Annotated in this window: 53 protein-coding genes and 4 tRNA genes (2 of these 57 only partly in view); 15 read left to right on the top strand and 42 right to left on the bottom strand. The window is 70.8% G+C overall.

The annotated features are described in order from the left end of the window. From ABIC61_RS06915 to ABIC61_RS06950, 8 genes are all read right to left on the bottom strand, one after another. Positions 1–1,864, bottom strand: partial view of a S53 family peptidase gene (locus ABIC61_RS06915; protein WP_354029319.1) — the 5' portion only. It extends 119 nt beyond the left edge of the window; the window shows 1,864 of its 1,983 coding nt (coding positions 1–1,864); it begins with the start codon at positions 1,862–1,864; its stop codon lies off the left edge, out of view. A gap of 181 nt (positions 1,865–2,045) precedes the next feature. Continuing rightward, positions 2,046–2,618, bottom strand: coding sequence for a hypothetical protein (locus ABIC61_RS06920; RefSeq protein WP_354029320.1), 573 nt, complete (start codon positions 2,616–2,618; stop codon positions 2,046–2,048). 10 nt (positions 2,619–2,628) lie between these two features. Next, a complete protein-coding gene (locus tag ABIC61_RS06925; RefSeq protein ID WP_354029321.1) occupies positions 2,629–4,017 on the bottom strand; it encodes an MFS transporter in 1,389 nt (462 codons plus the stop codon). 94 nt (positions 4,018–4,111) lie between these two features. Further along, complete coding sequence (locus tag ABIC61_RS06930) at positions 4,112–5,257, bottom strand: cystathionine gamma-synthase (protein WP_354029322.1); 1,146 nt, start codon at positions 5,255–5,257, stop codon at positions 4,112–4,114. Between the two features lie 41 nt (positions 5,258–5,298). Further along, positions 5,299–6,663 (bottom strand): cystathionine beta-synthase, encoded by a 1,365-nt coding sequence (locus tag ABIC61_RS06935; RefSeq protein WP_354029323.1) that lies wholly within the window; start codon positions 6,661–6,663, stop codon positions 5,299–5,301. A gap of 10 nt (positions 6,664–6,673) precedes the next feature. Then, entirely contained in the window at positions 6,674–8,107 is a 1,434-nt protein-coding gene (locus tag ABIC61_RS06940; RefSeq protein WP_354029324.1) for a mechanosensitive ion channel domain-containing protein, read from the bottom strand. Then, complete coding sequence (locus ABIC61_RS06945) at positions 8,104–10,323, bottom strand: adenylate/guanylate cyclase domain-containing protein (RefSeq protein WP_354029325.1); 2,220 nt, start codon at positions 10,321–10,323, stop codon at positions 8,104–8,106. Before ABIC61_RS06945 ends, ABIC61_RS06940 begins: the two co-directional genes overlap by 4 nt. Before the next feature lie 251 nt (positions 10,324–10,574). Beyond that, on the bottom strand, positions 10,575–12,455 hold the full coding sequence (locus tag ABIC61_RS06950) for an ABC transporter ATP-binding protein (protein WP_354029365.1): 1,881 nt from the start codon (positions 12,453–12,455) through the stop codon (positions 10,575–10,577). A 188-nt stretch (positions 12,456–12,643) separates the two neighbouring features. Here ABIC61_RS06950 and ABIC61_RS06955 point away from each other — a divergent pair, with 188 nt between their 5' ends. Together ABIC61_RS06955 and ABIC61_RS06960 are read left to right on the top strand one after the other, a co-directional pair. Then, the gene (locus ABIC61_RS06955; RefSeq protein WP_354029326.1) at positions 12,644–14,068 is read left to right on the top strand and encodes an amino acid permease; all 1,425 of its coding nucleotides are present in this window, start codon (positions 12,644–12,646) and stop codon (positions 14,066–14,068) included. 641 nt (positions 14,069–14,709) lie between these two features. Beyond that, positions 14,710–15,204, top strand: a complete 495-nt coding sequence (locus ABIC61_RS06960) for a hypothetical protein (protein WP_354029327.1) — start codon at positions 14,710–14,712, stop codon at positions 15,202–15,204. 176 nt (positions 15,205–15,380) lie between these two features. Here the strand turns inward: ABIC61_RS06960 and rplL are convergent, their stop codons facing one another. From rplL to ABIC61_RS06980, 4 genes are all read right to left on the bottom strand, one after another. Beyond that, a complete protein-coding gene (gene rplL / locus ABIC61_RS06965; RefSeq protein ID WP_058726969.1) occupies positions 15,381–15,764 on the bottom strand; it encodes a 50S ribosomal protein L7/L12 in 384 nt (127 codons plus the stop codon). A 51-nt stretch (positions 15,765–15,815) separates the two neighbouring features. After that, the gene (gene rplJ, locus ABIC61_RS06970) at positions 15,816–16,331 is read right to left on the bottom strand and encodes a 50S ribosomal protein L10 (RefSeq protein ID WP_070418388.1); all 516 of its coding nucleotides are present in this window, start codon (positions 16,329–16,331) and stop codon (positions 15,816–15,818) included. A 266-nt stretch (positions 16,332–16,597) separates the two neighbouring features. Then, positions 16,598–18,154 (bottom strand): sensor histidine kinase, encoded by a 1,557-nt coding sequence (locus ABIC61_RS06975; RefSeq protein WP_354029328.1) that lies wholly within the window; start codon positions 18,152–18,154, stop codon positions 16,598–16,600. Further along, positions 18,151–18,891, bottom strand: coding sequence for a response regulator transcription factor (locus tag ABIC61_RS06980; RefSeq protein ID WP_354029329.1), 741 nt, complete (start codon positions 18,889–18,891; stop codon positions 18,151–18,153). The genes ABIC61_RS06975 and ABIC61_RS06980 overlap by 4 nt, the downstream gene beginning before the upstream one ends. A gap of 105 nt (positions 18,892–18,996) precedes the next feature. Here ABIC61_RS06980 and ABIC61_RS06985 point away from each other — a divergent pair, with 105 nt between their 5' ends. The 5 genes from ABIC61_RS06985 (at position 18,997) to ABIC61_RS07005 (ending at position 24,587) form a co-directional block, all read left to right on the top strand. Continuing rightward, on the top strand, positions 18,997–20,055 hold the full coding sequence (locus ABIC61_RS06985; RefSeq protein ID WP_354029330.1) for an acyl-CoA dehydrogenase family protein: 1,059 nt from the start codon (positions 18,997–18,999) through the stop codon (positions 20,053–20,055). After that, complete coding sequence (locus ABIC61_RS06990; RefSeq protein WP_354029331.1) at positions 20,049–21,410, top strand: PIG-L family deacetylase; 1,362 nt, start codon at positions 20,049–20,051, stop codon at positions 21,408–21,410. Before ABIC61_RS06985 ends, ABIC61_RS06990 begins: the two co-directional genes overlap by 7 nt. Continuing rightward, positions 21,407–22,135 carry a glycosyltransferase family 2 protein gene (locus tag ABIC61_RS06995; RefSeq protein WP_354029332.1) on the top strand — a complete coding sequence of 243 codons (729 nt, stop codon included), beginning with the start codon at positions 21,407–21,409 and terminating at the stop codon, positions 22,133–22,135. The genes ABIC61_RS06990 and ABIC61_RS06995 overlap by 4 nt, the downstream gene beginning before the upstream one ends. A gap of 89 nt (positions 22,136–22,224) precedes the next feature. Continuing rightward, a complete protein-coding gene (locus ABIC61_RS07000) occupies positions 22,225–23,757 on the top strand; it encodes an ABC transporter permease (protein WP_354029333.1) in 1,533 nt (510 codons plus the stop codon). Positions 23,758–23,912: 155 nt separating this feature from the next. After that, entirely contained in the window at positions 23,913–24,587 is a 675-nt protein-coding gene (locus ABIC61_RS07005; RefSeq protein ID WP_079238975.1) for an ABC transporter ATP-binding protein, read from the top strand. 104 nt (positions 24,588–24,691) lie between these two features. On the opposite strand, the gene ABIC61_RS07010 is transcribed toward ABIC61_RS07005, so the two are convergent. From ABIC61_RS07010 to ABIC61_RS07035, 6 genes are all read right to left on the bottom strand, one after another. Beyond that, positions 24,692–25,621, bottom strand: coding sequence for a TolB family protein (locus ABIC61_RS07010; RefSeq protein ID WP_354029334.1), 930 nt, complete (start codon positions 25,619–25,621; stop codon positions 24,692–24,694). Positions 25,622–25,742: 121 nt separating this feature from the next. Beyond that, entirely contained in the window at positions 25,743–26,582 is an 840-nt protein-coding gene (locus ABIC61_RS07015; RefSeq protein ID WP_097179843.1) for a carbohydrate ABC transporter permease, read from the bottom strand. Next, the gene (locus tag ABIC61_RS07020) at positions 26,575–27,570 is read right to left on the bottom strand and encodes a carbohydrate ABC transporter permease (protein WP_097179844.1); all 996 of its coding nucleotides are present in this window, start codon (positions 27,568–27,570) and stop codon (positions 26,575–26,577) included. The genes ABIC61_RS07015 and ABIC61_RS07020 overlap by 8 nt, the downstream gene beginning before the upstream one ends. 216 nt (positions 27,571–27,786) lie before the next feature. Further along, positions 27,787–29,088 (bottom strand): ABC transporter substrate-binding protein, encoded by a 1,302-nt coding sequence (locus ABIC61_RS07025; RefSeq protein WP_354029335.1) that lies wholly within the window; start codon positions 29,086–29,088, stop codon positions 27,787–27,789. Positions 29,089–29,214: 126 nt separating this feature from the next. Further along, positions 29,215–30,366 carry a Gfo/Idh/MocA family protein gene (locus ABIC61_RS07030; RefSeq protein ID WP_354029336.1) on the bottom strand — a complete coding sequence of 384 codons (1,152 nt, stop codon included), beginning with the start codon at positions 30,364–30,366 and terminating at the stop codon, positions 29,215–29,217. Beyond that, positions 30,363–31,109 carry a sugar phosphate isomerase/epimerase family protein gene (locus tag ABIC61_RS07035; protein ID WP_354029337.1) on the bottom strand — a complete coding sequence of 249 codons (747 nt, stop codon included), beginning with the start codon at positions 31,107–31,109 and terminating at the stop codon, positions 30,363–30,365. Before ABIC61_RS07035 ends, ABIC61_RS07030 begins: the two co-directional genes overlap by 4 nt. A gap of 190 nt (positions 31,110–31,299) precedes the next feature. On the opposite strand from ABIC61_RS07035, the gene ABIC61_RS07040 reads away from it, so the two are divergent. Continuing rightward, positions 31,300–32,511, top strand: a complete 1,212-nt coding sequence (locus tag ABIC61_RS07040; RefSeq protein ID WP_186321950.1) for an ROK family transcriptional regulator — start codon at positions 31,300–31,302, stop codon at positions 32,509–32,511. Between the two features lie 58 nt (positions 32,512–32,569). Further along, entirely contained in the window at positions 32,570–33,289 is a 720-nt protein-coding gene (locus ABIC61_RS07045; protein WP_354029338.1) for a YqaJ viral recombinase family protein, read from the top strand. On the opposite strand, the gene ABIC61_RS07050 is transcribed toward ABIC61_RS07045, so the two are convergent. From ABIC61_RS07050 to ABIC61_RS07075, 6 genes are all read right to left on the bottom strand, one after another. Then, positions 33,286–33,894 carry a Pr6Pr family membrane protein gene (locus tag ABIC61_RS07050; RefSeq protein ID WP_144752079.1) on the bottom strand — a complete coding sequence of 203 codons (609 nt, stop codon included), beginning with the start codon at positions 33,892–33,894 and terminating at the stop codon, positions 33,286–33,288. The two genes, ABIC61_RS07045 and ABIC61_RS07050, sit on opposite strands and share 4 nt — an antisense overlap. Positions 33,895–33,980: 86 nt before the next feature. Further along, positions 33,981–34,670: a 50S ribosomal protein L1 gene (gene rplA / locus ABIC61_RS07055; protein ID WP_097179850.1), complete on the bottom strand. Its 690-nt coding sequence runs from the start codon at positions 34,668–34,670 to the stop codon at positions 33,981–33,983. Positions 34,671–34,758: 88 nt separating this feature from the next. Next, the gene (rplK, locus tag ABIC61_RS07060) at positions 34,759–35,190 is read right to left on the bottom strand and encodes a 50S ribosomal protein L11 (RefSeq protein WP_079236584.1); all 432 of its coding nucleotides are present in this window, start codon (positions 35,188–35,190) and stop codon (positions 34,759–34,761) included. A 141-nt stretch (positions 35,191–35,331) separates the two neighbouring features. Then, entirely contained in the window at positions 35,332–36,339 is a 1,008-nt protein-coding gene (gene nusG / locus ABIC61_RS07065) for a transcription termination/antitermination protein NusG (protein WP_354029339.1), read from the bottom strand. Positions 36,340–36,458: 119 nt separating this feature from the next. Next, a complete protein-coding gene (secE, locus tag ABIC61_RS07070) occupies positions 36,459–36,722 on the bottom strand; it encodes a preprotein translocase subunit SecE (protein WP_402739123.1) in 264 nt (87 codons plus the stop codon). A 35-nt stretch (positions 36,723–36,757) separates the two neighbouring features. Next, positions 36,758–36,830, bottom strand: a tRNA-Trp gene (locus ABIC61_RS07075). Between the two features lie 182 nt (positions 36,831–37,012). Between ABIC61_RS07075 and ABIC61_RS07080 the strand changes: the two genes are divergently transcribed. Further along, on the top strand, positions 37,013–38,194 hold the full coding sequence (locus ABIC61_RS07080; protein WP_354029366.1) for a pyridoxal phosphate-dependent aminotransferase: 1,182 nt from the start codon (positions 37,013–37,015) through the stop codon (positions 38,192–38,194). Between the two features lie 75 nt (positions 38,195–38,269). Here ABIC61_RS07080 and ABIC61_RS07085 read toward each other — a convergent pair whose 3' ends face one another. From ABIC61_RS07085 to ABIC61_RS07095, 3 genes are read right to left on the bottom strand one after another with little or no spacing between them, the layout of a single operon-like run. Beyond that, entirely contained in the window at positions 38,270–39,298 is a 1,029-nt protein-coding gene (locus ABIC61_RS07085; protein ID WP_354029340.1) for a UDP-N-acetylmuramate dehydrogenase, read from the bottom strand. 2 nt (positions 39,299–39,300) lie between these two features. Beyond that, positions 39,301–39,726 (bottom strand): MaoC/PaaZ C-terminal domain-containing protein, encoded by a 426-nt coding sequence (locus ABIC61_RS07090; protein ID WP_354029341.1) that lies wholly within the window; start codon positions 39,724–39,726, stop codon positions 39,301–39,303. Then, positions 39,723–40,172, bottom strand: a complete 450-nt coding sequence (locus ABIC61_RS07095) for a MaoC family dehydratase N-terminal domain-containing protein (RefSeq protein WP_079236588.1) — start codon at positions 40,170–40,172, stop codon at positions 39,723–39,725. Before ABIC61_RS07095 ends, ABIC61_RS07090 begins: the two co-directional genes overlap by 4 nt. 137 nt (positions 40,173–40,309) lie before the next feature. On the opposite strand from ABIC61_RS07095, the gene ABIC61_RS07100 reads away from it, so the two are divergent. Then, positions 40,310–40,699 carry a hypothetical protein gene (locus tag ABIC61_RS07100; RefSeq protein WP_144752067.1) on the top strand — a complete coding sequence of 130 codons (390 nt, stop codon included), beginning with the start codon at positions 40,310–40,312 and terminating at the stop codon, positions 40,697–40,699. A 193-nt stretch (positions 40,700–40,892) separates the two neighbouring features. Here ABIC61_RS07100 and ABIC61_RS07105 read toward each other — a convergent pair. From ABIC61_RS07105 to ABIC61_RS07125, 5 genes are all read right to left on the bottom strand, one after another. Beyond that, positions 40,893–40,966, bottom strand: a tRNA-Met gene (locus tag ABIC61_RS07105). Positions 40,967–40,998: 32 nt separating this feature from the next. Beyond that, a tRNA-Thr gene (locus tag ABIC61_RS07110) sits at positions 40,999–41,070 on the bottom strand. Positions 41,071–41,161: 91 nt separating this feature from the next. Next, positions 41,162–42,340, bottom strand: coding sequence for a peptidoglycan DD-metalloendopeptidase family protein (locus ABIC61_RS07115; RefSeq protein ID WP_354029342.1), 1,179 nt, complete (start codon positions 42,338–42,340; stop codon positions 41,162–41,164). 146 nt (positions 42,341–42,486) lie between these two features. Then, a complete protein-coding gene (locus tag ABIC61_RS07120) occupies positions 42,487–43,308 on the bottom strand; it encodes an inositol monophosphatase family protein (protein ID WP_354029343.1) in 822 nt (273 codons plus the stop codon). A gap of 57 nt (positions 43,309–43,365) precedes the next feature. Continuing rightward, positions 43,366–43,450: transfer RNA gene (locus ABIC61_RS07125), tRNA-Tyr, on the bottom strand. A gap of 139 nt (positions 43,451–43,589) precedes the next feature. On the opposite strand from ABIC61_RS07125, the gene ABIC61_RS07130 reads away from it, so the two are divergent. Both ABIC61_RS07130 and cls read left to right on the top strand, forming a co-directional pair. Further along, the gene (locus ABIC61_RS07130) at positions 43,590–44,078 is read left to right on the top strand and encodes a YajQ family cyclic di-GMP-binding protein (protein ID WP_069712130.1); all 489 of its coding nucleotides are present in this window, start codon (positions 43,590–43,592) and stop codon (positions 44,076–44,078) included. Positions 44,079–44,094: 16 nt separating this feature from the next. Further along, a complete protein-coding gene (gene cls, locus ABIC61_RS07135; protein WP_354029344.1) occupies positions 44,095–45,555 on the top strand; it encodes a cardiolipin synthase in 1,461 nt (486 codons plus the stop codon). A gap of 60 nt (positions 45,556–45,615) precedes the next feature. Here cls and ABIC61_RS07140 read toward each other — a convergent pair whose 3' ends face one another. The 4 genes from ABIC61_RS07140 to ABIC61_RS07155 all read right to left on the bottom strand — a co-directional run bounded on the left by ABIC61_RS07140 (position 45,616) and on the right by ABIC61_RS07155 (position 50,129). Next, complete coding sequence (locus ABIC61_RS07140; protein WP_354029345.1) at positions 45,616–46,737, bottom strand: heparan-alpha-glucosaminide N-acetyltransferase domain-containing protein; 1,122 nt, start codon at positions 46,735–46,737, stop codon at positions 45,616–45,618. Positions 46,738–46,753: 16 nt separating this feature from the next. Then, positions 46,754–48,124 (bottom strand): FAD-dependent oxidoreductase, encoded by a 1,371-nt coding sequence (locus ABIC61_RS07145; protein ID WP_354029346.1) that lies wholly within the window; start codon positions 48,122–48,124, stop codon positions 46,754–46,756. Between the two features lie 91 nt (positions 48,125–48,215). Continuing rightward, a complete protein-coding gene (locus tag ABIC61_RS07150) occupies positions 48,216–49,295 on the bottom strand; it encodes a polyprenyl synthetase family protein (RefSeq protein WP_079236595.1) in 1,080 nt (359 codons plus the stop codon). Between the two features lie 33 nt (positions 49,296–49,328). Continuing rightward, on the bottom strand, positions 49,329–50,129 hold the full coding sequence (locus ABIC61_RS07155) for a demethylmenaquinone methyltransferase (RefSeq protein ID WP_440130705.1): 801 nt from the start codon (positions 50,127–50,129) through the stop codon (positions 49,329–49,331). A 73-nt stretch (positions 50,130–50,202) separates the two neighbouring features. Between ABIC61_RS07155 and ABIC61_RS07160 the strand changes: the two genes are divergently transcribed. After that, entirely contained in the window at positions 50,203–51,462 is a 1,260-nt protein-coding gene (locus tag ABIC61_RS07160; protein WP_144752049.1) for an isochorismate synthase, read from the top strand. Positions 51,463–51,496: 34 nt separating this feature from the next. On the opposite strand, the gene menD is transcribed toward ABIC61_RS07160, so the two are convergent. Then, complete coding sequence (gene menD / locus ABIC61_RS07165) at positions 51,497–53,245, bottom strand: 2-succinyl-5-enolpyruvyl-6-hydroxy-3-cyclohexene-1-carboxylic-acid synthase (RefSeq protein ID WP_354029367.1); 1,749 nt, start codon at positions 53,243–53,245, stop codon at positions 51,497–51,499. Then, positions 53,238–53,636 (bottom strand): PLDc N-terminal domain-containing protein, encoded by a 399-nt coding sequence (locus ABIC61_RS07170; RefSeq protein WP_354029347.1) that lies wholly within the window; start codon positions 53,634–53,636, stop codon positions 53,238–53,240. The genes menD and ABIC61_RS07170 overlap by 8 nt, the downstream gene beginning before the upstream one ends. A gap of 63 nt (positions 53,637–53,699) precedes the next feature. On the opposite strand from ABIC61_RS07170, the gene ABIC61_RS07175 reads away from it, so the two are divergent. Further along, positions 53,700–54,023, top strand: coding sequence for a DUF4229 domain-containing protein (locus tag ABIC61_RS07175; protein ID WP_354029348.1), 324 nt, complete (start codon positions 53,700–53,702; stop codon positions 54,021–54,023). Between the two features lie 11 nt (positions 54,024–54,034). Here ABIC61_RS07175 and ABIC61_RS07180 read toward each other — a convergent pair whose 3' ends face one another. The 4 genes in view from ABIC61_RS07180 to ABIC61_RS07195 are tightly spaced (at most 46 nt apart) and all read right to left on the bottom strand, a layout consistent with a single transcriptional unit that may run on beyond the window. Next, a complete protein-coding gene (locus ABIC61_RS07180) occupies positions 54,035–55,027 on the bottom strand; it encodes a 1,4-dihydroxy-2-naphthoate polyprenyltransferase (RefSeq protein ID WP_354029349.1) in 993 nt (330 codons plus the stop codon). A 46-nt stretch (positions 55,028–55,073) separates the two neighbouring features. Further along, positions 55,074–56,204, bottom strand: coding sequence for an AMP-binding protein (locus ABIC61_RS07185; protein WP_354029350.1), 1,131 nt, complete (start codon positions 56,202–56,204; stop codon positions 55,074–55,076). Continuing rightward, on the bottom strand, positions 56,204–57,133 hold the full coding sequence (locus ABIC61_RS07190) for a 1,4-dihydroxy-2-naphthoyl-CoA synthase (protein WP_198656392.1): 930 nt from the start codon (positions 57,131–57,133) through the stop codon (positions 56,204–56,206). Before ABIC61_RS07190 ends, ABIC61_RS07185 begins: the two co-directional genes overlap by 1 nt. Positions 57,134–57,170: 37 nt before the next feature. Beyond that, on the bottom strand, positions 57,171–57,268 hold the 3' end of the coding sequence (locus ABIC61_RS07195; RefSeq protein ID WP_354029351.1) for a hypothetical protein. The gene runs 349 nt beyond the window's last position; only the last 98 of its 447 coding nucleotides appear in the window; its start codon lies off the right edge, out of view; its stop codon occupies positions 57,171–57,173.

The following is a 57,268-nucleotide window of genomic DNA, read 5'->3' on the forward strand; positions in this document are numbered from 1 at the left end:
TGCCGGACGACGCACTGGTGTAGGCCAGGGCGATCGGTGACGCGGGCGGCCGGACGTCGCTGAACGCGGACGGCGCGGCACGGTACGTGGCGTAGATCGTCGGGTTCGCGAAGCCGAGCCGGACGTTCGTCGACTGCTGCACGATCGCGGACAGCGCGGCCGTGATCGGCGACGCGAGCGAGGTCCCGCCGTACGTCTCGTTCTCGAACGGTCCGACCGCGAGGGTCGAGTCGTCCGTGATCGGACGGATGCCGATCGCGAACCCCGTGTACGGGTCGGCGAGTGCCGCGAGGTCCGGCGAGACGCGCTTGCCACCGGCGAGCGACGTGGGCACGACGCCCTTCTGGTAGGCGGGCTGGTCGAACAGGGTGCTCCGGCCGCCCCCGGCACCGCCGCCGACGATGCCGCCGGGCAGCGGAGTCGAGTAGACGTTGCCGCGGTCACTGCTGACGATCTGGTCGAGGACGTCGCCCCACCCGGTCTCGAAGGTCTTCTTCCCGTTCTTCCCGATGCCGAGGCTGGTGCCGCCGACCGAGGTCACCCACGGGCTGGACGCCGGGAAGTCCGGCTGGGCACTGCCGAGCGCCGCCGACTCGTCGCCGTTGTCACCGCTCGAGAAGTACAGGCCGATGCCCTCGCCCGCGGCCTGGATGTGCAGGTTCTCCTGTCCGCGGATGCTCGAGAGCGGGACGTTCTCGCCGACGTCGCCGTAGCTGTTGCTCACGAGGTTCGCGAGGCCCTGGTCGAGGATCTTCGACATCGCGACGTCGAGCCCGCCACCGCAGTTCGTGCCGCCCACGTAGAGGATCTTCGCCGCCGGGGCGACCGCGTGCACCGACTGGACGTCGAGCGTCTCCTCGCCCTGCCACCCGCTCGGCTGCTGGCAGAGCACCTGGTCGGTGAACTGCGACGTCGCGGGGATGCGCTGCTGGAAGGTCGCGCTCGTGAGCTGGGGCTCGCCGTTCTGCACGGAGTACGAGTTCGTGTCGTGCACGATCGTGGGCGAGGCGTACGCGTCGATGATCGCGACCGTCTGACCCTGCCCCTGGACGCCCCTCGCCGCCAACGCGTCGACGCCGTACGCCGAGCGGATCTGCTTCGGCACGTAGCCGCACGCGAAGGTGTGCACGCTGGTCTTCCCGTAGGCGGCGGGGACCGTCGCGGTGTGCTCGCCGTCGTACTGGGAGCACGTCGCCTGGATGCCGGTGGGAGCGGTCGCCTGCTGACGGAGCGAGCGGGTCGGCGTGGACGAGGCCGGGGTCTCCCCCTGCTCGACCAGCTCCGGGTGCGTCAGGAGCCGGCCCTGGTCGACGCTGACGCCGCTGACGAGGCCCGCGACGGACGCCGGGAGCGTCGGAGCGGTCGACGGTGCGACGAGGGTGCGGCCGCCGTGCCGGTAGCTGTGCAGCGAGGTGCCGAGCACCGAGTCCACGACGGACGCCGGCCCGCGGAACACGACGTACTCGTGGCTGGCCGGCACCGCGGTGATGGTCAGGCCCTGGGCTCGCAGGAAGCCGGTCACCTGGTCGGCGTCGGCCTTCGTCGGCGCGTACTGCGCGATCCACTGGGCCGGGCTCAGGGGCTTGCGGTACCGGGCGTTGCCCGGTGTGGAGACCGCGGTCGCGAGGGCTTCCGCTCCGCGCTGGTTCGTGAGGGGCAGGTACACCTCGCCCTCGACGTCGGTGTCGGCGGCGACCGTACCGACGTCGTTCGTGCTCGTGGCCCACGACGGGGTCGAGTCGGGCAGCACGTGCCGGGTCGCGGCGTCGGCCGGGCCGGCGGCGAACAGCACGGCGCCGATGGTGCACGCTGCGGTGGTCAGGGCGATGGCTGCGGTTCGGGTGGAGCGGGGGCGTCGTTGCACTTCGGGTCCTCTCGACGGGCTGCGGTGAGGCGACTGTAGTGAGCGCCGAGTCACCCCGGACAGTCGGTCGTTCCACCGACGAACCACGTCACCCGTTCGGGGGACTCATGCTGTCCCTCCACACAGCCGACCGCCCCGTGGTTGCTGGGGACCGCCGAGCAGCGCCTGAGTGCGACCTGGGTCAGTCGCTGGCGGGCTTCTCGCCCCGCTGGAGGGATTCGACCACCGCGGTCGCACGCGCCACCGTCGCGGCGTCGGAGTCCGTGCCCTGCACCCGGTAGTCGGCGGACACACCGTCCCCGCCCGTGCCGGACGTCGGCAGCGGATCGCCGAGGGCGACGATGACCACACCGGCGTCGTGCGCGACCTGGACCTCGCCGCTCAGCGATGCCGGGTCGGCTGCCTCGACGAGGATCGCCTTCGCGCCGGCCTTGACGAGCGCACGCATCGCCGTGCTCTGGTCGGCCGCCGGGTCGGCCGAGCCCGCGACCCGCACGTCCGGGGTGAACCCGGCAGCGGTCAGGTCGTCGTGGAACCGGTCCGACAGGGACACCCCGCCGGAGGTCGTGCCCGGGGTGGCCGCGGCGTGCAGGAGCACGACACCGACGACGGCGTGCTGGTCGAACCCGCCGTCCGAGCTCGTCAGGTCGGTGCTCTGCACGGGGGTCGGCGCCGCGGACGTCGTGCCCTGGCACCCGGTGAGGGCGAGGGCGGAGCCGACGATCACGGCTGCGGCGACGATGCGGAGGAGCACGGGTCCCACGCTACCCGCCAACCGGTGCCGCGGACGGTGCCGGGACCGGACCCAGACGACGGACGGCGACGACGGCGAGTGCTGCGATGACCGTCATGCCGCCGAAGACGAGCGGGAACGACACGGCGCCGTCCGCGCCGCCCGTGCCGATGAACAGCAGGCCCGTGACGGCGAGTCCGATCACGCTGCCCGAGGCGTCCGCGATCGTCAGGGCCGAGCTCGCGAAGCCGTCGTCGCCCTCGCCCGAGAACCGGAGCGTCAACATCGAGGTCCGCGGGTAGACCGCCCCCATGCCCGCACCGCCGACGAACCACCCGACGACGAGCACCCACCAGGGCAGGCCGAACGACGCGACCGCGAGTGCCGTGAGCAGGCTGACGAGCACGAGCGACAACCCGACGCCGAACGTCCGGGCGGCGGTGAGCCGTTCCTCGCCCAACCGACCGTGCAGCCAGCTCGACCCCGCCCAGCTCAGTGCCGCCACCGTCAGTGCGAGCCCGGCGGCCGAGGCGGACAGGCCGTCCTTCGCCTGCAGCAGGAACGGCACGTACGCTTCGCTCCCGAAGAACGACGCCGCGACGAGGCCGCGCAGCAGGATCACCGACGGCAACCCGGGCGCCGCACGGAAGGTGCCGGTCGGCAGCAGCGGACGGAGCGCGAACCACGTGCCGACGAGGCCGATCACCACGGCGGCGACCCGAGCCCACGCGCCGAGGTCCGGGGCGACGTTCAGCAGCAGGATCGCCACGGCGGCCGCGACCGACCAGCCGATCCGGGAGCGCTGCCACGGTGGCCGGAGCTCGACTGCGGGCGGGTGCAGCCGGCCGAGCGTCGGGACGAGCAACGTGAACGCGCCGACGGCGATCACGAGCGCCCCCGCGAAGACCCAGTGCCAGTTCCAGACGTCGGTCACGATGCCCGCGAGCGCCGGACCGACCAGCGCCGGCACGACCCACGCGGCGGCGAACCCGGCGAACACGGGACCGTGCAGCTCGGCCGGGAAGATTCGGGCGACGAGCACGTAGAGCACGACGTCGATCGCGCCGGCGCCGAAGCCCTCGACGAGGCGTCCGGCGAGGAAGACCTCCATCGTCGGAGCCAGCATGACGATCGCGGTGCCGATCGCGAACAGGCCGGCGGACACCCACGCCACGATCCGGCCACCGGCACGGTCCGTCCAGTTGCCCGCGAGGACCATCCCCGGCACGCCGGCGGCGAGCGGCGCCGCGAACGCCAGCGCGTAGAGGGTCTCGCCGTCGAGGTCCCGGCTGATCTCCGGCATGACGGTCGTCATCGCGAGGTTCTGGAACGCGGCGACGGCGACGATCGCGACCATGCCGACGGTGGCGAGGGCGTACGGGCCGCTGAACAGACTGGTCCTCGTCGCGGCGGTGCTCACCCGGTCATCGTAGGGCCAGCCACTGACGGCCTGGTGGCGCGTGGCGGGGCCGCCACGTGCCTCCAGGCCGTCGGTTCTTCAGCTGTCCAGCGCCTCAGCGCTGCAGCGCCTGCTGCAGGTCCGCGACGAGGTCGCCGGCGTCCTCGATGCCGACCGACAGGCGGACGACGTTCTCCGGGACGGCCAGTTCCGTCCCCTTCACCGACGCGTGCGTCATCTCGCTCGGGTACCCGATCAGCGACTCGACGCCACCGAGGGACTCGGCGAGCGCGAACAGCTCCGTCGACTCAGCGAACCGCCGTGCGGCCTCGGGACCGCCCGAGAGCGCGACCGAGAGCATGCCGCCGAACCCGCGCATCTGGCGTGCGGCGACGTCGTGGCCGGGGTGGTCGGCGAGTCCCGGGTAGTAGACACGCTCGACGCCGGGCGCGGAGACGAGGGCCTCGGCCACGGCCTGCGCGTTCTGTGAGTGCCGCTCCATCCGGACCGCGAGCGTCTTGATGCCGCGGGTGGTCAGGAACGCGTCGAACGGCGACGAGATCGCGCCGGCGCCGAACTGCAGGAACTGGACCTTCGCGGCGAGTTCCTCGTCGGCGAGCACCACGGCACCACCGACGACGTCCGAGTGGCCGCCGAGGTACTTCGTGGTGGAGTAGACGACGACGTCGGCGCCGAGCGACAGCGGCTGCTGCAGGTAGGGCGACGCGAAGGTGTTGTCGACGACGACGAGCGCACCGGCCCCGTGACCGAGCTCGGCGAGGGCCGCGATGTCGGCGATCTTCATGAGCGGGTTCGTCGGCGTCTCGACCCACAGCACGGTCTGGTCCGGCGCGTCCTGGAGTGCGGCGCGGACCTGGTCGAGGTCGCTCATGTCCACGACGACGAGCTCGACGCCCCACGGGACGTGCAACCGGCTCACCAGGCGGTGGGTGCCGCCGTACACGTCGTTGCCCATGACCACTCGGGCCCCGGGGACGAGGGCGGCGCGGAGCAGGGCGTCCTCGGCGGCCAGACCGGACGCGAACGAGTACGCCGCGACGCCGCCGTCGAGGTCGGCGAGCAGGGTCTGCAGCGAGTCGCGCGTCGGGTTGCCGGCGCGGGAGTACTCGTAGCCGTTCCGCATGCCGCCGATGCCGTCCTGCACGTACGTGGACGTCAGGTGGATCGGCGGGATGACGGCGCCGGTGGGGCCGTCGGGCTCCTGTCCGGCGTGGACGGCACGGGTGCTGAACTCGGTCATGCGGGCTTCGTTCCTCGGTCGGGTCGGGCGGGTAGGGCGGGTCACTCGGACAGGTAGGTCAGGAGGTCGTGGCGGGTCAGGACGGTGACGGGCTTGCCGTCCTCGACGACCAGGAGCGCGTCGACGGACTCGAGCGCGCGACGGGCCGAGGACACCGACTCGCCGACGCCGATGAGGGGCAGCGGCTCCCCCACGAAGCCGGTCAGCGCGTCCGCCATCTTCGCGGCACCGGTGAAGACCTGCTCGAGCAGCGCCTTCTCCTCCACGGCGCCGACGACCTCGCCGATGACGACGGGCGGTTCCGCGCTGAGCACCGGCATCTGCGAGACGCCGTACTTCGTCATGATGTCGACGACGTCCCGCACGGTGTCCGCCGGGTGGGCGTGGACGAGGTCCGGCAGACGGCCGTCCTTGCCCGCGATGAGCGATCCGACGGTGCGCTCGTCGTCGGTCTCGGCGAAGCCGTAGGAGCGCATCCACCGGTCGTTGAAGATCTTGCCGAGGTAGCCGCGGCCGCCGTCGGGCAGGAGCACCACGACGACGTCGTCCTCGGTGAGGTCGCGAGCGGCGCGCAGGGCGGCGACCACGGCCATGCCGCTGGAGCCGCCGACGAGCAGACCCTCTTCGCGCGCGAGGCGGCGTGTCATCGCGAACGAGTCGGCGTCCGACACTGCGATGATCTCGTCCGGCACGCCGGCGTCGTAGGCGTCGGGCCAGAAGTCCTCGCCGACGCCCTCGACCAGGTACGGCCGGCCCGTGCCGCCCGAGTAGACGGAGCCCTCCGGGTCGGCCCCGACGATGCGGACGCGTCCGTCGGAGGCCTCCTTCAGGAAGCGGCCGGTGCCCGTGATGGTGCCGCCGGTGCCGACACCCGCGACGAAGTGGGTGATCTGCTGCTCGGTGTCGCGCCAGATCTCCGGACCGGTGGTCTCGTAGTGGCTGCGCGGGCCGTTCGGGTTCGCGTACTGGTTCGGCTTGTAGGCGCCCGGGATCTCGCGCACGAGCCGGTCGGACACCGAGTAGTAGGACTCGGGGTGCTCGGGCGGCACCGCGGTGGGCGTCACCACGATCTCGGCACCGTACGCCGTCAGGACGTTCCGCTTGTCCTCGCCGACCTTGTCCGGCAGCACGAACACGCACCGGTACCCGCGCTGCTGGGCGACGAGCGCCAGCCCGACCCCGGTGTTGCCGGAGGTCGGCTCGACGATCGTGCCGCCGGGGCGCAGGTCACCCGAGGCCTCGGCCGCGTCGATGATCCGGGTGGCGATCCGGTCCTTCGAGGACCCGCCGGGGTTGAGGTACTCGACCTTCACGAGGACGGTCGCACGGACCCCCTCGGTCACCCGGTTGAGCTTGACGAGCGGGGTGTCGCCGACGAGGTCGACGACGGAGTTCGCGTATCGCACGCGGTCGAGTCTAGGCGGCCGACACCGTCTTCTGCTGGGACTCGACGTGTGCGGACACCGCGGCCGAGACCTCCTGTCGACGGCGGTCGATGACGTCGCCCATGTCCCGCGCGAGGGCCGGCGTCCCGCGGACGATCTGGTCGAGGGCGGTGGCGGGCACGACGAGGACGGCGACCTCGGTGAGCGCGACGGCGGTGGTGAGGAGTGCCTCCCGGGTGAGCGCCGTCTGGCCGAGGTAGTCCCCCGCCTCGACCCGCGTCGCCGGCAGCTGGGTGTCCTCGAACGGGACGCGCAGGTCGACGCTCCCCGCGAGCACGAACCGCACGGCGTCGGGCACGGTGCCCGCGGTGACGATGGTCTCCCCCGCCGCGTACCGCTCGAGCCGTACGAGCGGGGCCATCGCGGTGGTGTCGTCCCCGGTCAGGTACAGGGTCGGGGCGATCGTCGCGAGCGCCTGGTCGCGCCGTTCGTCGGTGATGAAGTCGTCGGTGGTGTCGCCGTCCAGCCCGAGCCCCGCACGCCGGGCGGCGTACCAGAGCCACATCCGGAACTGGGCGAGCGCGTCCCCTTCCTGCGAGGGACCGCGCACCTCGAAGGAGACGGTGTACCCGGACCCACCCGTCGGGACGGCGACCGGCTGGGTGCCCGGGTAGCGCTGCGGCAGGCCCGTCGCGACCCGCTGCAGCAACGCGACCACGGCTGCCGGAGGGTCGTCCGTCGTGAACGTGACGTCCGTCGAGACCGGGAACGTGCCTCCCGTCCGGCTGAGGTTCGTGAACGACGCCCCCGCCAGCGAGGAGTTCGGCATGATCAGGATCCCGGCGCCCGTGTCGATGTGCACCGACCGCCAGTTCACCTCGACGACCCGGCCACGCACCCCGCCCGCGTCGAGCCAGTCGCCCAGCCGGAACGGCTGCTCGAACAGCAGGAACAGACCGGCGATGACCGGACCGACGGCGGACTGCAGCGCGAGGCCGATGACGAGCGAGCCGACGCCGAGAGCCGTGAAGATCCCGCCGACGTCGGCGCCCCACACGATCTTGAACACGAGCGCGAGCCCGAGGGCGATGAGCACGATCCGGGCGATGTCCACGAAGATCGACGGGATCTTCTCGCGCCACGTGCCCTTCCGGGCGTTCGTGAACAGGACGATGTTCAGGCCGTTCAGCACGAACACGATCACCAGGAAGCCGAGCACCGTGCCGATGATCTGGTTCACCACGGGCTTGCCCGGGTTGACCGCGTCGGTGACCTGCACGGACAGGATCAGGATCGCGATGATCGGTACGACGGCGTTCCGGAGCAGCCCGATCACCTTGTGCAGCGAGTTGCCGCGGCGTTCGAGGTTCGACTGCAGCTCCGTCAGGATCAACAGCAGCAGCGGGAGCCCGACGATCACGCTGATCGCGGGCCAGAACCAGGGCTGCTCCCAGAACGCGGTCACGATGCGCTCCGCTCGAGACGCCAGATCCGCTGCGGGCCGGCCTGGGTCTGGACCTCACCGACGTCCTGCACGCCGCCGCGGTCGCCGAGCTTGTCCACCACCCGCTGCGTCGCGTACACACCGGGCGTCGGCGCGATGCCCTGCACCCGGTACGCCAGGCTCACGGCGTCGCCCCACATGTCGTAGACGATGCTCGACCGGCCGACCAGACCGCTCGTGACCTGGCCGGTGTCGATGCCGGCACGGAGACCGATCTTCGCGCCGTGCTGGGCGTTGAAGCGTTCGAGGACACCCTGCGCCTCCTCTGCCCAGTCGACGACCCGGCGGACGTTGTCGACCCGCGGCACGCTCAGGCCGCAGCTGGCGAGGTACCCGCTGCGCGTCGTGCGGACCCGCTCGATGCCGTGCCGGCCGGCTGCCTCGTCGAGGGAGCGCCACACATCGTTCACGAGCGACAGCGACTCCTCGGCGGTGAGCCCGGCCGCGAACTCGTCGAATCCGATGATGTCCGCGTAGACGACGGCGACGTCCTGGTGGTCGGCCGCGATGGTCTCATCGCCCTGCTTGTAGCGGCGTGCGACCTCCTCGGGCATCAGGGTCAGCAGCAGCGTGTCGTTCTGCCGTCGCTGTTCGTCGAGCAGGTCCTGCTTGACCTGCAGGCTGCGACTCATGTCGTTGAACGCCAGGCCGAGGTCGCCGATCTCGTCGCCGGCCTTCGTCTTCACCTCGACGCCGAGGTCACCCGAGCTCACCCGGTTCACCGCCGTCTGCAGGCGCCGGATCGGGCGGACGAACACCTGTGCCAACAGCAGCGACAGCAGGCTCACGAGCACGATGATGCCGACCAGGGCGAGACCGATGTTGCGCGCGAAGTCGTTCACGGGCGCGAACGCCTCGGAGGTGTCCGTCTGTGCGACGACGACCCACCGGAGGCCGTCGACCTCGAGCGGGGCGTACGCCGACAGGACCTCCTTCCCGCGGTAGTCCGTCGAGATCACCGTCCCCGACTTGCCCTGCAGCGCCCGGGTCACCGGGGTGGTGTTCACCTCCTGCAACAGGACGGAGCCCTTCACCGCGACCTGGCGGGCCGCCGTCGACGGTGCCGTCCCGGCAGCGACGACGTCGCGCTGGTACTGCTTCGGGTGCTCGATGAGCTGGCGCGGGTACGACCGCATGAGGTGGTCGGCGCCGACGAGGTACGACTCCCCGGTGTCGCCGAGGCCGTCGTCCTTCCACTGGTCGTTGCCCGTCATGACGTTGTTGACGAGGCTGATCGGCACCTGGACCGCCATCACGCCGATGATCTTGCCGTCCTCCCCCACCGGCGACATCACCCAGAGCGTCGGGACGTTGAGGCTCGGCACGTACCGGGCGAAGTCGGTGACCACGAAGTCGTCCGAGCTCGTCAGCTGCAGGGCCTGCTGGTACCCGGTCGCGAGGTTCGAGTCGCGGTACGGCCCGCTGTCGAGGTTCGTCCCGAGGTCCGCGCCGGAGTACGCCGAGTAGACGACGTCCCCGTCCGTGTTCATGAGCAGCAGGTCCTCGTACCCCGCGGCCTCCACCGCCTGCTGGAAGTACGACTGGTACTCCGCGTGCGCCTTCGACCAGGCGCTGCCGTCACCGGCGTCGTCCTGCTCGATGGCCTTGTCGTAGTCGGTGAACGGCGCCGTGTACCGCGCCTGCAGGTAGGCCTGCGGATCCTCGGTCGGCGCGAACTGGTCCGGGTTCGCGGTCCCACCGGAAGCCTTGTCGAGCTGCGGCACGAAACTGTCCCGGTACCAGGCGTCGACCGTCGTGTGGTCGTCGTCCGACACCGGCCGCGACTGCAGGTCGTCCCACCCGGACTCGAACGCCTTCGTCGCGCCGATCACGCTCTCGTTGCGGGTCTGGGCCACCACCGACTGGGTGAACTGCCCGAACGAGCGCTTGAGCTCCGTGATCCTGGCCTCGCGCAGGGACGTCACCTGGTTGAACGCGGCGTTCTCGAGCGAGTTCCGGCCGTTCAGGTAGCCGACCACGCCGACCACGAGCGAAGCCAGGATGCTCACGGCGAGGAGCATGACCAGCAGTTTCGACTGGATGTCCAGCGACCCGCTCGTGAGGAACGCGCGCAGCTTGCCCTTCTTGCGCGGTGTGTCCTCGACGACACGTGGCGCGTCGGAGCCGACGGGGCCGGTCGGGGGGATGGGATCGGACGTCGGTGGGACTGCGGTCACTTCGAACTCCGCTCAGGGCACAGTGCGCAGGTGTGCGTGCGTCCACAGGTACCACACGAGCAACACTCGTGTCAGCGTGTCCGTCGAATCAGTCTCCGTCGGATCATCGCGAGTCGACGGTCGTCGCGAGTCGACGGTCGACGGTCGTCGGACGGGAGGCGCGTGGCGGCGCCGCCACGCGCCTCCAGTCCGTCCGTCGGTCGCGTCTGCGTGCCGTGGTGACGTCTCCGACGTCGCCTGCGGTGGTCGGGTCAGCTGCCCAGCGCGTCGGCCGGTGCGTTCTGCTGATGGTGCAGCATCGCGTAGATGCCGTCCCGCGCCAGGAGTTCCTCGTGACTGCCCTGCTCGACGATCTGCCCGTGGTCGAGGACGAAGACGACGTCGGCGTCGCGGATCGTCGACAGGCGGTGCGCGATCGAGATCGTCGTGCGGCCCGCCGCCGCGTTGTCGAGGGCCGTCTGCACCACGCGCTCGGAGATGGAGTCGAGGGCGCTCGTCGCCTCGTCGAGGACGAGCACGGGCGGGTCCTTGAGCAGCACGCGTGCGATCGCGATGCGCTGCTTCTCGCCGCCGGACAGGCGGTACCCGCGCTCCCCCACCACGGTGTCGTAGCCGTCGGGGAACGACGCGATCGTCTCGTGGATGTTCGCCGCCCGAGCTGCTTCCTCCAGTTCGGCGTCGGTGGCGTCGGGCTTCGCGTAGCGCAGGTTGTCGCCGATCGTGGCGTGGAACAGGTAGGTCTCCTGGCTGACGATGCCGACGTGGCGCATGAGGTCCTCGTGCGCCAGGTCGCGGACGTCCTGCCCGGCGAACCGCACCGAACCCGCGGTGGCCTCGTAGAGGCGCGGCACGAGGTACGAGACGGTCGTCTTGCCTGCACCGGACGGTCCCACGAAGGCGGCGAACTGGCCGGGCTCGAGCTCGAACGACACCCCACGAAGAGTGGGCTTGTCGGCCTCGCCGTCCGGGTACGTGAACGTCACGTCGTCGAACGCCACGTGCCCGACGCGGGACTCGTCGACGGGCTTCGCGGTGGGCGGGTCGGTGATCGCGGGCTTGAGGTCGAGGTACTCGAAGATGCGGGCGAACAGCGCGCCGGAGGTCTGCAGGTCGAGGACGACGCGGAGCAGGCCGACCGTCGGGAACAGCAAGCGGGACTGCACGGTCGTGAACGCCACGATCGTCCCGGCCGTGATCGGGACGTCGCCGATGATGAGGTACGCGGCGACCACGTAGATGATCGCCGGGATGATCGACAGGAAGATCGACACGATCGCGAAGAACCACTGCCCCGACATCTGCTGGCGGACCTGCAGGCGGATCTGGTTGCGGTTCTCGTTGCCGTAGCGCTGCGTCTCCGCGCGCTGCTGGTTGAAGCTCTTCGCGAGCAGGATGCCGGAGACGCTCAGTGCCTCCTGCGTGATCGCGGTCATGTCCGACAGCGACTCCTGCGTCTGCGCGGCGATCTTCGCGCGGACCTGGCCGACCCGTCGCTGCGCGATAACCAGCAGAGGCAAGAGGATGACCGCGACGAGGGTCATCTGCCAGCTGAGGAGCAGCATCGCGACGACGGCGGCGATCACCGTCACGGTGTTGCCCAGGATCGACGAGATCGTGTTGTTCAGCACGCTCGCGACGCCACCGACGTCGTTCTGCAGGCGCGACTGGATCACGCCGGTCTTCGTGCGGGTGAAGAACGCGAGCTCCATCCGCTGGAGGTGCCCGAACAGGCGCATGCGCATCGAGCCCATGACCTTGTTGCCGACGGTCGCGGTCAGGTAGGTCTGCCAGACGCCGAGCCCGGCGCTCGCGATCCAGAGCGCCACCATCGCGCCGACGAGGACGTACAGCACGGGCGTGTTCGGACCGCCGCCGCCCTTCGGGAACAGCCCCTCGTCGAACGCCCGCTGGGTGAGGAGCGGTGGGATGACCGAGATCGCGGCCCCGATGAGGACCAGCACGACCGTGAGGATGATCGCGTTCCGGTGCGGGACGAACAGCCCGGCGATGCGCTTGACGAGGTGCGGGATCTTCGGGGCCTCGGCGTTGGCGGCCTTCTGCGCCTCGTAGTCGCCGCTCGAGATCCGCCCGCCGCCCCGGCCGCCACCGCCGCCGCGCATGCCGCCGTGCATGCTCACGACGCGTCACCCCTGTCCATGCTGCCAACCTAGCCCTGAGCCCGGACATCGGCGGGGTCCGGCCCGGTCCTGGTCCGTTCGACCGCGTTCAGGGTTCATTCGCCGTGTTCAGGGTTCATTTGACCCTGTTCAGGGGGCATGCGACCATTTCCCGTCCCCTTCCCCGCACCACTCGAGGTCCCATGACGTCCGCGTCCACCCGCCCCACGTCCCTGCGCGCACAGCTCGCCCGCCGCAAGCCGATCGAGCAGCTGCAGGCCGAGGCCGCGGCGGGGGTGAACGGCGAGCCGCTCCGCCGGTCGCTCGGTGTCTGGCACCTCACGATGATCAGCGTCGGCGCGACCCTCGGTACCGGCATCCTCGTGGTGCTCGGTACCGCCGTCCCCCTCGCGGGCCCGGCGGTCTGGATCTCGTTCGTGGTCGCCGGTGTCGCGGCGCTGCTGTCGGCCCTGTCGTACGCCGAGATGGCAGGTGCGGTGCCGACGTCGGGGTCGAGCTACTCGTACACGTACGCCACCATGGGCGAGGGGATCGCCTGGGTGTGCGGGTGGTGTCTCGTGCTCGAGTACGCCGTGTCCGTCGCCGCCGTCGCGGTGGGTGCGAGCGAGTACGTCGACGAGACCCTGCGCGTGTTCGGGCTCCACCTGCCCGCAGCGCTGTCGGCCCCTCCGGGTGAGGGCGGCGTGGTCAACCTGCCGGCGGCGGTCCTGGTCCTGCTCGCCACCGCGATCCTGCTGCCCGGCGCGCGGGAGAGCGCCTGGGTGAACACCGTCATGGTCATCGTGAAGATCGCCCTGCTCGTGTTCTTCGTCGTCGTGGCGTTCTCGGCGTTCCAGGCGCAGAACTTCGAGCCGCTCGCACCGATGGGTGCCGCCGGGGTGACCGCCGCGGCGTCCCGACTGTTCTTCTCGTACATCGGTTTCGATGCCGCCTCGACCGCCGGCGAAGAGGCGAAGAACCCCCGCCGCGACCTCCCCCGCGCCATCATCGGGTCGATCGCGCTCATCACGGCGCTGTACATCCTCGTGGCCATCGCCGCGATCGGTGCCCGGTCGTGGACGTCGTTCTCGTCGACCGAGGCCTCGCTCGTGCGCATCGTCGTCGACGTCACCGGTCAGCCGATCGTCGCGCTCGTCTTCTCGGTCGGCGCCGTGATCGCGATCGCCAGCGTGGTGCTCACCGTGCTCTACGGGCAGACCCGCATCCTGCTGACGATGGCGCGGGACGGCCTCGTGCCGAAGGTGTTCGGCCGGGTGTCGCACCGCACCGGCACCCCGATCGCGAACACCCTCATCATCGGACTCGTCGTCACGGTCGTCGCCGCGCTCGTGCCCCTCGGTGAGCTCGCGGACGCGACGAGCATCGGCACCCTCGTGGCCTTCGCACTGGTGAACGTGTCCGTCATCGTGCTCCGTCGCACCCGGCCCGACCTCGAACGGTCCTACCGGGTGCCGCTGTTCCCCGTCGTGCCGATCCTCGGCGCGCTCTGCTGCGTGCTGCTCGCGGTGTTCCTCGGCGTCGGCACCTGGATCGCCTTCGGCATCTGGATGGTCGCCGGCGCCGCGCTCTACCTGGCCTACGGCCGCCGCCACAGCACGCTGCGCTGACGCGGCGTCGCCGCTGTCGCGCGCGCTCGCCCGCCCGCCCGCCCGAGCCTCGGTCCTGGCGACACTTCTCGCGTGGATCCAGCCGAGAAGTGTCGCTCCGGGCGAGACTCGGTGCGCCGAGTGCGAGACTCGTCCACCGCGAGCCCGCAACGCGCACTCTCCACAGATGTCCTCGTGGGCACGCGGGCAGCGTCTGTACCCGCGACGCTGTGCAGATGACGACCGATCGAGTACCACTCCACCGTGTCCCTGACGGCGATCGAGCGGCCGCCCGGTCCCTGCAACGCAGGCACGAAGCGGGAGAACTGGTCAGGCTCGCCCGTGGTGTGTACACGGCCGCGTCGGCGTGGAGGGACTGCAACGCGACCGAGCGGCACCTCGTGCTGGCACGTGCCGTGGCCCCGACCGTCCGCCCGACGGCGGCGTTCTCACACTCGACCGCGGCGATCGCCTACGGTTGGCCACTCGTCAGCGCGCCGCCTGCGCGAGTACACGTGACCGACGGTGCGACGAGGCGCACGGAACACCGCGCCCGACTGGTCCGACATGCCGGCGAGCCAGAGACCGAGCAGCCACCGGGTTCGTTCGCAGCGGTTCGTGTCACGAGCAGGATCCGCACCGCACTCGACCTCGCAACCAGCTTGGAGCCCGCGGTCGCCGCGGTCGCGATCGACCACGCCGTCCGGACCGGGGCATTCTCGATCGAGGAGTTCGTCGCTCGGCTCCCGACGACGCCGCAGCGCGGCTCGGTCCGCTGCCGCATCGTCGCCGACGCGCTCGACCCACGGCACGACTCGGCAGGTGAGTCCTACACGGCCGTGCGGATGGTCGAGCTCGGACTCCCCCGACCGATCTCGCAGCACGAGTTCCGCCATCCGGGCGGCGCCGTCGATCGCGTCGACTTCTGGTTTGCCGAGATGGGCGTCGTGGTCGAGTTCGACGGCCGACAGAAGTACACCGACCGGGCCATGCTCGACGGTCGCGAACCCGGCGATGCACTCTGGCAGGAGAAGATCCGAGAGGACCGGCTGCGATCACTGCCCGAGGTACGCAGCCTCGTCAGGCCCACGTGGTGGCACCTCGTCGACCCGGAGCGGCTCCGAACGTTGTTTCGTCAGCACCGAGTGGTGTTCTGAGGAGCCGAGACTCGTTCGTGGCCGACCGAGTCTCGGGGTGAGCGACCGATCTCGCGCTCGTAGGCACGAGAACTGTCGCTGAACGCGAGTCTCGCGGCAGCCGCCCCCGCCCCACGCACACGACGAAGGCCGCCGCCCCCGGAGGGGCAGCGGCCTTCGTGACCGAACGGTCGAGACTACGCGAGCTCGATCGTGGCGCCGGCGGCCTCGAGGGCCTCCTTCGCCTTGTCGGCCGTCTCCTTGTTGACACCCTCGAGGATCTTGGCGTCGGCGGTCTCGACGAGCGCCTTGGCCTCACCGAGGCCGAGCGACGTCAGGCCACGGACCTCCTTGATGACCTGGATCTTCTTGTCACCAGCGGACTTGAGGACGACGTCGAACTCGGTCTTCTCCTCAGCGGCCTCGGCCGGAGCAGCGGCGCCGGGGGCGGCGGCAGCGGCGACCGGGGCGGCCGCGGTGACCTCGAAGACCTCTTCGAACTTCTTCACGAAGTCCGAGAGTTCGATGAGCGTGAGCTCCTTGAAGGCCTCGATGAGCTCGTCCTGCGAAAGCTTCGCCATGATTTTCTCCTACTACTAGCTAGTACGTGTGGTTGATGAACGCGTGCCTGATCAGGCCGCGGACTCCTGCTTCTCGCGAAGGGCGTCCACGGTGCGGACGGCCTGCGAGAGGGGTGCCTGGAACAGGTACGCAGCACCGAACAGCGAGGCCTTGAAGGCGCCGGCGAGCTTGCCGAGCAGAACTTCACGGGACTCGAGGTCGGCGAGCTTGTCCACCTCGGTCGCGGAGAGCGGGTTACCGTCGAAGTAACCACCCTTCACCACGAGCTCGGGGTTCGCCTTGGCGAATGCACGCAGCGACTTCGCGACGGCGACGGTGTCACCGTGGACGAAGGCGAGAGCGGACGGACCGGCGAGTTCGTCGTCGAACGACGAGATGCCGGCGTTGTTCGCCGCGATCTTGGTCAGCGTGTTCTTCACCACGGCGTACGTGGCGTGCTCACGGATCGAGTTGCGGAGCTCCTTGAGCTGCGCGACCGTGAGACCGCGGTACTCGGTGAGCAGAACGGCGTTCGAGCTACGGAAGGACTCCGTGAGCTCGGCGACCGCAGCTTCCTTGTTCGCCATGGTTCTCCTTGGGGGTCTTGCCGGCAGCCCCAGGTCCACGAACGAAAAAAGCTCCGGCGCAGAGGCTCGGAGCTGCTCCCCCGAGAACGGAAGGAGTGGTTCGGAACACCTGCGCGGGATGCCTCTCCGGGAGAGGACCTTCGGTCACGCTGCAAGCAGCACGACATCCGGCGGTCTTTGGCTTCGAGAACTGTACCAGATGCCGTGTACTGCACAAAACACCGGACTGGAGGCGCGGTGCGGGCCCGCCCCGTGCCTCCAGTCCGTCAGTCGGTCGCCGACGGGACCGGGGTCGCCGACCAGCCGTCGGTCGCGTCGTCGGGAGCGTCCGAGGACGCGGGCGACGCCGGCGACGCGGTCGCCGCGGCGGCAGCGGCGACCGCCGGCTGCTCCGCGGGCAGGTGCACCGTGAACACGGTGTCCCCCGGCTCGCTCGTCACTTCCACGGACCCGCCGTGCGCCTGCACGACCGCGTCCACGATCGCGAGCCCGAGCCCCGTCGATCCCGCGGAACGGGAGCGCGAGCTGTCGGCCCGGGCGAACCGTTCGAACAGCTTCGGCAGGAACTCCGGGTCGATGCCCTGTCCGGTGTCCCGCACGGTGAGGTCGACGCCGGAGCCGGAGTCCGACGGTGCGAGCCCCACCGTGATGCGGGTGCCGTCCGGGGTGTGGGTCCGGGCGTTGGTGACGAGGTTGACGATGACCTGGTGCAACCGCGCGGCATCGCCGACGACGACCACGGGCGCGTCGGGGACGTCGACCTCGATCGGGTGCTCGGGCGACGCGGCGTGGGCGTCGTTCACGGCGTCGAACACGAGCCCGGTCAGGTCCACGTCGTCGAACTGGATCTCGCGGCCCTCGTCGAGGCGGGCGAGGAGCAGCAGGTCCTCGACCATCGAGGTCATCCGGATCGACTCGGACTCGATGCGGCCCATCGCGTAGACGACGTCCTGCGGCAGGTCACCGCCCATGCGCCTGGTGAGCTCGGCGTAGCCGCGCACCGACGCGAGCGGGGTGCGGAGCTCGTGCGACGCGTCGGCGACGAACTGGCGCACCTTCTGCTCCGAGCGTTCGCGGGCCTGCATGGCCCCGGCGATGTGCCCGAGCATCCGGTTGAAGGCGCTGCCGACCCGCCCGACCTCGGTGCGGGGGTCGGTGTCGGGGACGCGGACGTCCTGCAGGGCGTCGCTGCGCTCGAGTGGCATCCGCGCGACGGTCGAGGCCGTCTCGGCGACGCGCTCGAGCGGCCGCAGGGATCGGCGGACGACGACCGCGGCGACCACGGACGCGGCGACCAGGGCTGCGGCGACGACCAGGATGACGACGACGAGCAGTGACCGGACGCTCTCGTAGACGGGCGACATCGGGAGGCCGACCACCAGGACGGCGTTGCCGAGCACCGGGTTGTCGACCTGCACGGCGGCGACACGGTAGCGCCCGAGCGATCCCTTGAGGTCCATCGTCGCGGGGTCCACGCCGACCTTGACGTCGCCGAGCCGATCGAGCTGCTCCGTGGTCAGGGCGGAACGGGAACTGTCCTCGTTCAGGACGATGCCACCGGCGCCGCCACCGGTCACGTAGTACGCGGTGAGCGTCCCGGCTGCCTGCCCGAGCGGCTGGAGCGAGTCGTCGTTCGGCCGCTGGCCGTTCGGATCGCCCTGGCCGAACTTCGTGCTCGCGCGGCTCGTCGCCTTCTGCAGCTGCCCGTCGATCGTGCCCGTCTGGATCGACGCGAGCGCGATGATGCTGCCCGCGCCGATGACCGCGCTGACGGCGACGACGAGCGCGACGATGCTCAGGACGAGCCGGCGGCGGAGGGTCACGAGGTGGGCTTGATGACGTACCCGACGCCGCGCACCGTGTGGATCATCGGGGTCTCGCCGGCGTCGATCTTCTTGCGCAGGTACGAGATGTAGATCTCGACCACGGAGGACTTGCCTCCGAAGTCGTACGACCACACGCGGTCGAGGATCTGCGCCTTCGACAGCACGCGGCGCGGGTTGCGCATGAGGAAGCGGAGGAGCTCGAACTCGGTGGCGGTCAGCTCGATCGAGCGGCCGGAACGGGAGACCTCGTACGACTCCTCGTCGAGCACCAGGTCGCCCACGACGATGCGCGAGTCCCCCGCCTCGGAGATCGAGATCTGCGACCGACGGATGAGACCGCGGAGCCGCGCCACCACTTCTTCCAGGGAGAACGGCTTCGTGACGTAGTCGTCGCCGCCCGCGGTGAGGCCGGTGACGCGGTCCTCCACGGAGTCCTTCGCGGTGAGGAACAGGACCGGGGTGTCGTCGTTGTTCTGCCGCAGCCGACTGAGCACCTGCAGGCCGTCGAGGTCCGGCATCATGACGTCGAGCACCATGGCGTCCGGCTTCCACTCGCGCGCCGTCGTCAGTGCGTCCTGCCCGCCGTTCGCGCTCTTGACGTCCCAGCCCTCGTAGCGGAGCGCCATGGACAGGAGGTCGGTGAGGCTGGCCTCGTCGTCGACGACGAGGATGCGCAACGGGGTTCCGTCGGCACGCGTGAGGCGCGGGGCTGCTGCAGGCTGGGAGATGGTCACGTCTTCGAGTATCGAGAGTTTCCTATGAGCGGTCTGTGGAGCGACCGTCGACGCTCTGTGGATTCCCGAGCAGGCACTCGGTGTCCGCTCCGTACCGTGAGCGGCATGCTCCGATCCTCGGCCTGGCCGGCCTCCGCCCGCACCGTCGACACCGCTCGGCTCGAGGAGTCCGCGCGGATCACGGCGTCGTCCGGGAGGCACGGCTCGGCCCCGGCGGACCGACTCGCCTTCGCCCGGTCGGTCGCCTCCAGTGCCCCACTCCTGTCCGCCGGGACGACCGGCGGAGCCTTCGCGGCACTCGCGGCCGTCGGCGCGGCCGACGTCGCCCTCGCGCGCACGGTCGAGCCGCACCTCGACGCGCTCGGGATCCTCGCCCAGGCCGGCGTCCCCGCGCCGGAGGGCTCGACGTGGGGCGTGTTCGCCGCCGAGGGACCGGGGCTGCGACTCACGGCGATGTCGGGCGGAACCGGCGGCTCGTTCGCGCTCGACGGCACGAAGCCGTGGTGCTCGCTAGCATCGACGCTCTCGAACGCGCTCGTCACCGCCCACGTCGGGGACGAGCGGCAGCTGTTCGCGGTCGACCTCCGGCAGGACGGTGTGACCGTGCACGACGAGGCCTGGGTGGCGCGGGGCATGCCCGACGTGCCGAGCGGGCCGGTCGACTTCGCCGGGGTGCACGCCACGCCCGTCGGGGCTCCCGGCTGGTACCTCACGCGACCGGGCTTCGCGTGGGGCGGGATCGGCGTCGCGGCGTGCTGGTGGGGTGGCGCGGTCGGGCTCGGACGGGTCCTCCGCGACCTCGCCGCCGCTCGTCCGGACTCGGAGCTGCTGCAGGCGGCCCTCGGGGCGACGGTCGCGGACCTCGCCGACGCCGAGGACGCCCTCGCCGACGCCGCCGCCCGGATCGACGGTTCCGATCCGGCGTCGACGTCCGACGACGACTGGTCGCTGCTCGCCCAGGTCGTGCGCTCGCGCGTCCGCCGGGCCGTCGACGCCGTCCGGCACCGGGTGGTCGCGACGATCGGTCCCGCTCCCCTGACGTCCGACCCGGCGATCGCGGCACGGGTCGCGGACCTCGAGCTCTACGTCCTGCAGGACCACGGCGAACGAGACCTCGCCCGCATCGGCCGGATCGTCGTCGAGCGCGGCGGTGTCGCGTGGTGAGCTTCGACCACCGCGAGCCGGGCACCGACCCCGCGGACTGGACGGCGTTCCTCGACACGGTCACCACGCTGCCGGTGCAGCTCGACACGGTCGCCTCGGTCGTGGTCGTCGCGCCGCACCCGGACGACGAGACCCTCGGGGCCGGCGGGCTGATCGCGACCGCCGCCGAAGCCGGTGTCCCCGTGCACGTACTGCTCGTCACCCACGGCGAGGGCTCGCACCCGGACTCGCCGAGCACCACCCCCGAGGATCTCCGATCGATCCGAGACACCGAGTTCCGAGCGGCGCTGGCCGTCCTCGCCCCCGCGGCGAGCGCCACGGTCCTCGGCGTGCCGGACGGCGGGCTGCGCGAGCACCCGGACGTCCTCCGGGCGGCGCTGACCGAGCGGCTCGCGGGCGTCGACGGCCCCGTTATCGTCGTCGCACCGTGGCGCGGGGACGGGCACCGGGACCACCGGATCGCGGGCGAGGTCGCCGCGGACGTCGTGTCGCACGCGACCGGGTCGGCGCTGCTCGAGTACCCGGTCTGGGCGTGGCACTGGGACGAGCCGTCAGCCCCCGCGGCGCCGTGGGACCGCGCCCGATCACTGGCGCTGTCGTCGGCCGTCCTCGATCGGAAGCGCGCCGCACTCGACGCGTACCCGTCGCAGACCCGGCCGCTGTCGCCGGCACCGGGTGACGAGGCGATCGTGGACGACCGGCACGCGGCGCACCACCTCCGCCCGACGGAGTGGTTCTTCGCCGAGTCCCCGGCGCAGTCGTCCCGCTCGCGGGAGTCGTTCGACGCCCACTACGAGCGGAAGCCCGAGGGGTGGGACTTCGACGGTTCCTGGTACGAGCGACGGAAGCGTGCGGTGACGCTGGCGGCCCTCCCTCACGAGCGCTACCGGTCCGCGCTCGAGCTCGGCTGCGCGACGGGCGTGCTCACCGCCGAGCTGACCGAGCGCGCCGACGCCGTGCTCGGGACGGACATCGCCGCAGCGCCGCTGGAACGTGCGCGGCTCCGGGCGCCGGCCGCGCGGTTCGTCCAGGCCCAGCTGCCGTCCGAGTGGCCCGACGGGCGGTGGGACCTCGTCGTGATGTCCGAGGTCGGGTACTACCTGTCGCCGTCGGACCTCGACGCGACCATCGACCGGGTGCTCGGGTCCCTGGACGACGACGGCGTCCTGGTCGCCTGTCACTGGCGACACCCGGACGACGACGCCGTGACCTCGGGCGACGTCGTGGACGCCCGACTCGCGGAGCGGTGGCCGCGACCGGCGCTCGTCCGGCACGTCGAGGAGGACTTCGTCCTGAGCGTGTTCCCCGGCCCGGCGGTGGTCTCCGTCGCGACGACCGAGGGCCTGACGCCGTGAGGCTCCCCGCGCGCATCGACGTCGTCGTCCCGGCGCACGACGAGGAGTCCGGCATCGGCGGCTGCACCGAGGCCCTGGCCGACGCGGTCCGGGTCCTGCGGCGAGCGCACCCCACCGTCGAGGTGTCGGTGGTCGTCGTCCTGGACGGCTGCACGGACCGGACGGCAGCCGTCCTGCGGTCGACGGCGGCCGGGGACCCGCTCTGGGCCGCGGTCCCCCTCGAGGTCGTGGAGACCGCGCACCTCGGCGTCGGTCGGGCCCGGGCCGTGGGGACCACCCGCGCCCTCGCGACCGGCCCGGAGCCGTCCGAGCGGTGGACGGCCCACACCGACGCCGACTCCCGCGTCGACCAGGCCTGGCTCGTCCAGCAGGTCGCAGCGCACGCGGACGGCGCTCACGTCCTGGTCGGCGCGGTCGTCCCGGACCCGGACGACCTCGACCCCGTGGTCCTCGCCCGCTGGGCGCACGCGCACCCGCCGGGCTCGACGCTCGGCCACGTGCACGGCGCGAACCTCGGGATCCGCGGCGACGTGTGCCTGGCGATCGGTGGGTTCGACCCGGTGCCCGAGCACGAGGACGTCCGGCTCGTCGAACGCGCACGAGCGCTCGGGTTCGACGTCCGTGCCACGACCGACCTCCCCGTGGTGACGAGCGGCCGGTTCGACGGTCGGACGCCCGGTGGGTACGCCGAGCACCTCCGACGGACGTACGGCGACGCGAGCTGAGGGTCCCTTAGACAGCTCATAGGGGCCGGCAGCGCCGCTCATCGACCGCCTCCCTACGGTCTCCTCGACCCCAACACCGAGGAGAACCAATGTTCCTGACCTACCTCAGGCGCGAACTCACGAACCGCAAGAAGCAGACCGTCATCATCGCGATCGGCATGGCGCTCGCCATCGCACTCGTGGTCATCGTGTCCTCGATCGCGGGCGGCGTGAAGGCCGCGCAGGCGAGCGTGCTGCAGTCCGTGTACGGCGTCGGCACGGACATCACCGTGACGAAGACCGAGACCCCGACCGGCTCGGCCACCGGGCGCCCGAGCTTCGACTTCGGCAGCCAGGGCAGCTCCGGCACCGGCAGCGGGTCGACCGACCTGTCGCAGTCCCGGCTCGCCGTGTCCCGCGGGTCCAGCACGCTGAGCACCGCGGACGTCAAGACCGTCACGAGCACGAGCGGGGTCAAGGCGGCGACCGGTGTCCTGACCCTGGAGAACAGCACGTTCTCGGGCCAGGTCCAGCAGCAGTCGGACAGCAGCAGCTCGAGCGACAGCAGCGGCACCTCGACCCAGCAGGGTCCGCCGAGCGGTGGCGAGGGCGGCGGCGGCTTCGGCGGCGGATCGTTCAGCGTCGACTCGTTCACCGTGACGGGCATCCCGGTGTCCGGCGACGCCGTCGGGCCGCTGACGAGCACCGAGCTCACGAAGGGCCGGACGTTCACGAGTGCCGACGCGGGCAAGGACGTCGTCGTGCTCGACGCGAGCTACGCGAAGAGCGAGTCGAAGGCCGTGGGCGACACCGTCTCGATCGGCGGGAAGGACTTCACGGTCATCGGGATCGTCTCGTCGACCGGTTCATCGTCGACCACCGGATCGAACACGTACATCCCGCTCGACACCGCGCAGACCCTGGCCGACCTCGACGGCAAGGTCACCTCGATCTACGTCTCGGCCGAGTCGTCCTCCGACGTGAGCACGATCAAGTCCGCGCTGCAGAAGCAGCTCACCAGCGCCACCGTCTCCACCGAGGCCGACCTCGCGTCGAGCGTGTCCGGGTCGCTGAGCACCGCCTCGAGCCTCGTGTCGAACCTCGGCACCTGGCTGTCGATCGTCGTCCTCGCCGCGGCGTTCCTCATCGCCATCCTCTTCACCATCTCCGGCGTGACCCGGCGCACGCGTGAGTTCGGCACCCTCAAGGCGATCGGCTGGTCGAACGGCCGCATCACCCGGCAGGTCGCGGGCGAGTCCCTCGTGCAGGGGCTCATCGGCGGGGTGATCGGCGCCGCCGCCGGCCTCATCGGCATCCTCGTGGTGAACGTCATCGCCCCGACGATCTCGGCGAGCGCCACGAGCTCCACGAACCGCGGCGGAGCGGGCGGCGGGATGCCCGGTGGTGCAGCGACGGCAGCGGCCGGCAGCGGCACCACGGGCGGCGCACCGGCCGGTGGCTTCGGCGGCGGCGGGGCGAGCACCGCCTCGACGACCGACGTGGTCCTGCACGCCCCGGTCACGGTCGAGGTGATCCTGCTCGCGATCGGCCTGGCGATCCTCGGCGGACTCATCGCCGGCGCCCTCGGCGGCTGGCGCGCGAGCCGGCTCCGTCCGGCCGAGGCCCTGCGGAGCGTGGCCTGATGACCGGGCCGGCCACCGGCACGACACCGGTCCCCGAACCGACCACCGCACCCGAACCGACGACGCGCCCCGAAGGAGCAACCGTGACCGACACCGACGTGACCAGCAGCGCGACCGCACCGTCCGCGGCGGACGCGAGCCGCGCCTCCAGGCCGATCTACGCCCTGAAGAACGTGAGCAAGACGTACAAGCAGAAGAACCGGACCGTCACGGCGCTGACGAACGTCGACCTGACCATCCCGCAGGGGCAGCTCGTCGCGATCCAGGGGCCGACCGGCGGCGGCAAGTCGACGCTGCTGCAGATGCTCGGCGCGCTCGACCGGCCGAGCGCCGGCAGCGTGCTCCTCGGCGAACAGGACGTCGCGAAGCTCGGCGACCGGGCCCTCACCGACCTGCGCGCCACGGAGATCGGGTTCGTGTTCCAGAGCTTCAACCTCATCCCGACGTTGACTGCCCTGGAGAACGTTGAGACGGCGTTCGCGGGGTCCCTCGCGAACCGGTCCCGCACCGAGATCCGCGACCGGGCCACCGCGGCGCTGCGGGAGGTCGGGCTCGGCGAACGGCTCGACCACCTGCCCGCGGAGCTCTCCGGCGGGCAGCAGCAGCGCGTGGCCATCGCACGGGCGCTGGTCAAGAACCCGAGCGTGCTGCTGGCGGACGAACCGACCGGAGCCCTCGACGAGGCGACCCGTGACGAGATCATGGGCCTCATCGAGAAGCAGTGGAAGGAGCGCGGGCTCACCGTCGTCATCGTGACGCACGACTCGTGGGTGGCCCGCCGGGCCGAGCGCCGCCTGCACATCAAGCAGGGGCAGGTGCGCGAGGTCTAGCGACCGAACCGCGCGTAGGTGACCGAATCGCTCGTAGGAGGACGGTAGTTCCGGCCTCCCACGAGCGATTCGTCATCCCACGCGCGGAACGACCACCACCGGGATCAGCCCACCGGGTAGTCGCAGTACGCGAACCACCGCGAGTCGGGCGACCACGGCGGCACGTTGACCGTCCCCTGGCCACCGTCGAGCGTGACGAGTGTCTCCGGGACCACGGCGATCCGGGCGCCGCGCACCAGGGCCCCGGGCAGCAGTCGGAGCTCCACGCGGTGGTCGGCGGGGTGCCCCTGCACGCCGGGCTCGTACGACAGGTACAGCAGGTGCGAGCCGTCCGGCGAGACGTGCGGGAACCAGTTCACCCGGTCGTCGGTCGTGATCCGGACCGGGTCGGTCGCCCCCGGCCAGAGGGAGACGAGCTGCGCGGTGCCCGGCGTGAACCGCTCCGAGTTCCACACGAGCATGTCACCCGCGAACGAGACGCCGTCGTCGGCGTGCTCGTCCCGGGTCAGGAACGTCGGGTCCCCGGTGGCGAGGTCGACCAACGCGACGTCGGTGGTCCAGACACCGTCCTCGGTCCGCTCCCCGACGATCGCCGCGAGCGTTCCGTCCATCCCGATGCCGTGCAGGTAGAACTTCCGGACGACCGGCAGCGCGGTGGTCACGTCGGTGAGGGTCGCCGCCGCTCCCCCTGCCGGCAGCGGGACGCGGTACAGGTCCCCGTCGCGGCCGCTCACCACGACGGAGTTGCCCGAGGGGTCGACCACGTGGTCGTTGTTGATCTCGGGGACGCCGGGCATCGGCACCCGCTCGAGCGCGGACTCGTCGAGGACGGTGTCGACGTCGGCAGGGAGCCGCAGCAGCCAGAGGTCACCGTTCCCGTTCAGGACGAGGGTGCCGTCGGCCAGGACGTTCGGCGCTTCGACCAACACCGACGACGACTCGAACACCAACCGACTCGTGCGGGACTCGACGTCGTACACGTGCACCCGGCTGGTCTGTCCCGGCAGCAGCTGCCGCCCTCGTGTCTCGCTCATGGTCCCATCCTGCCGCCACACAGTGGGCGGAGACAGCAGAACACCGGTGTTCGTGCGTTGCACCGCGGGATGCGGGGGTGCCTTGCACGAACGCCGGTGTTTTGCGGAGGGACGGCCCCGCCTACTTCACAGCACCGGCCGTCAGACCGGCCACGAACTGGCGCTGCACGATGAGGAACGCGATCACCACGGGGATCGACACCACGAGGGACGCCGCCATGATCTGGTTCCAGTACACGTTCGTCTGCGTGGAGTACTGCTGCAGACCGACCGCCAGCGTCTGCCCGTCGCCGTTGGTCATGACCGAGGCGAAGAGGACCTCACCCCAGGCCGTCATGAACGAGTAGATCCCGACCGCGACCAGACCCGGACGGGCCGAGGGCAGGATGACCCGGAACAGGGCACCCATCGGACCGGAGCCGTCGACCATCGCGGCCTCGTCGAGTTCACGCGGGATGGTCTCGAAGTAGCCCGCGAGCATCCAGATCGAGAACGGGAGCGTGAACGTCAGGTAGGTGATGATCAGGCCGGTCCAGCTGCCGACGAGCTGGATGCCGAGCGCGTTCCCGAGGTTCGTGAAGATCAGGAACAGCGGCAGCAGGAACAGCACGCCGGGGAACATCTGGGTCGAGAGCACCGCGGTGGTGAAGGTGCTCTTGCCCTTGAAGTTCCAGCGCGAGACACCGTAGGCGGCGAAGGTCGCGATGATCAGCGAGAACACCGTCGCGACCGTGCAGACCACGAGCGAGTTCACGAAGTACTTGCCGAGCGGGACCGTCGACCACATGTCGATGAACGGCTGGATGGTGATGTTGGTCGGGATCCACGTGAAGTCGTTCTGCACGTCACCGAGCGGCTTGATGGCCGTGGTGATCATCACGTAGAGCGGGACGACCGTGAACAGGGTCAGGACGACCAGGGTCACGACCTTGAAGGACTTGGCGCCGAATGTCTCACGCACGGACGGACCTCCGGTTGGTCACGGCGAGGTAGATGCCCGTGACGATGAGCAGGAAGATGAGGAGCAGGACGCTCATCGCGGCACCGGAGCCGAAGTTCCAGGTGATGAAGGACGCGTTGTAGATGTGGAAGCTCAGCAGGTCCGCGGCCGGGGGCTGCGCGGTCGAGCCGAACAGCACGAACGGCGTGTTGAAGTCGTTGAACGTCCAGAGGAACATCACGAGCACGAGCGTCACGTTGACCGGGCGCACCATCGGCAACGTGATCGAGCGCCACTGCCGGAAGGGCTTCGCACCGTCGACCGATGCGGCCTCGTACACGTCGTTCGGCACGGACTGCAGGCCGGCCATGAGCATGAGGAACGCGAACGGCCAGGTCTTCCAGATCGCCACGACGACGACGGAGACGAAGGCGTTCGAGCCGATGAGCCAGAACGGGCCCGTGCCGTTGAACAGGTGCAGCTGGTCCACGAGGATGTGGTTGATCGCACCCGAGTCACGCTGGAACATGAACTTCCAGGTGATGATGCCGGCGTACATCGGCAGCGCGTAGGGCACGAGGAAGAGCGTGCGGAACAGCCCGCGACCCTTGAACGGCTTCTGCAGCGCGACCGCGGCGGCCATGCCGAAGGTCCACGAGAGCCCGACCACGAGGACCGTGAAGCCGCACGTGATGAGGAACGAGTTCAGGACGCCCTTGCCGATCGCCTGGTCGAAGTCGATGACGACCGAGTAGTTCCGCAGTCCCGCGAACGGCGCTGCACCCCAGTTGGCGATGAAGTACTTCGTGAGCTGGATGAACGAGATCCAGATGCCGGTGAGCATCGGCACGATGTGGATGAGCAGCTCGAACAGGATGGCCGGCGCGACGAGCGCGTACGGCAGCCAGTGGGTCTTGCGCTTGCGACCTGGCGGACGGCCCGACATCGTCGGGGCCTTCGTGTGCGTCAGGTCGATGCGCTCGGAATCAGGCAGGACCGAGGTGGACATGGGCGGGGGCCTTTCGGCAGGAGGGGGATCGGGTGCTTCGCGCCGGTCCGTGGCAGCGGACTGGAGGCGCGGCATGCGTGAGCCGATCGGCTCACCCCCGGCGTGTGGCCGGGTGCAGAACGCGAGGTCGTCCGGCCGACGCGAGCGGGGCCGTGGACCTGAGGGGTGGAGGCCCGGGACGCGTCCTGCGGACGCGACCCGGGCCTCCAGACCGGATCAGCCGTTCGCCTGGGACACCTGGTCCTGAGCGGTCTGCAGCGCGGTCTTGATGTCGCTGTCAGAAACGGTGGAACCGGTCGCGATCTTGGCGAACATGTCGTTCATCGCCTTGCCGACCGTGGACTCGAACTGGTCCTCGGCGGGCACCAGCGGGAGCGGCTTCGCCTTGTTGTTGTAGATGTCGAGGAACGTCTTCGTCTGCTCGTCGGTGACCGAGTCAGCAGCCGCGGCGAGCACCGGCAGAGCCGAGTACGGCTTGTCGAGCGTCGTCTGCGTGTCAGCGCTCGTCATGTACTTGACGAACTTGAGCGCGCCGTCCTTGTTCTTCGTGTTCTTGAAGATCGACAGGTTGATGCCGGCCGGGAAGGACGCGATGTCCTCGCCGCCCGCAGTGGTCGGGAACGGCACGACGCCGAACTCGTCCGTCTTCATGCCCTGCGACGTGATGGTCGCGTTCGCGTTGTTCTGCGTGAGCATCATCGCGGCCTTGCCGTTCGCGAAGTCCGAAACGGCCTGGGTGCCGTTGTCGTACTGCGCGTTCGACGGGTTGACGACCTTGTCGGACTGCATCAGGTCGAGGTAGCGCTTGATGCCGTCGACGTTGGCCTTCTGGGTGAAGGTCGGCTTGCCGTCCTTGTCGAACCACTCGCCGCCGTTCTGGGCGGAGGTGATGAACGCGAAGTGCGAGTTCTCGGTGTAGGAGCCACCGGCGATGGTGAACCCGTACTTGTCGCCCGAGGTGAGCTTCTTCGCGTCGGCGGTGAGGTCCTCCCACGTGGTCGGCGCCTGGATGCCCGCGTCGGCGAACATCTTCTTGTTGTAGTACAGGCCGTAGGCGAGACCGTAGAGCGGGACGCTCGTGACGGTCTTGCCGGGCGCACCACCGGTGGAGAGCGCGACCTTGCCGAACTTGTCGGACCCGCCGATCGCCTTCATCTCGCTCGACTCGTACGGGAGGAAAGCGCCGGTGGCCTGGAGCGACGTCGCCCAGGTGTTGCCGATGTTGACGACGTCCGGGCCCTGGCCCGAGGTGACGGCGGTCTGGATCTTGTTCTGCAGGTCGTTCCAGCCGATGACCTGGAGGTTGACCTTGATCCCGGTCTCCTTGGTGAACTTCTTGAGGACGGGGGTCAGCACCTCCTTGTCGTTCTGGAGGGACGTGCCCTGGTTGGACGCCCAGTACGTGAGCGTCTTGGAGTCACCGGACGAACCGGAGCCTCCGGAGGAGCAGGCTGCGAGGCCGGTCACGGTGAGTGCCGCGGCCGCGGTGATGGCCAGTGCGCGGATGGCAGTGCGCATGACTCTCTACTTTCTCGTCGTTGAGATGGTGCAGGGGTTGGAACGGGTGTTGCTGTCGGGTGCTGCTGTGTGGGTGCGGTGCCCTCCCGGTCGGTCCGTCGTCCGACGGACCGACCGGACCGTCGGTCAGGACAGGGTGGACGCCGCGGGGTCCCAGCCCTCGGGGAGGGTCGGGGAGGGTGCGACGGTGCTCTCCACGAGCACCGTCGCACCACGCTCGGCGGCCTCGGCGATGGAGACCATCACGTCGAGGACGTGGAAGGCGAGGGCACCGGGGACCCGGTTCTCCTCACCGACGCGCAGTGCACGGGCGAGGTCGACCACGCCGGTGCCGCGCGAGTAGGTGGACCCGACGGCCGGGATCGTCTCCGGCTCGTCGGAACCGAGCGCGTAGAGCTCGGTGTCGCCGTCGAAGTTGTTCGGGTCGGGGAACACCACGGTGCCGGTCTCGCCCGCGATCTCGACGAAGCCGGTGCGGCCGCGGTCGGACTCGAACGAGAAGACGCTCTGCGCGCTCCCGCCGTTCTCGAACTCGATGAGTGCCGAGTGGTTCGTCGGGACCTCGACCGGGAACTCGGTGCCGGCCTTCGGGCCGGAGCCGATCGTGCGGGTCGCACGGGACTTCGACGCGGTCGCGGTGACCTTCTTGACCGGACCGAACGCCTGCACGAGCGTCGTGATGTAGTACGGGCCGATGTCGAAGAGCGGGCCGGCGCCGTAGGCGAACAGGAACTCGGGGCTCGGGTGCCACGACTCCGGTCCGGGGCTCTGGAAGAGCGTCAGGCCGTTGAGGGGCTTGCCGATGCGGCCGTCGCGGATCGTCCGGAGCGCGGTCTGGAGCCCGGCGCCGAGGAACGTGTCGGGCGCGACGCTGACGGTCTTGCCGGCGGCGCGTGCGGCGTCCCGGAGCTGTGCGGCGCTGTCACGGTCGAGCGCGTACGGCTTCTCGCCCCAGACGTGCTTGCCGGCGGCGAGGGCCTGCAGCGCGACCTCGACGTGGGCGGCGGGGATGGTCAGGTTGACGACGATCTCGATGTCGTCGTCCGCGAGGAGCTCCTCGACCGAGCCGGACGCGGCGACGCCCCACTTCTCGGCCTGCGACGCTGCACGGGGCAGGTCGATGTCGGCGATGAAGCGGACCTCGACGTCGGGGAAGACGGTGAGGTTGCCGAGGTACTGGTCCGAGATGACCCCGGCGCCGATGACGCCGACGCCGACCGGGCCGGTGCGGCGGGCGCCGTCGGTGGTCTCCTGCGTGGTGGTGGTGGTGTCGGTCATGCGCGGGCTCCCTCGAGGAACGTGTAGGAGTCGGTGACGGCCTGGAAGACGTCACCCTCGTGGTCGTCGAGTTCGACGACCCACTGGGCGCCCGGTGCGGCGCCGGTGATGGCGGCGATCGGCATGATGCCGTCGCCGACCGCGACCTGCTTCTTGTCGTCGTGCGAGCCGTCGCCGTCCTTGACGTGCAGGAACTGGACCTTGTCGCCGTACTTGCCGATGATCGCCACCGGGTCGTCCCCGCCGACCTGCACCCAGTAGGTGTCGAGCTCGAGGACGACGTCGTCGGAGACCGCGTCGGCGAAGACCTCGTAGGCGCTGACGCCGTCGATGCGGTTCGAGAACTCGAACGCGTGGTTGTGGTAACCGAGGGTGAGACCGTGGTCGGCCGCCCGCGGGGCGAGGGCGCTGAGCTCGCGGGCGATCGCCTCGACGTCCTCGCGCGTGGTCCAGCGGGCCTCGTCGATGTGCGGGTCGATCAGGGTGCCGAGGCCGACGGTGACGCTCGCGTGGAAGATCTGCTCGAGGTCCTGCTCACCGGCGTCCAGCAGGCGGGCGTGGCCGCTCGGGCTCTGCAGGCCGGCAGCGGCGAGCGCATCGCGCAGCGCCTCGGCACGGTCGACGAAGCCGAAGGCCTCGACGTTCGTGTAGCCGATGTCGGCGATGCGCTGCAGCGTGCCGGGGAGGTCGGCAGCGAGGGCGTCGCGGACTGTGTAGAGCTGGACCGAGAGCGGTTGGGTCACCAGGGCTTCTCCTCGTCGAGATGGTGCGGTCGACATCGACCGAGCGCTGCGGTCGACATCGACCGAGCGTGTGGTCGACTTCGACCGAGCGTCACACTACGAGCACTTCTGTCGGCGGTCAAGCAGAAGTTCGAGGAATGTCGACGGACTTCGTTGCGTGCCGCGTTCGATGTGTGCTTCACTCCCCCACATGGTCGACTTGACTCGGACGGCAGCGTCGCCTCCGGTCGGGACGAGCGAGCTCTTCCAGATCCTCCGCGACGGCGTGCCGCGGACCCGGGCCGAGCTCGCCGCACTGACGGGACTCGCACGCTCGACGATCGGCGTGCGCCTCGATGCCCTCATCGAGGTCGGACTCGTCGGACCGGTGGACACCGCGGCATCCACCGGAGGGCGCCCGCCCGCGCAGGTCGCCCTGGTGCCGCGCGCACGACTGGTGATCGCCGCCGACCTCGGCGCCTCGCACGGTCGCGTCGCCGTGACGGACCTCGTCGCCGCGCCGCTCGCCACCCGCGAGGCCCGGATCGACATCGCCGCCGGCCCGGTCCCCACCCTCACCTGGCTCGTCGAGACCATCGACGGCCTGCTCGACGAGGTCGGCCGAGCACGGGATGACGTCATCGCCATCGGCATCGGCGTGCCCGGCCCGGTCGAGTTCTCCACCGGACGCCCCGCGAACCCACCGATCATGCCCGGCTGGGACGGATTCGACGTGCCCGGCTGGCTCCGGAACCACATCGCCGCCCACGTCCTGCTCGACAACGACGTCAACATCGCGGCACTCGGTGAGCGGGAGCACGGTTGGCCGGACGTCGACCACCTGCTGTTCGTCAAGGTGGCCACGGGCATCGGCTCCGGGATCGTGTCGGACGGCGAGCTCCAGCGTGGTGCACAGGGCACCGCGGGCGACATCGGCCACGTCCGGGTCTCGAGCGCCGGGGACGTGCCGTGCCACTGCGGGAACACCGGGTGCCTCGAGGCCGTCGCCTCCGGGCCGGCGATCGCCCGCCGGCTCCGCGCGAAGGGGCACGACGTCCACACCGGTGCGGACGTCCTCGACCTGGTGAACCGGTCCGACCTCGACGCCATCCAGGCGGTGCGACAGGCCGGACGGGACATCGGCGAGGTCCTGGCCACGTGCGTGTCGCTCATGAACCCGTCCGTGATCGCCCTGGGCGGTTCGATCACGCAGGCCGGGGAGCACCTGCTCGCCGGCGTCCGCGAGGTCGTCTACTCCCGCTCGATGCCCCTCGCGACCGAGCACCTCGTCATCGCACAGTCCCGTGCCGGGTCCCTCGCCGCACTGCAGGGCGCCGCGGCCCTCGCCATCGGGTACGCGCTCTCCCCCGCCGGGGTCGACGAACTCGTCGCCTACGCCGAGGGCCACCAGTTGGTGTCCTGACCGCTCGCGTCCGGTGCGTCGGTTTCGCCGCGTCGGTGCTCGGGGAGACAATCGTGTGGTGACGATCGTGCAGCCCACCCTGTGGGGCGACCTGGACCCCGGCCTGGAGGCACAGCCCGCCCCCGGCACGCCGGCGTCGGTCGTGCCCGTGGTCGGCTCCACGGCGTCGGCTCCCGTCGCGCACGACGCGTTCACCGCGCTGCGTGGGCACACCGAGCGGATCGTCGCGCACTCGTCCGACCGCGTCGCCTGGCTCCGCGCCCGCGCGATGGGCATCACCGCGACCGACGTCGCCCGTCTCGCCTCACTGCACGCGGTCGAGGCCGTCGTCACCGACAAGCGCTACGGCTCGCGCTTCTCCGGCAACTCGTACACCGAGCACGGCAAGGAACGCGAACCACACATCGCCGCCTGGGTGGCCGCGACGCACGGCATCCAGCCGTCCGCGCACCTGTTCCACGCCGCGACGAACCGGGCGCACCTCGCCACCCCGGACGGCGTCGGCGTCGACGGGGCCTCCCGAGTCGTGCTCGCCGAGATCAAGACCACGGCGAAGGGCTGGCGGAGCATCCCCCGGCACTACCTCCGGCAGATCTGGTGGCAGCAGTACGTGCTCGGCGCCGACCGCACGCTGTTCGTCTGGGAGCGCCACGACGAGTTCGTGCCGGTCGCCGACGAACCCGAGTGCCGCTGGGTCGACCGCGACGACGACCAGATCCGCGGCCTCATCCAGCTCGCGGACCTGGTGCTCGACCGCCTGCGCGGATTCCGCAGCTAGACCTTCACGAGGCGCAATCTGCTCATCCCGATGACCAGGATCCCCATCAGCACGATCGACACCGCGACCCCGAGGCAGTACAGCGCGACGACCCCGTAGCCGAGGTCCGGGTTCAGGAACGGGTACGGGACCCACCCGTCCGTCGCGCCGCGGACCAGGACGACGATGGTCCAGACGGCCGGGTAGACGAGGAACCACCACACGTGGCGCAGGAGCAGCTTCGAGCGGTCGGAGAAGAGCAGCCAGTCCAGTACCGCGTAGGCCGGGATGACCTTGTGCAGGATGTCGTTCGACCACTGCACGTTCGCCGACACGTCGACGTTCGTGAGCAGCGTGTTGTAGACGATGCCGGTCGTGGCGATGTACACCGTCGCCGCGCCCCGGAGCAGGCTCACCCCGAGGTCCGCGCGCTTCCGTCGGGCAGCCGCGACGAGGGTCACGGCGAAGGCCACCGCGATGATGATGTTCGACTGGATCGTGAAGTACCCGAAGAAGTTCCACGGGTTGTAGGCGTCGAGCTTCGAGCTGACGAGCCACTGTCCGACGATCGCGGCGACGACGGCGATGACGGCGATCAGCCGGAGCGAGTTCACGAGGGTGCGCACGGAGTCACGCTACCGGGACATCGCGCCCCGCATGCGAAAGGACCCGCACCGAAACCGGTGCGGGTCCTCTCGGGGTGATCCGTGGATCAGATGCTGTTGACGTCCAGCGGGATGCCGGGACCGAAGGTCGTCGAGACGGCGCCCTTCATGATGTAGCGACCCTTCGAGGCACTCGGCTTGAGGCGGTTGATCTCCTCGAGCGCGGTCGAGATGTTCTCGTCGAGCTGCTCCGGCGTGAACGAGGCCTTGCCGACGACGAAGTGCACGTTGGCGTGCTTGTCGACGCGGAACTCGATCTTGCCGCCCTTGATGTCGTTGACGGCCTGCGCCACGTTCGGGGTCACGGTGCCGGTCTTCGGGTTCGGCATGAGGCCACGCGGGCCGAGCACCTTGCCGAGACGACCGACCTTGCCCATGAGCTCCGGCGTCGCGACGGCGGAGTCGAAGGCGGTGTAGCCCTCGGCGACCTTCGCGATGAGCTCGTCGCCACCGACCTCGTCGGCACCGGCGGCGATGGCTGCCTCAGCAGCAGCGCCGACGGCGAAGACGATGACGCGGGCGGTCTTGCCCGTGCCGTGCGGCAGGATGACCGTGCCACGGACCATCTGGTCCGCCTTGCGCGGGTCGACGCCGAGCTTGAGCGCGACCTCGACGGTGGAGTCCGTCTTGGCCGAACCGGTCTCCTTGGCCAGCGCGACGGCCTCGGTGGGGGTGTAGAACTTGTCGGCCTCGATCTTCGCGGCCGCGGCCTGGTAGGCCTTGGACTTCTTCGCCATGGTGTTCTCCTTGGGAGCTACGTGGTTGACGAGCCGGCGAGGCTCTCCCACGGAAGGGTGTTGGGGTGTGTGCCTGAGGCGGGGAGGCTTACGCCTCGACCGTGATGCCCATCGAACGCGCGGTGCCGGCGATGATCTTCGCGGCGGCGTCGATGTCGTTGGCGTTCAGGTCGGCCTGCTTCGTCTCGGCGATCTGACGGACCTGGTCCATCGAGATCTTCGCGACCTTGACCGTGTGCGGGGTCGAGGACCCCTTCTGCACACCCGCAGCCTTCTTGATGAGCTCGGCGGCCGGCGGGGTCTTGAGGACGAACGTGAACGAACGGTCCTCGTAGACGGTGATCTCGACCGGCACGACGTTGCCACGCTGCGACTCGGTCGCCGCGTTGTACGCCTTGCAGAACTCCATGATGTTGACGCCGTGCTGACCGAGCGCGGGACCGATCGGCGGGGCCGGGTTGGCGGCGCCTGCATTGATCTGCAGCTTGATCAGGCCCGTGACCTTCTTCTTCGGTGCCATGACTTGTCTTCCTCCTGGAATCGAACGCACGGGGATCCGTGCCCTCTCCCGCTGGTCCGGCCGTTCCGGACCGCGGTGAAGCCCCGCGCGCACGAGGCGCGCGGGGCCAAACTCGATAAGTGTAGCGGGTGTGGGCCCTGACTACAGCTTGGTGACCTGGTCGAAGCTGAGCTCGACCGGGGTCTCACGCTCGAACAGCGAGACGAGCACGGTGAGCTTGCCGCTCTCCGGCTTGATCTCGGAGATCGAACCCGGGAGACCCGCGAACGAGCCTTCCTTGATGGTGATGGTCTCGCCGATCTCGAAGTCGACCTCGGCCGCCGGCTGCGACTGGGCAGCGCCGCCGCCCTTCGCACCGCCCTTGGTCGGAGCCGCCTCGGCGACCTGCACGAGGGACTTCAGCATGCCGAATGCCTCGTCGAAGCGGAGCGGCGTGGGGTTGTGCGCGTTGCCGACGAACCCGGTGACGCCCGGGGTGTGGCGGACGACGGACCACGAGTCCTCGTTGAGGTCCATGCGGACGAGCACGTACGAGGGGATCCGGACGCGGGTGACCAGCTTGCGCTGCCCGTTCTTGATCTCGACGACGTCCTCCATCGGGACCTCGACCTGGTAGATGTAGTCCTCCATCGACATCGAGACCATGCGGTTCTCGATGTTCGACTTCACGCGGCGCTCGAAGCCCGCGTAGGAGTGGATGACGTACCACTTGCCCGGCTTCATCCGCAGCTCGGCCTTGAACGCCTCGTACGGGTCCACCTCGGCGGGCTCTTCGTCCTCGTCGTCGAGCGCCTCGTCGGCAGCGAGGGTCTCGTTCGCCTCGGTGGCGGACTCCTCTTCCAGCTCGACCTCTTCTTCGTCCTCGACCGCTTCGACGGCGGCTTCGGCCTCGTCAGCGGTCTCGACCTCGAGCGCGTCGTCCACGACGGCGTCGGCCTCGGGGTCCTGGGACTCGGCGAGGGCGGTCAGCTCTTCCTCGATACCGAGGGAGGGGTCGTCCTCACCCTCGACGGAGATCGCACGCTCCTCAGCGGACTCCGCGGAGCGCTCCTCGCCGGTCTCGACGTCGCCTTCCTGGTTCTCCTCGACCTCGGAGGACTGCTCGGCAGCCGTGGCGAGGTCGATGTCGTCGCGGGAGTTGTCAGACACTGTCGATTCTTTCCGTTCGGTGGTGCGGATCGGGTTGGCGGGCGGATCGGTTCACGATCGGCGCCGTCTCGGGCGACCGTACTCCTGTCCGCGGACGGCCAGGACAGCCGAGGTCCGGGTCAGGCCGTCGGCCCGTTGCCGAACACGTACCCGACGCCGAGTCCGAACGCGAAGTCGAGGATCGACACCAGGATCATCATCACGACGACGAAGACCAGGACGACGCCCGTGTAGCTGAAGAGCTCCTTGCGGGTCGGCGTGACCACCTTGCGGAGTTCCGCGATGACCTGCCGGATGAAGAGCACGATGGCAGCGAAGGGCCCGCGGCGCTCGGCCCGGTCCTGCTTCGCCTTGGCGACGACGTCGTCCGCCGTCGTCTCCATGTCTTTGCTCGCCAACTTCTACCCTTCCAGATGTGCAGGGCGGACAGGACTCGAACCTGCAACCTGCGGTTTTGGAGACCGCTGCTCTACCAATTGAGCCACCGCCCTTCAGAACGCAGTTCGTCACCGATCCGCGTTCCGGTGGACGAGTCTACGGGAGTCCGTCACACGGTGTCCACTTGACGGATGCTCCGGCGTGCCGCGCCGATAGGCTGGGACCCGTGAGCACCGAAGCCCCAGGCCCCGAGTCCACCGCCAACCCCGCTGCCGCGAGCACCGATCGGCCGCGCATCGCGTCCCGCATCGCCGCGATCGCCGAGTCCGCGACGCTCAAGGTCGATGCCAAGGCCAAGGCACTGAAAGCCGCCGGCCGCCCGGTGATCTCGTTCGCCGCCGGCGAGCCGGACTTCGCCACGCCGCACCACGTCGTCGACGCCGCCGTCCAGGCCGCGCAGGACCCGAAGAACCACCGGTACACGCCGGCCACCGGTCTCCCCGAGCTGAAGCAGGCGATCGCCGAGAAGACCGCACGCGAGTCCGGCATCACCGTCGACCCCGCGCAGGTCATCGTCACGAACGGCGGCAAGCAGGCCGTCTACCAGGCCTTCCAGACGATCGTCGACGCCGGTGACGAGGTCATCCTCCCCGCTCCGTACTGGACCACCTACCCCGAGGCCATCCGTCTGGCCGGCGGCGTCCCCGTCGACGTCTTCGCCGGCAGCGACCAGGACTACCTGGTCACGGTCGAGCAGCTCGAGGCCGCTCGCACCCCGAAGACCAAGGCGCTGCTGTTCTGCTCCCCGTCGAACCCGACCGGCTCGGTGTACACCGCCGAGCAGACGAAGGCCATCGGCGAGTGGGCGCTCGAGCACGGCATCTGGGTGATCAGCGACGAGATCTACCAGGACCTCGTGTACGACGGCGTCCGGTTCACGGGCATCCTCGAAGCGGTCCCCGCCCTCGCCGACACGACGATCCTCGTCAACGGCGTCGCCAAGACGTACGCGATGACCGGTTGGCGGGTCGGCTGGTTCATCGGCCCGACGGACGCCGTGAAGGCCGCGTCGAACCTGCAGTCGCACCTGTCGTCGAACGTGTCGAACGTCTCGCAGCGCGCCGCGATCGCCGCGCTCACCGGTCCGCAGGAGCCCGTCACGGCCATGCGCGAGGCCTTCGACCGTCGCCGTCAGGCCATCGTCGCCGGGCTCAACGCGATCCCGGGCTTCGTGACGCCGACCCCGCAGGGTGCCTTCTACGTCTACCCGGACGTCACGGCACTGCTCGGCCGCGAGTGGGCCGGTACGACGCCGACCACCACGCTCGAACTGGCGGACCTCATCCTCGAACACGCCGAGGTCGCGGTCGTCCCGGGCGAGGCCTTCGGTCCGTCGGGCTACCTGCGCCTGTCCTACGCGCTGGGCGACGACGACATCGCCGAGGGCGTGGCCCGGCTCGCGAAGTTCTTCGCGTAGTCACCGAGCACGCGGAACGGCCCACCTCGTCGAGGTGGGCCGTTCCGCGTTGCGGGCCTGGAGGCGCGGCTCGGCTCAGGCGAGCAGGTCGCCGACCGACACGGGTTCCGGCACGAGCGAGACCCCGAAGCGGTTCAGGACGGTCACCTGGACGTAGCGGGCGAGTTCCGCCACCTGGGCGGCGGTCGCTCCGCCGCGGTTCGTCAGCGCGAGGGTGTGCTTCGACGAGATCGCGGCACGGGAGCCGGGCACGGCGTACCCACGGTGCACCCCGGCGTGCTCGATGAGCCACGCCGCGCTGAGCTTCACGTCGTCACCGGCCGGCCAGCGCGGGGCATCGGCGGGCAGGGTCTCGGCGAAGGCGGCGGACACGATCGGGTTCGTGAAGAAGGACCCGGCACTCCAGGTGTCGTGGTCGTCCGCGTCGAGGACCATGCCCTTCGTGCCGCGGAGCCGCAGCACCTCGGACCGGACCGTCGACGGCGACACCAGGGCCCCGAGCTCGACGCCGAGCGAACCGGCCAGCTGCGCGTACCGGACCGGGACGCCGTCCGCCGAGGCCGTACCGAGCCGGAACTCGACCGTCAGCACGACGCCGCGGCGGCCGTGCTTGAGCGTCGACGTGCGGTAGCCGAGCGCCAGCTCGGCCGCGGGCACCCACGCACGCTCCCCCGTGGACGCGTCGAGGAACTCGATCCGGGTGAGCACGTCGGACAGCTCGACCCCGTAGGCGCCGATGTTCTGCACGGGGGCGGCACCGACCGTGCCCGGGATGCCGCTCAGTGCCTCCAGGCCGGTCCAACCGTGCTCGACGGTCGAGGCGACGAACGCGTCCCACGGCTCACCGGCCGCGACGCGGACGGTGACGCCGTCCGCGTCCGTGTCGGCGTCCACGCCCGTGGTGCGGACCAGGACGACGGTGCCGTCGAACCCGTCGTCGGCGACCAGGAGGTTGCTGCCGCCACCGAGGACGAGCCACTCGTCGTCCTCCCACGCCGAGACTGCGTGGTCGACGAGCTCGTCGGTCGTCGTCGCGGTGAGCAGCCGCGTGGCGGGACCACCGACGCGCAGCGTCGTGAGGTCCGCGAGCACCGGCTCCGACACGGTCAGCGGAACGCCACCGTGACCTGCGCCTTGCCGAGCACGGTCTGCCCGGCGGCGGTCACGGTGAGGTCGATGCGCTGCGGACGGCCCTCGTCGTCGACGGTGCCGACCTTGGCGACGACGCCGACGGTGGCGCCCTGCTCCGGGTCGACGACCACGGGCCGGGTGAAGCGGACGCCGTAGCGGACGACGACGCCGCGGTCGCCGAGCCACTCGGACACCGGCTGCACCGCGATGCCCATCGTGAGCATGCCGTGCGCGAGGACGCCCGGCAGTCCGACGGCCGCAGCGACGTCGTCGCGGTAGTGGATCGGGTTGAAGTCCCCCGAGGCGCCGGCGTAGCGGACGAGCGAGTCACGGGTGAGGTGGACCTCGCGCTCGGCGACGACGGTGCCGACCTCGAGCGCGGTCACGGGTGCGGTGGTCATGCGTCGTCTCCTCGGACGACGAGGGTGGAGGTCGCCGTGACGACGTGCTCCCCCGCGGCGTCGTTCATCGTGCTCTCGGCCGTGACCATGGCGTTGCCGCCGAGGGTCTTGACGCTCGTGACGGTCAGGGTCGCGGTGAGTTCGTCGCCGGCCACGATGGGCCGGTCGTAGGTGAAGGCCTGCTCGCCGTGGACGACGCGCGAGAAGTCGATCCCGGCGTCCGGCTCGGCGAGGAGCTGGGCGAGCGTGGCCTCCTGCACGACGACCGCGAAGGTCGGCGGTGCGACGACGTCGTCGTAGCCGGCGGCACGGGCGGCCTCGGGCTCGTGGTGGATCGGGTTCGTCGCGAACACGGCGCGGGAGAACTCCCGCACCTTCTCACGACCGACCAGGTACGGCTGGGCCGGCGGGAACGTCCTGCCGACGAGCTCGGGGTTCACAGACACGTCCGGCAGTCTAGCGACGCCCGTCTGGGGGCCTGTCGTTCATGAGTATGCATCGGCTATGGTTGTCGAACACGGTTCGGGGGAACCGACGCCGGCGTCCGGGGATCCGGGCCGGCAGTTCCGGGGAGGGGAGCACGATGGAGTCGACGACCGAGTTCGCGGTGCACACGGGCGACCGGTGCACGGCCATGGAGGTCGCGGGCGCGGCACTGCGCCAGACCGGGCACCACGTCGAGTCGACCGGCGGCACGATCACCGCCACCACCGGCAGCCGCCTGCTGACGATCCTGCTCGGGGCCCTGGTGCACCCGTCGCGGGAGTTCCGCCGGTACGAGCTGTCGACGACCGTCACGGGGACGTCCACCACGATCACCCTGCGCCACTCCGGGCACGGCACGGCGGTGTCGGGCGGGGGCATCGGCGCCGACCGGCGGCGGAGCGCCTGGCAGCAGGTGAACGCGACGCTCGAGCGCGCCCTCCGGTCCGCCGGGGTGCTCGCCGCGCGGCCGGAGCACCGCCCGTTCTGACGCGCGGCGCGGGTATGGCCGCCGGGTTCGGACCCGTCGGGCCGGCGTCGCCGGTTCGCGCCCCGTTCCGAACACTGCGCCCCGTCACACCGGGGCGCGATGTCCACACGGGGGCGCGATTGCTCACACCTCGTGCGCCGGGCGCCGGCGCCCCGGGAACGACGAAAGCCCGGCGCGGACGCCGGGCTTGCGGTAGCGAGGGCGGGACTTGAACCCGCGACCCCACGATTATGAGTCGTGTGCTCTAACCAACTGAGCTACCCCGCCAAGGATCCGGAGCGACAACAGCTCCGGGTCGGAGCCCCGAGTCAGGATTGAACTGACGACCCCTTCCTTACCATGGAAGTGCTCTACCACTGAGCTATCGGGGCATGTGCCGCTCAGCGGCACCACACGAGGATAGCAGACCCGCGACGGTGGTCAGGAACCCGGCGTGACGCCCGGGCGTGCCGCGTCGGACCGCTAGTTCGCGTTGGCCTTGAGCCACGCCAGCGGGTCCACCGGGACGCCGTCGACGTGGACCTCGAGGTGCAGGTGCGGGCCCGTCGAGTTGCCCGTGCTGCCGACGAGTCCGAGCTCGTCACCGACCTCGACCTGCTGGCCCTTGACGACCTTGAAGGAGTTGTCCTCCATGTGGCCGTAGACGCTGGTGAACTGCTTGCCGTCCACCTCGTGCTCGACCCAGACGTCGTTGCCGAAGCCGCCGTCGTCCGCCTGCACCTTGATGACGGTGCCGGCCGCGATGACCCGGATCGGGGTGCCCTCGCCCGGAGCGAAGTCGACGCCCATGTGGTTGGTCGAGCAGAACGAGCAGCCCTCGACCTGACGTCCGCCGAACCCCGAGGTGATGGGCACGCCGGTGAGGAACGGCCACTGGATCGTGCCGTTCGGGTCGTTCGTGAAGCTCGACGAGTCGACGTTCTTGTACTGCGTGGCCGAGGACACCGAGTACTGGTCGCGGTTCGTCTCGGCGTCGGTCGCGCCCGAGCCGACGCTGAGCGACTGGGTCGCGCCGGAGGCCGTCGCCCGCTGCGACGTCGAACCCGGCTCCGGCGTGTAGAGCGCCTGGGCGGGCAGCGAGGTCGAGACCACGAGGCCGGCGGCGAACAGCAGCGCGCCGACGGCGGTGACGCGCGACGCGGCCCTGCGGAACGACGCACCCTGCTTCGCGGACGAGGACGCGGGCACCCGGGTCACCTGGGCGGGGCGGGCCGCGGCGACGGCGGGCCGGACCGGACGACCGGTGCGACGCGACGCCGGCACCTGACCGAGGACGCGGCGAGGCTGCGCGGGCGCAGCGGTCCGCACGGGAGCCGTCGCCGCCACGACGGGCGACGAGGGCGCGGGCGGCGTCTCGGGGCCGGCGGTCGACGCCGGCATGACCGGCGACGCCGGTGCGAGGTCGATGGGGGACGCGGGCGCCGGCGGGGTGACCGGGCTCACGAGGTCCTCGATGGAGGGTCTGGAGGCGCGCTCCGGCTCCGCCACGGCCGTCGCCCGATCGAGGTGGTCGCCCTTGTCCGCTGCTGCCGCCGCGGCTCGTTCCGCCTCGATCCGTTCCCGTCGGGTCATGTGGACGACCGGTGCGGGTGCGTTCACGGGGCCGTCGGTGTGCTCGGGCGAGAGGGAGGAGTGGGGCATGCGTTCGGTGGCGATCCTGATCGGGGCGAGGTGCGCTCGTTGGTAACGAGCAGATAACGGGACCAGAGAACGGTAGCAGGAGCACTACCGTGTCGCCAGTCGTGGTCATGACCACACGGCTCCCCCAGACCGAGGGGTCAGGTCGCTCACACCGCGAGCACGGACCCCTCGAGGCGCAGCAGCAGGGCGGCGAGGTCGTCGACGATCGCCGGACTCGCGAAGAGGAACGACCGCGTCCCGCCGGCCTCCCAGATGCGCACGGCTGCCCCGGCCTCCTGCGCCACGATCGATCCGGCGGCCATGTCCCACGGGTTGATCCCACGCTCGTAGTAGGCGTCCACGGTCCCCGCTCCGACCGCGCAGCAGTCCAACGACGCCGCTCCCCCGCGCCGGATGTCCCGGACCTCGCCGATGAGCCCGGCGAGCACGTCGACCTGCTGCCGCCGACGGTCCGCGGTGTAGCCGAAGCCGGTCGCGACGAGGGTCTCGGCGAGGGACGCCGGTGACCCGGCGTGCAGCGGCACCCCGTTCCGCGTCGCCCCCTCGCCGACCACTGCCCGGTGCACGACGCCGGTGGCCGGTGCGACGACGACGCCGGCGACCGGTTCCCACGTCGTCGGGTCGGCTGCGCCGCGGACGACGCCGATGCTCACGCCGTACTCGGGGCTGCCGTAGAGGTAGTTGACGGTCCCGTCGATCGGGTCGACGACCCAGGTGATCCCCGTCGTACCGATGCCGGTGCCGGATTCCTCACCGAAGAACGCGTCGTCCGGGCGGGCCGCGGCGATCCGCGACCGGATGAGCGCCTCGACCTCGCGGTCGGCTGCCGTGACCACGTCGACGATGCTCGACTTCCGGTCGGCCACCTCGACACCCTCGGCTCGGCGCTGGGCGGCGAGCGACGCCGCTTCGAGGGCGATGGCCTCGGCGAGGTCGGCGAACTGGGACGGCGTGGGGTCGACGGGCATGCGACCAGCCTGCCGGAAACGGAACGGCCCCGTCCGCAGTGGACGGGGCCGTTCCGATGGTGGCAAGTGAGGGATTCGAACCCCCGAAGGCTACGCCGGCTGATTTACAGTCAGATCCCTTTGGCCGCTTGGGTAACTTGCCGTGTGCGCACCCGGCCCGTGTAGTCACCAACCGAAGGCGCGCATGAAAGCATAGCCGATCCGGGACGGTGCTCGTGACCACCGTGCGCCGATCCGTGGGTGCCGAACCGCGCCTCCCGTCCGCCGTTAGGCTGTCCCGCATGGCAGACAGTTCCTTCGACGTGGTCAGCAAGGTCGACAAGATGGAGGCGGAGAACGCCCTCAACCAGGCGGCCAAGGAGATCGAGCAGCGGTACGACTTCAAGGGCGCCGACGCATCGATCGCGTTCAGCGGTGAGGACGTCCTCATCAAGGCGAACTCGGAAGAGCGCGCGAAGGCCGTCCTCGACGTCCTGCAGAGCAAGGCGATCAAGCGGAACATCAGCCTCAAGAGCCTCGACGCGGGCGACCCGTACCCCTCGGGCAAGGAGTACCGCATCGAGGTGAAGTTCAAGAACGGCATCGAGCAGGACGTCGCGAAGAAGATCGGCGCGTTCCTCCGGGCCAACGCCCCGAAGACCGTGAAGAACCAGATCCAGGGCGACGAACTGCGCGTCTCCTCGAAGAGCCGCGACGACCTGCAGAACACGATCCAGCTCCTCAAGGGTGAAGAGTTCGACGTGCCGCTGCAGTTCATCAACTTCCGCTGACGCGCCGCGCACCGCTGTGGAGCACTGGCTCAGCGTCGCCATCACGGTCTTCCTGGTCCTGCTGGACCTGGCGATCCGCGTCTTCTCGATCATCTACGTCCCGATCAACCGCAAGCCGCAGACGGCCACGGCCTGGCTGCTGGCGATCTTCCTCATCCCCTACATCGGCTTCATCGTCTTCCTCGTCATCGGGTCGACGAAGCTGCCGCACGCCCGGCGTGAGAAGCAGACGGAGATCAACGCGTACATCCTCGAGCAGACCGAGGGCATCGAGCGGGTGCGCCGCGACCACCCGTGGCCGGCGTGGCTCGACAGCGTCACGCGCCTGAACCGCGAGCTCGGCGCGATGCCCCTGGTCGGCGGCAACTCGGCGGAGCTCTACCCCGACTACGACGAGTCCATCGCCGAGATGACCCGCGCGATCGACGACTCCCGGCGGTTCGTGCACGTCGAGTTCTACATCGCCACGCTCGACGACACCACGCGTCCGTTCTTCGAGGCCCTCGCCCGCGCGCAGGCCCGCGGCGTCACGGTCCGGTTCCTGCTCGACCACTGGGCCAGCCGCGGCTACCCCGGGTACAAGGACACGCTGGCGTTCATGGACCGCGCCGGCATCGAGTGGCACCTCATGCTCCCGTTGCTGCCGCTGCAGGGGAAGTTCCAGCGCCCGGACCTCCGCAACCACCGGAAGATCATGGTGATCGACGGCTCGGTGGCGTTCACCGGGTCGCAGAACCTCATCGACAAGTCCTACGACCTCAAGTCGCACGTCGACAAGGGCATGGAGTACAAGGACCTGTTCGCCCGGTTCGAGGGTCCCGTCGTCGCCGGACTCAACGCCCTGTTCGTGACCGACTGGTACAGCGAGACCGACGAGCTCCTGCTCCGCGAGAGCGACCCCGTCCAGCGCGCCGACCGCGGTGACGCACTGGACTGCCAGGTCGTGCCGTCCGGCCCCGGGTTCGACGGCGAGAACAACCTCCGGCTCTTCAACGCGCTGCTGTACTCGGCGCAGAACAAGGTGTCGATCACGTCGCCGTACTTCGTCCCGGACGACTCCATGCTCTACGCGATCACGACCACGGCGCAGCGCGGGGTCGAGGTCGAGCTGTTCGTCGGCGAGATGGGCGACCACGCGATGACGTGGCACGCGCAGCGTTCCTACTACGAGGGCCTGCTCCGGGCCGGCGTGAAGATCTGGCTCTACCGGGCGCCGACTATCCTGCACGCGAAGCACTTCACGATCGACGACGACGTGGCGGTGATCGGGTCGAGCAACATGGACATGCGGTCGTTCAGCCTCAACCTCGAGGTCTCCGTGATGGTGCGCGGCAGCCGGTTCGTCGACGCCCTGCGCGAGGTGCAGGACGCGTACAAGGAGCACAGCTTCGAGCTGACGCTCGACGCGTGGGTGGAGCGGCCGCGGCGGTCCCAGGTCCTCGACAACGTCGCGCGGCTCACGGCGGCGCTGCAGTAGCACCGGTCTGGAGGCGCGGGTCGGCCGGCGCGGGTCGGCTCGCGCCCGCACCGTGCGCGGTCAGGCGCGCGGGTCCGGCACCAGGCGGGTCAAGCGGGCGGTCAGGCGCTCCAGCGGTCCACGCCCGAGGAACGTGCGCCAGGTCATCGCGAAGAGCACCGAGCCGAAGGCGAACCACCACCACGCAGCACCCGAGTCGGGGTACTCCGGCAGCATCGCGAGCACGACGAGGTGTCCCGCGTAGACGGTGAGCGGCATCGAGCCCACTGCGGCCAGCGGGAACGCGATCCGCTCGGCCGTCCGCCCCCGCCCGTCGAACACGAGCGTGCACAGGGCGATGACCGCGACCGCGATGCCCGAGGTCGCGACGACGTCGACGATCGACGACGAGTGGTCCCGCGGTGAGAGGAACAGCTGGGCGAGTGCCTCGGACCCGGTGCTGCCCTCCCCCGCGTACGGCACCCCGGGGAACGCGGACGCCGCGTCGTCGGGCACCGGGGCGAGGGCGTTCCCGACCAGGTACGCGACCACGGCGACCACTGCGCCGGACGTGAGCAGCACGACCTGCCGGCCCCGCGCCTCCAGGCCGCTGCGGGCGACGGCGAGACCGACCAGGACGTACGCCAGGAAGGTGACGACGGGGTAGACGAGACCGAGCTGGACCTCCCACATGCCCGCGTCCGCGTAGAGCGGGACGGTCGCCAGTGCGACCACCGGTGAGAGCACGGCACACAGTCCGGCGAGCACGAGCAGCCACCGCGCCCGCACGCGGAGCACCGGGACGGCGAGCAGGAACAGGACGCCGTACGTCGGCAGGATCACGTACACCGGCGTCTGCAACGCCATCAGCAGCAGACCGACCGCGACCACCGCGACCGCGCGGATGGCCAGCCGACCCCGCACGCGTCCGATCGCGGGCGGACCGGGTGGCGTGGTGCGCCCGCTCGTGAGGCCGATCGAGACCCCGGCGAGCACCGCGAAGAGCGACGACGACCGCCCGTGCGCGACCGCCGCCCAGGTACCGGGGTCCGACCAGTCGACCGCGTCCGCGATACCGCCGACGTGCGTCGCCATCATGCCGAGCAACGCGATCGCACGAGCGACGTCGACGCCCTGGAGTCGGCCTGCCGGGACGAGCACGCCCCGCATCGCGGTGGGCGGTGCGGGGCGTGCGTCGGTCACGGCTCGGCTCTCGCGCCTAGCTCGCGGTGGCGTTCGCGCGACCGAGAGAGACGTCGATCATCTCCTCGCGCGGGACGACCTTGATGCGCTCGCGGCCGTGGGGCTCGCCGAGCGCGAGCTCGTGGGCGTCGAGGTTGTGCCAGCCGTCGAGGTCGGTGTACTCGACACCGCGCTCGGTGAGTAGTGCCGGGATCGCGCCCTCGGACGGGTCCTCCGGCGTCCACCAGCTCGCCTGGTCGTTCACGATGTGCTGCACGGTCTCCATCGCGTCGGACTTCGTGTGCCCGATCAGGCCGACCGGACCGCGCTTGATCCAACCCGTGGCGTAGACGCCCGGGAGCTGCTGGTTGTCGTCGTCGAGGACCTGGCCCTCGTGGTTCGGGATGACGCCGTGGCGCTCGTCGAAGGGAACGCCGGGCAGCGGCGAACCGAAGTAGCCCACCGCTCGGTACGCGGCCTGGATCGGGATCTCGCGGATCTCGCCGGTTCCCTCGACGCCGCCCTGGCCGTTCGGACGCGTCCGCTCGTACCGGATGGCACTGACCTTGCCGTCCTCGCCGACGAGCTCGAGCGGCTTCGCGTAGAAGTGCAGGTGCAGACGACGGCTGGCCTGCCCGGTCTCGCGCGTGCGCCACTGCTCCAGCACGCGGTTCATCACCATCACCTGCTTGTTCGTGGCGATGGCGGTCTTGGAAGCTTCGTCGTGGTCGAAGTCCTCGTCGTAGACGATCATGTCGACGTCGCGGAGCTCACCGAGTTCGCGGAGCTCGAGCGGGGTGAACTTCACCTGCGCCGGGCCGCGACGACCGAACACGTGCACGTCGGTCACCGGCGAGGCCTTGAGGCCCTCGTACACGTTCGCCGGGATCTCGGTCGGCAGCAGGTCGTCGGCGTGCTTCGCGAGGATGCGCGAGACGTCGAGGGCGACGTTGCCGTTGCCGATCACCGCGACGCTCTCGGCCGTGAGCGGCCAGGTACGCGGGACGTCGGGGTGGCCGTCGAACCAGCTGACGAAGTCGGCCGCGCCGTACGACCCCTCGAGCTCGACACCGGGGACGTCGAGGTCGGCGTCCTTGATCGCACCGGTCGAGAAGACCACCGCGTGGTAGTGCTTCCGGAGGTCGTCGAGGGTGATGTCCTCGCCGAAGCGGACGTTGCCGAAGAGCCGGACGACGCCGCGGTCCAGCACGTCGCGCAGGGCGTTGATGATGCCCTTGATGCGGGGGTGGTCGGGGGCGACACCGTAGCGGACCAGCCCGTACGGCGCAGGCAGCTGCTCGAACAGGTCGATCGACACGTCGTGGCCGTGGGCCTCGCGCAGCAGGATGTCCGCGGCGTAGATGCCGGCGGGGCCGGCGCCGACGATGGCGACTCGGAGGGTGGGCACTGATCGTCTCCTGGTTCGTTCGGGTGGGGTGCTCCCGAGGGCGGTGGTCGCGTCGTCGCGGCGTTGGTGATGCTGCTGCGGTCGGGCCCGGTCAGCGGCTGCGGTCGACGACCGACTCGGCGAAGCGGATCAGGGCCCGCTTCACCGTGCCGTCCGGCAGCGGCGCGAGCGCGTCGACCGCCTCGGTCGCCCAGCGGACCGCGACGGCCCGGGTGGCGGCGGTGGCCTCGTGCTCACGGAGCGCGGCCACGGCGGACTGGTACGGCGCCGAGTCGACGACGTCGTCCGGGGCGGCGTTGACGTCCCGCTCGATGCGTTCGAGGAGCGCCACCGCATCCGGTGCCCCCGTCGCGGCGAGGCGCCGGAGCTGCAGCAGCGGCAGGGTGTCCACGCCGGCGCGGAGGTCGTTCCCGGCGATCTTGCCGGTCTTGTCCTTCGCGGGGGCAAGGTCGATGACGTCGTCGACGAGCTGGAACGCAACGCCGACCTTCTCGCCGAAGGTGCCGACGGCGTCGAGGTAGGAGCGATCGGCGCCCGAGAACATCACGCCGGCGCGCGCGGCCGTCGCGATGAGCGAACCGGTCTTGTCGCTGAGGACCTGGATGTAGTGCTCGACCGGGTCGTCCTCGGGCTGGGGACCGGTGGTCTCGTGCAGCTGTCCCATGCAGAGCCGCTGGAAGGTCTCGGCCTGCATCCGGATGCCCTCGGTCCCGAGGTCCGCCGTGATGAGGCTGGCGCGGGCGAAGAGCAGGTCGCCGGTGAGGATGGCCACGTTGTTGCCGTACGTCACGTGCGCCGCCGGGACACCGCGCCGCACGGGCGCTTCGTCCATGACGTCGTCGTGGTACAGCGACGCGAGGTGGGTCGTCTCGATGCTGACGGCGGCCTTGACGACCGCGTCGGTCACGCCGTCACCGAGCTGCGCGATGAGGAGCGTCAGCGTCGGTCGGATCCGCTTGCCGCCCGCCGAGAGCAGGTACCGGCTCGTCGTGTCGGCGAGGGTGTCGGTCGAGCGCATGGCTTCTTCGAGGCCCTGCTCGACGAGCTCCAGCCCGTCGTCGACGGCCGCGATGAACCGCCGCTCCGAGGGCGTGGCGAACAGTCGCTCGCCGATGCCCAGCGACGCGCGGAGACTCGGTGCGCGACGTGCGACCGGGACGCTCGGATTCAAGTGCTGCTCCGTGTTCGGGGGTGGAGGGACCGGTCAGGCGTCGGTGGGGTCGACGCTCGGCTGCTCACCGGTGTGCTGGTGCTCACGGCGGGCCTTGGCGCGCCGGGCGACGGACTCGCGGACCGTGCCCGCCACGGGCTTGCGACCGCGGTGCAGTGCGACGATACCGGCCGTGAGGTTGCGGTAGGCGACCATCGTGAAGCCGACGCCCCGGAGCCACTGGCTGAGCACCTGCTGCTCGGGCCACGCCTCGATCGACTCGGCCAGGTAGCGGTAGGCCGCGGGGTTGCTGCTCGAGAGCCGCGCGACGCCCGGGAGCACGCGCTTGAGGTACGTGCCGTAGCCGAAGCGGAGCACCGCGAGCGGCGGCGTCGAGAACTCGCAGATCACGACGCGCCCGCCGGGCTTGAGCACACGCAGCATCTCGCCGAGCGCTTGCATCGGGTCGTTGACGTTGCGCAGCCCGAAGGAGATGGAGACGGCGTCGAAGGTGTCGTCGTCGAACGGCAGGTGCTCGGCGTCGCCCTCGACGAAGGTGATCTCGGGGTGGCGCTCCCGACCGACGGCGATCATGCCCGCGGAGAGGTCGAGCGCCGTGACGTCGGCGCCCTTCTTCGCGAAGGCCGCCGCACTCGTCCCCGTGCCGGCGGCGATGTCGAGCACCTTCTCGCCGGGCTGGGGGTCGACCGCGCGGACCGTCGCGACACGCCACAGCGGGGCGTTGCCCGCGGAGAGGATGTCGTTCGTGAGGTCGTACTTCGCGGCGACGTCGTCGAACATGGCCGCCACCTCGTCCGGCCGCTTGTTCAGGTCCGCTCTGCTCACCCACAACATCCTAGAGGTCCCGCCCGTGGGTTCCCCCGAGCACGGCGCGTGCGGGACCGGAACCGGCGCGTACGATCGGTCCGTGACCCGAACCACCACGGCGGCCCCACCGCTGACGGTCTCGACCCGGATCCTCGACGACCCGGGCGCCGTCCTCCGCCACACCCTCCGGGACAGCCCGCTCGCCTTCGTCCGGAACGGCGACGGCATCGTCGGGATCGGCGAGGCGCTGCGCTTCACCTTCACCGGACCGGAGCGGATGCGGGAGGCCGCGGCCGTGTGGCGCACCATCGTGCAGGACGCCGAGGTCGACGACCCCGTGCAGCTCCGCGGCACCGGTCTCGTCGCCTTCGGGTCGTTCACGTTCGCCGACGACTCCGCCGAGACGAGCGTGCTCATCGTCCCGCGCGTCGTGATCGGCCGCCGACGTGGGAAGGCGTGGCTCACCGCGGTCGACACGACACCGGACCCGGAGCCACTGACGTTCACCCGTACGTCGGTGCCGGTGCCGCACGTCGGCCCGCACGTGTCGGTCGCGCTGCGGCCCGGACGCATCGACGCGGACGCCTACGCCGAGCGGGTCGCCGACGCCGTCCGCCGGATCGCCGCGGGCGACGCCGAGAAGGTCGTCCTGGCCCGCGACCTCGTCGGCACCCTGCCGGACGACGCCGACCGCCGGGCGATCCTGCTCGACCTGGCCGACGCCTACCCGCAGTGTGTGACGTTCGCCGTCGACGGGCTCGTCGGCGCGACACCGGAGACGCTCGCCCGGACGGACGGCACACGGCTGTCCGCGCGCGTCCTCGCCGGCAGTGCCGCACGGGGCACGGACGCCGTGTCCGACCGCGCAGCTGCCGAGGCCCTCGCCGCGAGCGCGAAGGACGTCGGCGAGCACGCGTTCGCGATCGACAGCCTGCTCGCCGCGCTCCGCCCGATCGCGTCGGACCTGCGTGCGGACCCGGAGCCCTTCCGCCTGCAGCTGCCCAACCTGTGGCACCTCGCCACCGACGTGCAGGCGACCCTGCCCGTGGGCACGACCTCGCTCGACGTCGCCGACGTGCTGCACCCGACGGCCGCGGTCGCGGGGACCCCGACGGACGTCGCCGTGCGGCTGGTGTCCGAGCTCGAGGGCGTCGACCGGGGTCGCTACGCCGGCCCCGTCGGCTGGCTCGGTGCGAACGGCGACGGTGAGTGGATGCTCGCGCTCCGCAGCGCCCGGATCGCCGACGACGGGTCCGTGCGGGCGTGGGCCGGTGCGGGGATCGTGGGCGGGTCCGACCCGGCACGGGAGGTCGCCGAGACCGCGCTCAAGTTCCGCCCGATCACCGACGCCCTGGCCTGAGGCCCCGCCCGCGCTGGTCGCGGCGCGGAGTCCGTCAGTCGGCCAGCGGCACCTCGATGACGACGCGCTCCGCCGGGTCCGTCAGCACGCGCTCCAGGTCGCCCCACGTCGCCGCGCGCCGGTACTCCCACCCGAGCCCCGTCACGACACGCTCGACGTCGACGAACTGCGGCGTGGTCATCATCCGGCGCATGTCCGCCTCGGGGGTGGTCGCCGCGACCTCGAGCCCACGGAAGATCGCACCGCCGGAGTCGTTGCCGACGACGACCTGCACGCGGTGCCGCGGTTCCTCGGTCCCCGTGACGAACGCGCCGAGGTCGTGCAGGAGCGTGAGGTCACCGAGCAGCACGCGCGTGGTACCGATCGACGACGAGGACCGTTCGAGCGCCGCGGCGATGCCCAGCGCGGTGGACACGGTGCCGTCGATGCCGGCGAGCCCGCGGTTCGCGTGCACCCGGATCGGCTTGCCCGCGACGTGCCCGTCGGCGACGCGGATGATCTGTGAGGCGCCGAGGACCAGTCGGTCGTGCGGCCAGGTCGCTCCCCAGACGGCGTCGGCGAGCATCGCCCGGTCGACGGGACGGCGGCGGAGCGCGACCTCGTCGCGGAGGAACTTGTTGCGCTCGGCCCGGTCGCTCGAGCGCTTCGCGTCGAGGTCCGGCCCGGCGTCGCCGCCGCCCAGCAGCGCGCGGCTCGTCGCCACCCAGCGCCCCACCCACGCACGGTGCTCCGGCCGGGTGCGGCCCGTCACGCGGACGTCGGACACGAAGGTGGTCGCGGCGGTCGGCCTGGAGGCACGGGCCGGGTCGAAGGGATCGGCGCCCGGACCGCGGACCACGATGGTCTCGACGTCGTCGCGCTGCAGGAGCGCGGGGACCTCACGACTGAGGGTGGGGTGGCCGAGCACGACGGCGCGGCGCACCGCACCGCCGAACTCCGGCTCGCGCAGGAGCTCGCGGTACGTCACCACGAGGTTCCGGCCGAAGCGCGCCCCGCTCGACACCTCGGCGACCAGCGGCGCACCGAGCTCCCAGGCGATCCGTTCGGCGTCCGCCCCGGCGTCGTGCCCCGCGATGACGACCGTCCCGGGCTCGTCGTCCGGCGACAGCTCGGCGACCGGGAGTCCCGAGTGCACGCGGCGGGTGGCGAACGCGAGGTCGACCTCGTCGTCGGGCACCGGCTGCACGTCGTCCTCGCCGAGGCCGGCCGAGAGCGGCTCGCGGAACGCCACGTTGAGCTGCACCGGTCCTGGTTGCCCCTCGTGCCCCGCGGCCGCGGCGACCGCCTGACGCACGAGGGTGCGGACGGTGTCCGTGGTGCTCGCGTCGACGCCGTGCACGGTCGGCGCCTGGACGTCCCGCACGAACGAGACGGCAGCGCCGAAGATCCCCGGCTGGACGGTGGTCTGGTTGCTCCCGATGCCGCGGAGCTCGTCGGGGCGGTCGGCGCTCACGACGATCATCGGCACGCCGGAGTGGTGCGCCTCGAGCACGGCGGGGTGCAGGTTGGCGACGGCGGTGCCGGACGTGGTGACGACGGCGGCGGGTCGACCGGACTCGACCGCGAGGCCGAGGGCGTAGAAGCCGGCGGTCCGTTCGTCGAGTCGGACGTGCACGCTGGTGCCGCCCGCGCGCTCGAGGGCGACGGCGGCGAGGGCGAGGGCTTGCGACCGCGATCCCGGGCTGACGACGACGTCGGTGACGCCGGCGCGCGCCAGCTCGGCGAAGAGCGTCAGCGCGAAGTCGGTCGCGGGGCTGCCGGAACCCGCGGGACCGTCAGCGATCGGTGCGGCCGTCGTCGTCGCGGTGCTGCTCGCGGCGGTCGCGGTCCGCGCGTCGCTCGCGTTCGCGGAACTGCTGCTCGAGGTCTCGGAGGGTCTCGTCGTCCTGGTCCTTGTCCGTGGGGTGCCGCTCGGGGCCGTGCGGGCCCCCGAGGAAGTCCGGGTCGTCTTCGGGTCCACGGTACCCGGAGTCGCCGCCCGGCTTCGTCGCGGGCGCACGGCCCAGGAGGAACCAGAGGACTCCGCCGAGCACCGGCAGGACGATCACGAGCAGCAGCCAGACGCCACGGCTGAGGGAACGGACACGTTCGCGGGGCATCGTGGCGCAGTCGATCGCCGCGTACACCGTGAAGGCCACGGCGGCCACGACGACGATCAACCACAGTCGGACCATGCCCGGAGTCTAGGTCGCGAGGCTGTGGGGTCCCTGCCGGTCGCGCATCCGTAGACTTGCCGCGTGAAAGCGTGGCTCGTCTACACCCTGGCCCGTCTCGGCATCTTCGCCGTGGCCGTGGCACTGCTCCTGCTGACCCGGATGCCCTGGTACTGGGCCGTGATCGTGGGCGCGCTGGTGGGGCTGCTCGTGTCGTACATCGCGCTCGGCAAGCTGCGCGAGCAGGTCACGCTGAGCCTCGCGAACCGCCGGGGGAAGCCCGAGCGTGACGCGGACACCGACTTCGAGGACGACTTCGTCGACGCCGAGGACACGGACGCGCCCGTCGCACGCCCGGTGTCGGACGCCGACCGCCACGCCGCGCGCCGGGACGCCGACGAGGACTGATCGCCTGAGCCCTACGGGGCGGTGGCGAGCGTGATCCCGAGCACGACGCCGAACACGAGCGACGCGAACGACGACAGCTGCAAGGCCGTGATGAGCTCGCGGGGCTTCCGGGACGACACCCCGATCGCCAGGGCCGGCAGTGCCAGCAGCAGCGAGAAGTACGTGAAACCGGTCCGGAAGTAGAGCAGCACGAACCAGAGCAGGACCACGTACGGCAGCATCAGGAACAGGCCGTAGAGCACCCGCGCCACCGGGCGGCCGACGACGACCGCGAGGGTGCGCTTGCCGGCCAGACGGTCCTCGTCGATGTCGCGGATGTTGTTCACCATGAGGACCGCGCAGGCGAAGAACCCGGCGGCGATCGCGGCGGCCCAGCCGCTCAGCGTCACCGAGCCGATGAGGATGAACTGGGTGCCGAGGACGGCGACGAGCCCGAAGAACACGAACACGAAGACCTCGCCCAGGGCGTTGTACCCGTAGGGCTTCTTGCCGCCGGTGTAGAACCAGGCGGCGACGATCGCGGCAGCCCCCACGAGGAGCAGCCACCACAGCTGGGTGAGCACCACGATGACAATGCCGGCCACGGCGGCCAGGCCGAAGAACGTCAACGCGACCGTCAGCACGGTCCGGGGCTTCGCGAGTCCGGCGCCCGTGAGCCGTGCCGGGCCGACGCGGAACTCGTCGGTGCCGCGGACGCCGTCGGAGTAGTCGTTGCTGTAGTTCACGCCGATCTGCAGGAACAGCGCGACGAGCAGAGCGAGCACCGCGATGACGACGTGACCGTCCTTCGCCAGGAACGCCCCGAAGTCGCTCGTGCGGCTGTCGACGAAGGCCACCGTCGTGCCCATCACGACCGGGACGACGCCGAGCGTCAGGGTGCGGAGGCGCGCGCCGCCGATCCAGTCGCTCGCGGTCGCCTTCCGCTTCGTGCGCTGCGGTGCCGCGGCCTTCGCCGGGTTGCCGGAGCGGCGCTTGGACTGCGTCGAGTTCTTCGTTCGTGCCACGACCGTCCATCATATTCGCGACGCGTCGGCGTCCGGTCGCGTGGAGCTACGAAACCGCCATGTCCTGGATCGCCCGACGGTCGGGCTTGCCGGACGCGAGCATCGGGAGCTCGGACACGACGACGACCGCAGCCGGACGCGCTGCCCGGCCGAGCGCGGCGCCGACGTGGGCACGCACCACCTGCAGGTCGATCGTCCGCGCGGTCACCACGACCGGCACCTCGCCCCACTCCCCCGACGTACGCCGGGTCACGACGGCGTCGTCCTGCCCGGGGAGTTCCCGCACCAGGCGCTCCACCTGGCCGAGCGGGACCTTCTCACCGCCCGAGATGACGACGTCGTCGAGCCGTCCGAGCACCCGGACCACGCCGTCGCGCACCTCGGCGGCGTCGCCCGTGCGGTACCACCGGAGCCCGTCCCGCTCGGTGAACGCGGCGGCCGTGCGCTGGTCGTCGTCGAGGTACCCCTCGGCGAGCATCGGGCCGGCCAGGAACAGCTCGCCGTCGACCACCTCGGCGCGGACGGTGCCGAACGGGACGCCGTCGTACACGCAGCCGCCGCTCGTCTCGCTCGCCCCGTAGGTCGTCACCACGCGGACCCCGGCGTCGAGCGCACGCTGCCGGAGGGGTGCCGGCGTCGCCTGTCCACCGACGAGCACGGCGTCGAACGCCGCCAACGCGCGCGTCGCGCGGGGATCATCGAGCACCCGCGCCAACTGCACCGGGACGAGCGACGTGTAGCGGCGCGGAGCGCCCGGTCCGGTGACGAGCCGATCGGCGGCGTCGGCGAAGGTGCCCGCGTCGAAGTGTCCCGGGGGCACGACGACGGGTGCCGTCCCGGCGGCGATCGACCGGGTCAGGACGTTGAGGCCGGCGATGTAGTGCGTGGGCAGCGCGAGCACCCACCCGCCCGGACCACCCAGTGCCGCATCGGCGGCGGCGGCCCCGGCCAGCAGCGCCTCGGAGGAGAGCGCGACGCGCTTCCCGGTCCCCGTGGACCCGCTCGTCTCGACGACCAGGGCGACCCGCTGCGGGACGGTGGCCGGGGCCGGGGTCGGCAGCGCCGGAGCGCCCTCCGCGACGGGGAGCAGCGCGGGGCCGCCGGCGAGTGCTGCCTCCAGGCCGCGGAGCACGACCGACGGGTCCGACGTGCCGGTCGCGACCAGCGGACGGGTCATCAGTAGTGCCAGGGGAAGGCGGTCCACTCGGGCGCGCGCTTCTCGAGGAACGAGTCGCGGCCCTCGACGGCCTCGTCGGTGCCGTACGCCAGCCGTGTGGCCTCACCCGCGAACACCTGCTGCCCGACCATGCCGTCGTCGACCGCGTTGAAGGCGTACTTCAGCATCCGGATCGCCGTCGGGGACTTGCCGAGCACGATCTCGCCCCAGCGGATCGCCTCGCGCTCGAGGTCCGCGTGCGGGACGACGGCGTTCACGGCGCCCATCTCGTACGCGCGCTGGGCGGAGTACTCCTGAGCGAGGAAGAAGACCTCGCGGGCGAACTTCTGCCCGATCTGCTTGGCGTAGTACGCGCTGCCGTACCCGCCGTCGAACGAGCCCACGTCGGCGTCGGTCTGCTTGAACTTCCCGTGCTCGGCACTCGCGATCGTGAGGTCGCAGATCGCGTGCAGCGAGTGACCGCCGCCCGCCGCCCACCCCGGCACCACGGCGATGACGACCTTGGGCATCATCCGGATGAGGCGCTGGACCTCGAGGATGTGCAGGCGTCCCATCGATGCCTGGGCAGCCGCGGGGTCGACGCCCTCCGGCGGAGCGCCCTCGTCACCGACGTACTGGTAGCCGCTGCGCCCGCGGATGCGCTGGTCACCGCCGGAGCAGAACGCCCAGCCGCCGTCCTTCGGGCTCGGGCCGTTCCCGGTGAGCAGCACGACGCCGACGCGCGGGTCCTGGCGGGCGTCGTCGAGGGCCCGGTACAGCTCGTCGACCGTGCGCGGGCGAAAGGCGTTGCGGACCTCGGGGCGGTCGAACGCGACCCGGACGATCCCCTTCGAGACGTGCTTGTGGTACGTGATGTCGGTGAACTGCTCCGCGATCGGAGCCGCGGTCCAGACGTCGGGATCGAACAGGTCGGAGACGGGAGCAGCCATGGCTCCACGGTACCGCTCGGGCACGGTTTGCTCGGGCTCAGACGCCCATGCCGTCCGCCGCCGAACCACCCATGTCGGTCAGCACCTCGGGTGCGACGATCACGAGCAGCACGATGAGGATCACCGGGTTGGCGA

The sequence above is a fragment of the Curtobacterium sp. 1544 genome, assembly GCF_040544915.1.
Classification (GTDB): Bacteria; Actinomycetota; Actinomycetes; order Actinomycetales; family Microbacteriaceae; genus Curtobacterium; species Curtobacterium pusillum_C.

Bases quoted from the DNA above. Each gene is read 5' to 3' on its own strand.
- ABIC61_RS07090 (WP_354029341.1), bottom strand. From the start codon at position 39,726: ATGACCACCGCACCCGTGACCGCGCTCGAGGTCGGCACCGTCGTCGCC.
- ABIC61_RS06930 (WP_354029322.1), bottom strand. From the start codon at position 5,257: ATGACCGAGTTCAGCACCCGTGCCGTCCACGCCGGACAGGAGCCCGAC.
- ABIC61_RS07000 (WP_354029333.1), top strand. From the start codon at position 22,225: ATGTTCCTGACCTACCTCAGGCGCGAACTCACGAACCGCAAGAAGCAG.
- rplA (WP_097179850.1), bottom strand. From the start codon at position 34,670: ATGGCGAAGAAGTCCAAGGCCTACCAGGCCGCGGCCGCGAAGATCGAG.
- ABIC61_RS07100 (WP_144752067.1), top strand. From the start codon at position 40,310: ATGGAGTCGACGACCGAGTTCGCGGTGCACACGGGCGACCGGTGCACG.
- ABIC61_RS07155 (WP_440130705.1), bottom strand. From the start codon at position 50,129: ATGTTGTGGGTGAGCAGAGCGGACCTGAACAAGCGGCCGGACGAGGTG.
- ABIC61_RS07025 (WP_354029335.1), bottom strand. From the start codon at position 29,088: ATGCGCACTGCCATCCGCGCACTGGCCATCACCGCGGCCGCGGCACTC.
- ABIC61_RS07190 (WP_198656392.1), bottom strand. From the start codon at position 57,133: ATGGCTGCTCCCGTCTCCGACCTGTTCGATCCCGACGTCTGGACCGCG.
- ABIC61_RS06950 (WP_354029365.1), bottom strand. From the start codon at position 12,455: ATGCACGGCGGCATGCGCGGCGGCGGTGGCGGCCGGGGCGGCGGGCGG.
- ABIC61_RS06985 (WP_354029330.1), top strand. From the start codon at position 18,997: ATGCTCCGATCCTCGGCCTGGCCGGCCTCCGCCCGCACCGTCGACACC.
- ABIC61_RS07170 (WP_354029347.1), bottom strand. From the start codon at position 53,636: ATGGTCCGACTGTGGTTGATCGTCGTCGTGGCCGCCGTGGCCTTCACG.
- rplJ (WP_070418388.1), bottom strand. From the start codon at position 16,331: ATGGCGAACAAGGAAGCTGCGGTCGCCGAGCTCACGGAGTCCTTCCGT.
- ABIC61_RS07030 (WP_354029336.1), bottom strand. From the start codon at position 30,366: ATGACCGACACCACCACCACCACGCAGGAGACCACCGACGGCGCCCGC.
- ABIC61_RS07130 (WP_069712130.1), top strand. From the start codon at position 43,590: ATGGCAGACAGTTCCTTCGACGTGGTCAGCAAGGTCGACAAGATGGAG.
- rplK (WP_079236584.1), bottom strand. From the start codon at position 35,190: ATGGCACCGAAGAAGAAGGTCACGGGCCTGATCAAGCTGCAGATCAAT.
- ABIC61_RS07020 (WP_097179844.1), bottom strand. From the start codon at position 27,570: ATGTCCACCTCGGTCCTGCCTGATTCCGAGCGCATCGACCTGACGCAC.
- ABIC61_RS06955 (WP_354029326.1), top strand. From the start codon at position 12,644: ATGACGTCCGCGTCCACCCGCCCCACGTCCCTGCGCGCACAGCTCGCC.
- ABIC61_RS07115 (WP_354029342.1), bottom strand. From the start codon at position 42,340: ATGCCCCACTCCTCCCTCTCGCCCGAGCACACCGACGGCCCCGTGAAC.
- ABIC61_RS07185 (WP_354029350.1), bottom strand. From the start codon at position 56,204: ATGACCCGTCCGCTGGTCGCGACCGGCACGTCGGACCCGTCGGTCGTG.
- ABIC61_RS07120 (WP_354029343.1), bottom strand. From the start codon at position 43,308: ATGCCCGTCGACCCCACGCCGTCCCAGTTCGCCGACCTCGCCGAGGCC.
- rplL (WP_058726969.1), bottom strand. From the start codon at position 15,764: ATGGCGAAGCTTTCGCAGGACGAGCTCATCGAGGCCTTCAAGGAGCTC.
- ABIC61_RS07040 (WP_186321950.1), top strand. From the start codon at position 31,300: ATGGTCGACTTGACTCGGACGGCAGCGTCGCCTCCGGTCGGGACGAGC.
- ABIC61_RS07010 (WP_354029334.1), bottom strand. From the start codon at position 25,621: ATGAGCGAGACACGAGGGCGGCAGCTGCTGCCGGGACAGACCAGCCGG.
- secE (WP_402739123.1), bottom strand. From the start codon at position 36,722: ATGGAGACGACGGCGGACGACGTCGTCGCCAAGGCGAAGCAGGACCGG.